Here is a 57,671-nt window from a genome sequence, read left to right on the forward strand (position 1 = left end):
TGGCGAGGTCGCCCTCGTGCAGCACCGGGGCCGCCGGCTCGGTCCCGCGCCCGCGGCGCCAGGTCGAGCGCGGCGTGCTCATGCCAGCGCCTGCACCAGGTCGGCGATGAGGTCCGCCTCGTCCTCGATGCCCACCGACAGCCGCACCAGGTCGTCCGGGACCTCGAGGTCCGTGCCGACGACCGAGCCGTGCGTCATCCGCGCCGGCAGCTCGATGAGCGACTCGACGCCACCCAGCGACTCGGCCAGCAGGAACACCCGGGTCCGGGCGCACACCTGCGCGGCGCGCTCGGCGCTGCCCGCCCGGAACGACACCATGCCGCCGAAGCCCGACATCTGCCGCGCGGCGACCTCGTGGTCGGGGTGCGACTCCAGCCCGGGGTAGATGACGGCGGGGACGTCGTCCCGCTCCTCGAGGAACCGCGCGACGGCGGCGGCGTTCGCGCTGTGCCGGTCCATCCGCACTGCGAGCGTCTTGAGGCCGCGCAGGGTCAGCCAGGAGTCGAACGGCCCGGCGACGGCACCGGAGGCGTTCTGGTGGAACTGCACGGCGTCCGCGAGCGACGTGCTGCCCGTCGGGCCCTCGAGCCCCACGGGGAGCTGCGCGCCGTCCGCGACCACCAGGGCCCCGCCGACCACGTCGGAGTGGCCGCCGATGTACTTGGTGGTCGAGTGCACGACCACGTCGGCGCCGAGCGCGATCGGCTGCTGCAGGTACGGCGTGGCGAACGTGTTGTCGACCACCAGCACCGCCCCGGCGGCGCGCGCGTGCGCGGACAGCGCCGGGATGTCGGAGATGCCGAGCAGCGGGTTGGTCGGCGTCTCGACCCAGATCAGCTTGGTCTGCCCGGGGCGGATGGCCGCGAGCACCGCGTCGGCGTCGGACAGGTCGACCGGCGTGTGCTCGATCCCCCACGGGCCGAACACGCGGGCGATCAGGCGGTACGTGCCCCCGTAGGCGTCGTTCGGCACGACCACGTGGTCGCCGGGCCGCAGCACCGCGCGCAGCACCGTGTCCTCCGCCGCGAGCCCGGACGCGAACGCGAACCCCGCCCCGCCGCCCTCCGCCGAGCGCAGCGCCTCCTCCAGCGCCGCGCGGGTCGGGTTGCCCGAGCGCGAGTACTCGTAGCCGCCCCGCAGGCCGCCGACGCCGTCCTGCTTGTAGGTGGACACCTGGTAGATCGGCGTCACCACGGCGCCGGTCGCGCCGTCCGGCTCCTGGCCGGCGTGGATGGCCCGGGTGGCGAAGCCCGCGCCGGACCAGTCGCCGTGGCTCTCCTGGTCGGTGTGCAGGGTGATGTCGCCCGAGGCGGCCAGGTCCGGGGTCTGCTGCTCGTCAGTCACGGACCCAGGCTAGGCGCTCCGGCCACCGGGAACACCCGGGGACGCGGCACGGTTGTGGACGTCGGACCCGAGGAAGGGAGTCACCATGAACTGGCTGTTCGGATCGGCCCTCAAGTCGACGATGGTCGAGCCGGAGCGCGCGCTGAAGGGCCGCGACGGCTACGCCTACCACGTGCCCGCGACCCACACCGTGCTCGGGACCCCGCTGCAGGGCCCCTGGCCCGAGGGCACCCGGACGATCGTGCTGGGCATGGGCTGCTTCTGGGGCGCCGAGCGCATCTTCTGGCAGCTGCCCGGCGTCGTCAGCACGTCGGTCGGCTACCAGGGCGGGTTCACGCCGTATCCCACCTACGAGGAGACGTGCACGGCGCTGACCGGGCACGCCGAGGTCGTCCAGGTCGCCTACGACCCCTCCGTCATCTCGGACGCGGACGTCCTCCGGACGTTCTGGGAGTCGCACGACCCGACCCAGGGCTTCCGCCAGGGCAACGACCGCGGCACCCAGTACCGGTCGACCGTCTACACGACGACGCCGGAGCAGGCGGCCGCCGCCGAGGAGACCCGCGCGGCGTACCAGGAGCGGCTGACCCGCGCCGGGTACGGCGAGATCACCACGGAGATCCGCACCGCGGCCGAGGCGGGCCCGTACTACTACGCCGAGGACTACCACCAGCAGTACCTCGACAAGAACCCGAACGGGTACTGCGGGATCGGCGGCACGGGCGTGTCCTGCCCGCGGCCCGTGGACGGCGTGAGCGCCTGACGCCCTGACGCACCGGCGGCCCGGTCCCCTCGCGGGGGCCGGGCCGTCGTCGTCCCCGGCCCCGGGCGCTGCCTGGGCCCGAGGTCGTCACGCGTCGCCGAGGTCGTCAGCCGTGGCCGAGGTCGTCATCTGTCGGCGAGGTCGTCAGTCCTGGGGGACGACCTCGCCGGTTCATGACCACCTCGCGGGCGGGCGATCGGTCCGCCGAGGTCCTGCATCCTCGCCGCCCGGCGCCGCTAGCGTGGCCGGGCATGAGCCGTCGCGACGAGCACCGTGCCGCCCTGCGTGCCCTCGACGCCGAGGGGGTCCGCGCGCACCTCACGGCCGGGTCGGGGCTGCCCGGGCCGCGCGCCGACCTGGAGCTGGTGGCCGCGTTCGCCGACGTGGCCCCGGCCGGCCTCGTGCTCGAGCTCGCCGACGACCCCGACGAGTACCTGCGGTGCTGCGGCACCGCGGCGGTCGGCCGGCTGCTGCTCGACGGCGACGCGGACCCCCGGCTGCTCGACCTGCTGCACGCGCGCGCCGCCGACCCGCTGTGGCGGGTGCGGGAGGCGGCCGCGATGGCGCTGCAGCGCGTCGGGGACGCCCACCCCGCCGCGCTGCGCCACCTGGTCGCGGCGTGGGTCACCGACCCGCACCCCCTGGTCCGCCGCGCGGCCGTCGCCGGGATCTGCGAGCCGCGGCTGCTGCACGACCCGGTGACGGCCGGGGCGGCCCTGCAGTCGTGCGCACGGGCCACGGCGAGCATCGAGGCGCTCCCGGCCGGCGCGCGCCGCGACCCGGACGTCCGCACGCTGCGCCAGGCGCTCGGCTACTGCTGGAGCGTCGCCGTCGCGGCCGACCCCGCCGCGGGCCTGCCCGCCTTCGCGGCCCTCGCCCGATCGACCGACCCGGACGTCGCGTGGGTCGACCGCGAGAACCGCAGGAAGACCCGCCTCCGCCGCCTCCTCGCGGACCCCGTCACCTGACCCGGCCCTCGCGGCCGGCCACATCCCCAGCGGATTCTCGCGCCGCCAGCCGAGGTAGGGGCCTGCGACGCGAAAATCAGCTGGCGACCCGGGGGCTGGTCAGGGCTACGGCGCGCCGTCGGCGAGCGCGGTGATCGCCGCCGCGACGGCGGCCTCGTACTGGCGGCGGTCGAAGGTGAACGGCCCGAAGCCGTCGTACGTCCGCTCGGGCCGGTGCGGCTGCCGGAACTCCGACCACGTGACGGCGTCGGCCGTCCTCGTCACCGACGCCTCGAGCGGCCAGCACCCGGCCTCGCCGCACTCGCACCCGAGCAGGACGACCCGTCCGGCGCCGCGCGGACGATGCCCCTGCTCGCCGCGCAGATACGCCCCGAGATCCCCGACGGCACGCCGCTCGGGCACCAGCGCGCCGTAGCCACCGGCGGGTTCGAGTCCGTGCTCCTGCTCGTACGCCGCCACCAGCTCGGACAGCGCAACGCCTGCGACGTACGGCTCGACGTCCTCCGGCGCTCCCCCGGCCGCTGGCACGCGGAAGGCGACATCCTCGACCGCTCGCCGCTGCACCGTCGCCCTCTCTGTCACGCTCGCCCGGTCCCGGTGGAACCGGCTCCGCCGTCCTGCCGCGGCGCTAGCCTGGCAGGGACGACCTGCCGCGTCGAGCACGTCGCCGTCACCGCCGGCGCGCGACCCGCGTGCGCACCATCGACGAGGAGACCCGATGACCCGCGGCGCGCTGCACCACGTCGAGCTGTGGATCGCCGACCTCGGTGCGGTGGCCCCGTCCTGGGGCTGGCTGCTCGGTGCCCTCGGGTACGCCCGCACGCGCAGCTGGGTGGGCGGCGAGGCGTGGACCCCGCCGGGCGGCGGCGCGGACCTGGTGCTGGAGGCCGGTCCGGACGTGCGCGGCGACGTCCACGACCGGCTGCGGCCAGGACTGAACCACCTCGCGTTCGACGCCGGGTCGCGCGCCGATGTCGACGCCCTGATCCTGGACGCCCCGCGGAACGGCTGGACGCTGCTGTTCGCGGACCGGCACCCCTGGGCGGGCGGCCCGGCGCACTACGCCGCCTACCTGGAGGACGCCGGCGGCTTCGAGGTGGAGCTGGTCGCCACGACCTGACCCCGCCGCCGGGGCCGGCCCCATCGCCAGCGGATTCTCGCGTCGCCAGCCGAGGTATCGGCCGGCGACGCGAGAATCGGCTGGCGATCCCGGAGCGGCGCCGCTCGTCAGGAGACGGTCGTGAAGGCGCGCAGCGCCAGCTGGACCGCGTGGTCGAAGAGCAGCTCACGCTCGTCGGAGGTGAGCTCGGCGGCCTGGAACGTGAAGTCCGAGATGGACAGCAGCGCGAGCGCCTGCTTCCGCTCGCGGTCGGCGACCGCGTAGAGGCCGGCGGCCTCCATCTCGACGGCGAGCGTGCCGTGGTCCACCAGCGCCTGCGTGACGTGCGGGCGATCGGCGTAGAACGCGTCCGAGGTGAACACCGGGCCGGCCTGCACCCGCGCCCCCGGCACCTCCGCGGCGGCGGCGACCGCGGCGGCGGCCAGCCCGAAGTGCGGGGCGTGCGAGTAGTGGATGCCCGGGATCCGGCGCTCGCTCACCCCGGAGTCGGTGTGCGCCGCGGTCGCGACGACGACGTCACCCAGCTCGAGGGTCCGCGACATCCCGCCGGCCGTGCCGATCCGGATGATCCGCTGCACGTCGTAGTGCCGGTACAGCTCCGTGGCGTAGATGGAGATCGACGGCACGCCCATGCCCGACGCCATCACCGAGACGGGGCGACCCTGCCAGGTGCCCGTGTAGCCGAGGATGCCGCGCACCTCGGTCACCAGGCGGGCGTCCTCCAGCACGGTCTCCGCGATGCGCGTCGCGCGGCGCGGGTCGCCCGGCATGAGGACGTCCGGGGCGAAGTCACCGGGCTGGGCGGCGATGTGCGGGGTGGGCATGGCGGGCTCCTGACGGGTACGGGCGGCGGCGCGGGGCGGGAGGGGGGTGACGCCGCGCCGCCGCCCGGCCCGGGTGGGCGCAGGCGGCGGCGGGACGTCGGTGGTGCGAGGGTCAGCGGGTGCCGACGATGTCGACCACGAACACGAGCGTGTCGCCGCCCTTGATGCCGGCCTGCGGGACGCCGCGGTCGCCGTAGCCCAGGTGCGACGGGATGGACAGCAGGACGCGGGAGCCGACCGGCTGGCCGACCAGGCCCTCGTCCCAGCCGCCGATGACCGCGCCGACGCCGATCGGGAAGTTGATCGACGAGCCGCGGTCGTACGAGTTGTCGAACACGGCGCCGTTCCAGGACTGACCCAGGTAGTGCACCTCGAGGTCGTCGCCGGCCTCGACGAGCGGGCCGTCGCCGGGCGACAGGACGAGCACCTCGAGCTCGGCCGGCGCCGGGCCCTCGGGGAACGTCAGGGTCGGCTTCTCACCGAACGAACCGGTGGCCTCGGGCAGGGTGGCGGGCATGACGTCTCCTCAGTCGTGAGCGGTACTCCCCCATCCTGCCCGGCGGACCGTCGAGCCCGCGAATGCGCGACGGGATACGGTCGCAGCCGGCGGACGACCGGCGTCCGCGGGACAGGAGCACCGATGTCGCTGACCACCTGGGCCGGGAACCTCACCTACGGCGCCGCGCGCGTGCACGAGCCGCGCACCGTCGAGGAGGTGCAGGAGGTCGTGGCGGCCGCGCGGCACGTGCGGGCGCTCGGCACCCGGCACTGCTTCAACGACCTCGCGGACACCCCGCACGAGCTGGTCCGCCTGGACGGCCTGGACCCCGACGTGCAGGTCGACGCGGAGGCCCGGACGGTCACGGTCGCCGCGGGCACCCGGTACGGCACGCTCGGCCAGGCGATCCACCCGCAGGGCTGGGCGCTGCACAACCTGGCGTCGCTGCCGCACATCTCGGTCGCGGGCGCCGTCGCGACGGCCACCCACGGGTCCGGCGACCGGTCGCGGAACCTCGCCACGGCGGTCGCCGGCCTGGACCTGGTGACCGCCGACGGCTCGCTGCGGCACCTGGCCCGCGGGGACGCGGACTTCCCCGGCGTGGTCGTCGCGCTCGGTGCGCTCGGCGTGGTGGTGCGCGTGACGCTCGACGTCGAGCCCACCTACGACGTGGCGCAGGAGGTGCACACCGACCTGCCGTGGGACGCCGTCCTGGAGCACCTGGACGACATCACGGGCTCCGCCGACTCGGTCAGCCTGTTCACCGACTGGGCGGGCCCGGCGGTGCGGCAGGTCTGGCGCAAGACCCGGGTGCCCGTCGGTGGCACGTACGAGCGGCGCGCGGATCTGTTCGGCGCGCGGCCCGCCCCCGGCCCGCTGCACCCGCTGCCCGCCATCGACCCCGTGAGCTGCACGCCGCAGCTGGGGGTGCCCGGGCCGTGGCACGAGCGGCTGCCGCACTTCCGGCTGGAGTTCACGCCGAGCAACGGCGACGAGCTGCAGACCGAGTACCTGGTGCCCCGCGAGCACGCCGTCGCCGCGATCGAGGCGATGCGCGCCCTGGCCCCGGTGGTCGCACCGCTGCTGCAGGTCGCCGAGATCCGCACGATGGCGGGCGACGACCTGTGGCTGAGCGGCGCGCAGGGCGGCGACCGGGTCGGCCTGCACTTCACCTGGCTGCCGCGCCAGCCGGAGGTCGAGGCCGTGCTGCCGCGGATCGAGGCGGCGCTCGCCCCGTTCGGCGCGCGGCCGCACTGGGGCAAGCTGTTCGCCTCCGTCGGCGCCCCGGGGTCGGACCCTCGCGACCTGTACCCGCACCTGGACGACTTCCGGGCGCTGGTCGGGCGCCTCGACCCGGACGGCACGTTCCGCAACGCCTTCGTCGACCGGCACGTGCTGGGCGCCCGCTAGCCGCGTCCGCGTCGCCCACGGATTCTCGCCCCGCACTCCGCGATACCGGTGGGCGGGGCGAGAATCCGCCGGCCGTGCAGCAGCCTGCCCTCGGGGCCCTCGGGGCGCTCGGCCGCTGGACCTCAGCAGCACCCCGGGCCGGTCGTCGCGCCCGCACCGCGCGCGCGCCAGAACTCCCGCTCGCCGAGCGGGGCGACGTCCGGGTGCTCCCGGGCGTGCCGGGCTCGGTACCGCTCGTACGCGGAGTCACCCATCAGCTCGCGCACGTACCAGCGCACGGCCCGCACGGCCCGGACGACGGCGGTCACCGCGGGCTCCCGTGCCCGCCGTGGCCCCCGCCCACCGGCTCGACGGCGCCCGCCTCGACCAGCCGGTCGTACTCCGCCTCGACCTTGCGCTCCAGCGGGGACGCGAACAGCTGCCCCGGCGCGTACAGCCGGGACGGCTCGGCCGGGTCCTCGGACGTGCCGATCCCGCCCGGCGTCCGCAGCGCGCGGACCACCGTGAGCAGGGCCGCGACGAACAGCGTCGCCACCAGCACGACGAACAGGATCGACAGCGACCCCTGGATCGCGGTGTTCCGCACGACCGCACGGGCGTCCGCGAGCGCCGCCGGGTCGTCGATGCCGTCGGCGATGAGCTGCTGGTACTGCCGGTGCTGCGCCCAGTACCCGATCGCGGGGACGCTCGAGAAGATCTTCTGGTACGACGCGGTGAACGTCACGACCGCGTCCCACGCCAGCGGGACGAGCGGGATCCACGCCCAGCGCACGTATCCCTTGCGCACCACCATCACCGTGACGACCAGCAGCGCGACGGCGGCGATCAGCTGGTTGGCGATGCCGAACAGCGGGTAGAGGGTCCGGATGCCGCCGAGGGGGTCCGTGACGCCCATGAGCAGCAGCGAGCCCCACGCCGCGACCACCACGCCGGTCGACAGCCAGCCGCCCACGCGCCACGACGGGTCCCGGAACCGCGGCACCCAGTTCCCGACCGCGTCGGACAGCTGGAACCGCGCGACCCGCGTCACCGCGTCGACCGCGGACAGGATGAACAGCGCCTCGAACATGATCGCGAAGTGGTACCAGAACGACATCATCCCGCTGCCCCCGACCACCTGGTGCAGGATGTTCGCCATCCCGACCGCCAGGGTGGGCGCACCGCCGGTGCGGGACACGACGGAGGGCTCGCCGACGTCCTCGGCGACCTGGTCGAGCGCCGCCGCGCCGGTGAGCGTGATCTCCTCGCCGTCCGGGCCGGTGGTGTCCCACCGGATCTCGACCGGGTCGCCCGCGGGGTCCGTGACCCCCAGGTCCGCGATGGCGGCCTCGGCCCCGATCGACGTGCCCTCGGTCAGCACGGCGGGCGCGTTCATGGAGAAGTACACGCCCTGGTTCAGCGACACCGCGGCGGCCAGCGCCATGATCGCGACGAACGACTCCATCAGCATGCCGCCGTAGCCGATCATCCGGACCTGCGACTCCTTCTGCACCATCTTGGGCGTGGTGCCGGAGGCGACCATGGCGTGCATGCCGGACAGCGCACCGCAGGCGATGGTGATGAACAGGAACGGGAACAGCGCGCCCGCGAACACCGGGCCCTCCCCGTTCGACGCGAACTCGGTCACCGCCGGCATCTGGGCGATCGGCCGGACCAGCACGATGCCGACCGCGAGGACGAGGATGGTGCCGACCTTCATGAACGTGGAGAGGTAGTCGCGCGGCGTGAGCAGCAGCCACACCGGGAGCACGGCGGCGAAGAACCCGTAGACCACCACGGCCCAGGTCAGCGTGACCGGCGACAGGTGCAGGTGCTCCCCGAACGGCGACTCGGCGACCCAGCGCCCGCCGACGATGGCGGCGATCAGCAGCACGAACCCGATGACCGAGACCTCGGTGACCCGGCCGGGCCGCACGAACCGCAGGTACAGGCCCATCAGCAGCGCGATCGGGATGGTGCAGCCGACGGAGAACACTCCCCAGGGGCTCTCGGCGAGGGCGTTCACGCAGACCATCGCGAGCACGGCCAGCACGATCATCAGCATCACGAACACCACGACCATCGCCACGGTGCCGCCGAACTTCCCGATCTCGTCCCGCGCCATCTGCCCGAGCGACCGGCCGCCGCGCCGGGTGGAGAAGAACAGCACGAGCATGTCCTGGACACCGCCCGCGACCACCACGCCCAGGATGATCCACAGCGTGCCGGGCAGGTAGCCCATCTGCGCCGCGAGCACCGGACCGACCAGCGGCCCCGCACCGGCGATGGCGGCGAAGTGGTGCCCGTAGAGCACCCGCCGGTCGGTGGGGTCGAAGTCGCGGCCGTCGTCGACCCGCTCGGCGGGGGTGGCCCGCCGGTCGTCGGGCCGCATGATCCGCCGCTGCACGTACAGGGCGTAGAACCGGTACGCGATCGCGTACGTCGCCACGGCCGTCACGATGAACCAGATCGTGTTCACCTGCTCGCCGCGCACGATCGCGAGCATCGTCCAGCCGACCGCGCCGAGCAGCGCGATCGCGACCCACACGACGACCCGCAGGGGTGTCCACCGTTGCCGCGGCACCACGCCGACCGGGGTCCCGTCCTGCGACCGGACGACCTGCGTCCGCTCCTCGTCGGTGTAGTCGTGCTCCTCGAGGGTGGTCTGCGCCATGCCCGAGCTCCTTCGCTCACGTGCCGTGCACGCGGGCGCGCTCGACCGCACGGGCACGCGCCGGCGCGTCCCTCGCGGCTGAGGTCGAGGCGCCCCCTGTGCCTCGCCGTCAACCTAACGGCGCCCGGCGAGCGCGTGCCACCCGAACCTGGAGCGGCCCCGCCGCATCACCACGAGCCCCACGTCGCCCACGGATTCTCGCCCCGCACACCGCGATGTCGGTGGGCGGGGCGAGAATCCGCTGGCGGTGCGATCCCGCCCGCGCGGTCAGTGCGTGAGGAACGCCAGCAGGTCGTGCCGGGTCAGGACGCCGACGGGCTGGCCGTCGTCGACCACCATGAGCGCGTCGTGCTTCTGCAGCGCCTCGCGCGCGGACTCGACGGACTCGCCGCTGCCGATCAGGGGCAGGGCCGCGGCCATGTGGCGGTCCACCCGGTCCGACAGCGTGGCCGTCCCGGAGAACACGGCGTCGAGCAGCTCGCGCTCGGACACCGAGCCGGCGACCTCGCCGATCTTGACCGGCGGCTCCGCACCGACCACGGGCATCTGCGAGACGCCGTACTCCTGCAGGATCTCGATCGCGTCGCGCACGGTCTCGTTCGGGTGCGTGTGCACCAGCGCGGGCACGCTGCCGTCCTTGGTGCGCAGCACGTCGCTGACGGTCGCGCCGGCCTCGGAGTCGAGGAACCCGTAGGACCGCATCCACCGGTCGTTGAAGATCTTCGACAGGTAGCCGCGGCCGCTGTCGGGCAGGAGCACGACGATCACGGCGCGGGCCGCGGCCTCCGGGTCCTCGTCCTGCAGCCGGCGGGCCAGGCGCAGCGCGCCCTCGACGGCCATGCCGCACGAGCCGCCCACCAGCAGCGCCTCCTCGCGGGCCAGGCGCCGGGTCATGGCGAACGAGTCCGCGTCCGAGACGGCGATGATCTCGTCGGGGACGCTGGGGTCGTAGGCGGCGGGCCAGAAGTCCTCGCCGACGCCCTCGACCAGGTACGGGCGCCCGTCGCCGCCGGAGTACACCGAGCCCAGCGGGTCGATGCCCACCACGCGCACGCGGCCGCCGTCGGCCTCGGCGCGGTCGGCGGAGACGTCGTGCAGGTACCGGCCCGTGCCGGTGATCGTGCCGCCCGTGCCGACGCCGGTGACGAAGTGCGTGACCCGGCCGTCGGTGTCGGACCAGATCTCGGGACCGGTCGACGCGTAGTGGCTGGCGGGGCCGTTCACGTTGGCGTACTGGTTCGGCTTCCAGGCGCCCTCGATCTCCGTGACCAGGCGGTCGGACACGGAGTAGTAGGAGTCCGGGTGGTCCGGCGGGACGGCGGTCGGGGTCACGACGACCTCGGCCCCGTACGCGCGCAGCACGTCGCGCTTGTCCTCGGAGACCTTGTCCGGGCAGACGAACACGCAGCGGTACCCCCGGCGCTGCGCGACCAGGGCCAGGCCGACGCCGGTGTTGCCGCTCGTCGGCTCGACGATGGTCCCGCCCGGCCGCAGCTCGCCGGAGGCCTCGGCCGCCTCGATCATCTTGAGCGCGATCCGGTCCTTGGCCGAGCCGCCGGGGTTGAGGTACTCGACCTTCGCGAGGATCGTCGCGTCGAGGCCCTCGGTCACGACGTTGAGCCGGACCAGCGGCGTGCCGCCGACCAGCTCGGAGATGTGCTGCGCGTACTTCACGGTGCTCCCAGGAGGCGAGGGGACGGGGACGCACGGCGACCCCGGCCCCCCAGCCTAGATGTCACGTGACGGTGCCGATGTGCCAGGGGATGAACTCCTCCGTGCCGATGTCCAGCTCCTCGCTGACCGTCGGCTCGCCGGACGCGACCGCGAGGATCCGGTCGAACAGCTCCTGCCCGACCTCGGCCACGGAGGCGGTCCCGTCGACGATCCGACCGGCGTCGAGGTCCATGTCCTCCGCCATGCGGGCGTACATCTCGCTGTTGGTCGCGACCTTGATCGAGGGGGTCGGCCGGCAGCCGAACACCGACCCGCGCCCCGTGGTGAACACGACGACGTTGGCGCCGCCCGCCACGAGCCCCGTCACGGACACGGGGTCGTACCCGGGCGTGTCCATGAACACGAGGCCCTGGTGCGGCGCCATCGGCTCGGCGTAGCCGTACACCGCGGCGAGGTCCGCCTGCCCGGCCTTGGCGATCGCGCCCAGCGACTTCTCCAGGATGGTGGTCAGGCCGCCGGCCTTGTTGCCCGGCGACGGGTTGTTGTCGAGCGACCCCTGCCCGGCCGCCGCGTACCGCTGCCACCACGCGATGCGGTCGAGCAGCCGGGTCGCCACCTGCTCGTCCACGGCCCGGCGGGTCAGCAGGTGCTCGGCGCCGTACACCTCCGGCGTCTCCGCGAGCGCCGACGTGCCGCCGTACGCGACGAGCCGGTCGCTGGCCCAGCCGAGCGCCGGGTTGGCGGTGATGCCGGAGTAGCCGTCCGAGCCGCCGCAGTTCAGGCCGAGCACCAGCTCCCGCACGTCGACGTCCTCGCGCCGGCACCGGTCCAGCTCCGGCAGCATCGCCCGGATCGCCTCGACGCCCGCGCGCACGGTGGTCCGGACGCCGCCGCTGTCCTGGATCGTCAGGCTGCGGACGACCGTCCCCGCGGGGATCGCCGCCAGCAGGTCCGCACCCGCGGGCTCGTGCTCGGGCTCCCCCACGGCCGGCATGCCGAGGAACGCCTCGGCCCCGGTCCGCGCCGAGAGCTGCTCCGGCAGCAGCATCTCGCAGCCGAGGCCGAGCACCAGCACCGCCCCGATGTTCGGGTGCGCGGCGTACCCGCGCAGGGTCCGCAGCAGCAGCTGCCCGCCCTCGCTGCCCGGCACCATCCCGCAGCCCGACTGGTGGGTCAGCGGCAGCACGCCGTCCACGTGCGGGAAGTCGGCCAGCGCGCCCGCCGGGAACTGCGCGGCGATCATCCGGGCGGTCGACGCGGAGCAGTTCACGCTCGTGAGGATGGCGAGGTAGTTCCGGGTGCCGACCCGGCCGTCCGAGCGCCGGTAGCCCCGGAACGTCGGCCGCGGCCCGTCCGGTACCGGGAGCACCGTGCGGGTGCCGCCGAGCTCGTGGGTGCGCTCGCCCTCCTCGAACCCGAGGTTGTGCCCGTGCACGTGCGACCCCGCGGCGATGCCGGTCGTGGCGACCCCGATGACCTGGCCGTACTTGTGCACCGGAGCGCCGGCCGGGACCGGGCGCAGCGCGAGCTTGTGCCCGCGCGGGACGTGGTCGCGCACCCGGAGGGTCGGCCCGGCGGCGGCGACGTCCTCCCCCGGGGCGAGGTCGCGGCAGGCGACGGCGACGTCGTCGCCCTCGCGGAGGAGCAGCAGGTCGGGTCGTGCGGGGGACGTCATCGGGCAGGCCTCTCCGTCGGGGGTGCTGGGGCGGTGCGGCGGGTCACCACGCGATCGCCGGCGGGCGGCCGGCGGCGGTGGCGCGGACGTCGGCGGACCGGCCGCGCGACGCGTCGCCGGGCGTGGTCATGGCGAGCGCGCCCGAGGCGACGGCGAGCCCGAGCGCCTCCGGCAGCGCCGCGCCGCGCAGCAGCCCGGCGACCAGGCCCGCCGCGAACCCGTCGCCGCCGCCGACCCGGTCGAGGATCTGGAGGTCGCCGTACCCGGGCGCCTCGTGCACCCCCTCGGTGCGGGACCACGCGAGCGCGCCCCAGGAGTTCCGGGACGCGGAGTGCACGGCGCGGCACGTGCTCGCGACCACCCGCACGCCGGGCGCGACGTCGAGGATCCGGGCGACACCGCGCTCGAACGCCTCCCGTGCCGCGCGCGGGTCGGCCGCGGGCGGGTCGTCGACGTCCGGGAACAGGTCCCACGCCGAGCCGATCAGCACGTCGCACCCGGCGGCGAGCGCGCGGGCGGCGGCGCACGCCTGCTCGCGCCCGCCACGTGCCCGCCAGAGCGAGGGCCGGAAGTTGGTGTCGAAGGACACGGGCACGCCGAGCGCCCGCGCCTCCCGCACGGCGCGCAGCGCGGTCGCGGTCGTGGAGGGCGACAGCCCCGCGAACACGCCACCGGTGTGGAACCACCGCGCGCCCGCCAGGACGTCGCCCCACGGGACGTCGTCCGGCGCGAGCCGCGAGGCCGCCGTGCCCGCGCGGTCGGACACCCCGACCGCGCCGCGGACGCCGTGCCCGCGCTCGGTGAAGTTGATCCCGTTGCGGGCGGGAACCGGTCCCCCGGCCGGGACCCAGCGGATCCAGCGGGGGTCCACCCCGGAGGCGAGCACCAGGTCCTCCACCAACCGGCCGACCTCGTCGTCCACGAGCGCGGTGACGACGGCGGACCGCAGCCCGAACGCGGTGCGCAGCGCCCGGGCGACGTTGTACTCGCCACCGCCCTCGTGCACGCAGAACGCCCTCGCCGTGCGGATCCGGTCCGCCCCGGGGTCGAGCCGCAGCATCACCTCGCCCAGCGCGACCACCTCGGGTGCGCCGACCTCGGTCGCACCGTCCGCGGGCGCGATGGGTGCGCCGACCTCGGTCGCACCGTCCGCGGGCGCGATGACGGCGGGGGCGGACGGGGACGGCATCGACCTCACCTCACTGCCGGGGACGGGTCCACCGTACGCGAGAAACCGGTCTCTCGCGAGCCCGCGGCGAGACGCCTGGTCCGGCGGACGGGGTCAGCCGGCGGCGGGCACCCGGGCCGGCGCCGACGACGCGCGGACCAGCAGCCCGGCGGGCAGGATCTCGGCCGCGCCCTGCACGACCACGTCCGCGGCGGGCGCGGGCTCCGGCTCGCCGGTGATCCGCGCGTGCAGGCGCTCCCAGGCACGGGCGCCGATCTGCTCGTAGGGCACGTGCACGGTGGTCAGCGACGGGGTCGCGTACCGCGCGAGCTCGATGTCGTCGAACCCCACCACCGACAGCGTGCCGGGCACATCGACCCCGAGCTCGTGCAGGTGCCCGAGCAGTCCGAACGCCACCTGGTCGTTGTACGCGACCACCGCCGTCGCCTGGGTGGCGAGGGCCGCGTGCGCGATCGCGTACCCCTCGGCCACCGTCGCGCCGCACGCCAGCGTGAAGAACCCGACGTCGCGGAACGCGACCTGCGCCCGCCCGATCCCGTCCAGCCGCGCGACGTTGGACGGGCTGGTCCCCGGGCCGGACAGGTAGGCGATCGACCGGTGGCCGAGGCCCACCAGGTGCTCGACGACCCCGTGCATCGCCTGCGAGTAGTCGACGTTCACGCTCGCCGTGGCCGAACCCGGCACGGTCCGGTTGACCAGCACCACCGGGTCGACCTCGTCGAGCACCTCGGCCAGGACCTCGGCGGGCATCCGCGGCGCGACCACGACCACCGCGTCGCAGCGCGCGCGGGTGCTGCGCACGATGTCGACCTCGTCCCGGCCGGGACCGGCGGTCTCCGCGACGACGACGCTGTACCCGTGCCGGTGCGCCCCGTCGGCGACCGCCCGCAGCACCGCCTGGAACATCGGGTTGGCCAGGTCCGGCACCACGATGCCGACGGCGAGGGTCCGCCCCAGCGACAGCGACCGCGCGGTGACCGACGGCCGGTAGTGCAGCTCGGCGGCCGCCGCCCGCACCCGGCGGGTCAGCTCGGCGTCGACCGTGCTGCCGTTCATCACGCGCGAGACGGTCGCGCGGGAGACCCCGGCGGCCGTCGCGACGTCGCTGATCGTCGCGCCCGTGCGCATCGCCCCGCTCCCTTCCGCCCCGTCCGGGGCGGCGGGCCGCGCCGGGAGGTCCTGGGCGTCGCGCCGGGACGCGCTGCGGCTCAGCGCGTGATCCCCAGGTCGAGTGCGCCGATGCTAACAGCGCGCCCCGTCCGCACGGACTCGTTGGCGGCGATGCCGACCGCCACCGCCCGGAGCCCGTCCTGGTAGCCGGCGGCCCGGCCCAGCGGGTCCTCCTCGAGGCGCAGGTCCCGGCGGAACACGTCCATCAGCAGCAGCGCGTCGCCGCCGCCGTGCCCGCCCTCGCCGTGCGGGATCGGCACCTCGCGGGCGCCCTCCCAGTGCCGCTGCACCACCAGGTGCTCCCCGGCGGGCCTGGACTCCGCGACCGGCACGGCGTCCGGGTTCGCGGACGGGTCGAGCACCACACGGCCCTGGGCGTCCACCGACACCGCGCCCCGCTCGACGACGGTCAGCTCCGCGCGGCCCTCGGTGCCGTTCACGGCGACCGAGTACCCCTCCCACGGGCCGTGCGCGTTCAGCGCGTACGTCATCGTGACGCCGGACCGGTAGTCGACCAGCAGGGAGACGTTGTCCTCGATGGTGATGCCCTCGCCGAAGACGTCGCGGTCCCGCAGGTAGCCGTCGTGCTGCTCCGCGTCCAGGTAGAGGCCGCGCAGCCGCCGGTCCGCGCGCAGGTCCAGCGCCCACGGGTCGCCGTCGGCACCGGTCCCCCGCTCCGGACGCGGGCCCAGACCCCGGGCGTCGGCGTTCTCCCGCCCGTAGAACCGCAGGCCGCCGGACGCGAACACCCGCTCCGGGACGTCGTCCAGCCACCAGCCGACCAGGTCGAAGTGGTGCGAGGACTTGTGCACCACCAGGCTCCCCGAGCGCTCGCGGTCCCGGTGCCAGCGGCGGAAGTAGTCCGCGCCGTGCACGGTGTCGAGCAGCCACTCGAAGTGCACGCTCGTCGGCCGGCCGATGGCGCCGGACGCGATCACCTCGCGCAGCGCGGAGTTCCGCGGCGCGTACCGGTAGTTGAACGTCATCACGAGGTCCCGGCCCGTCGCGGCGACGGACCCGGCGATCGTGCGGCAGCCGTCCGCGGTGGTCGCCATCGGCTTCTCCAGCACGACGTCCGCCCCGGCGGCCTGCACCCGGGACACGTGCTCGGCGTGCCGGTCGTCCGGGGTGGTGACGACCACGACATCGACGGCCTGCTCCACGATCATCCGCTCGAGGTCCTCGGGCGCGTACCGCGGCAGCCCGGCGGGACGGCCGAGCCCGAGCGCGGCACCCACCTCCGCGTCGTAGAACCCGATGCGGCCCGGGTTGAGGTCGCACCACGCGACCAGCTCGGCGACGTCGCGGTGCGCACCGGTGATCGCCCCGACGTACATGCCCGCGCGGTGCCCGGTCCCGAGCACCGCGTACCGCCGGCGCGGGCGGCCGGGCGGGACCGGGGCGAACCGCGGCGTCACCACGGCGTCGGCGCGGGAGGAGGCGGAGGAGGCCGGCCGGGGCGCGGTCGGGTTCTGGTCGAGCGGGGCGGGGCCAGAGTGGGTCATCGCGGGCCTTCCGGGTCGGAAACGGGTTTCTCGATCCCAGCCTAGACACCCGCTCCACCGCGACGCACCCCTGGCTGCGACCAGGACCTAGGACCCGGATCGAGGCCCGTTCTGGCGCGGCGGACGACATCCGGAGGCCGATCCGGCGACCCGGGCTGGACAGGGGCGTCACCCGTTCGGGTAGCGTCCGGAACCGGTTCCTCAGAACCTCTGCAGCCTGACCACGAGGAAGTGTGCCATGACAGCTCTCAACGAGCTCCGCACGATGCGCAGCAAGCGCGGCGGCGAGAAGATCCCCGCCGTCTCGGACCTGCGCAAGTCCGACCAGCGGGCGGCGCTGGCGTTCCTGGCCCCCTGGTTCCTGGGCCTGTTCGGGATCACCCTGATCCCCCTGGTCGCGTCGCTCGTGCTCGCGACCACCGACTACGACCTGCTGACGGCTCCGACGTTCATCGGGCTCGACAACTTCACGGCGATGCTGACCGACACCCGGCTGCACGAGTCGCTCCGGGTGACGTTCCTGTACGTCGTCACCGGCGTGCCGCTCCAGCTGGTCGTCGCGCTGGGCCTGGCCGTGCTGCTCAACCGCGGTCTGCGCGGGATGACGTTCTACCGCTCGGTCTTCTACCTGCCGTCCCTGCTCGGCAGCTCGGTGGCCATCGCCATCCTGTGGCGGCAGGTGTTCGGCGAGGACGGCCTGTTCAACGCGTTCCTCGGCCTGTTCGGCATCCAGGGGATGGGCTGGGTGTCCAACCCCGACACCGCGCTGTGGACCCTGGTCCTGCTGCACGTGTGGACGTTCGGGTCGCCGATGATCATCTTCCTCGCCGGCCTGCGGCAGATCCCGGAGATGTACTACGAGGCGGCCGGCCTGGACGGCGCGTCCCCCTGGCGGCAGTTCCGCTCGGTGACGCTGCCGCTGCTCAGCCCGATCATCTTCTTCAACCTGGTGATGCAGGTGATCATCGCGTTCCAGTCGTTCACGCAGGCCTTCGTCGTCTCGAACGGCACCGGCGGCCCCTCCGACTCGACGCTCTTCTACACCCTCTACCTGTACCAGGAGGGGTTCACCAACCTGCGGATGGGCTACGCGGCCGCGATGGCCTGGGTCCTCGTCGTCATCGTGCTCGTGCTGACCGCCATCAACTTCTGGGCCTCGAAGTTCTGGGTCTTCTACGAGGACTGAAAAGGAGTCCAGGACCATGACGACCACCACCTCCCCCGACCTGAACCGGCGGATCCGGCGCCTCGCCGACGACAGCCCGGTGCGCCCGGGACGCGAGCGCTGGCGCTCCGTCCTGCGCACGAGCGGGCGGCACACCGCGATGATCATCGCGGCGCTCGTGATGATCTACCCGCTGATCTGGCTGCTGGGCAGCTCGTTCAAGCCGACCGAGCTGATCTTCCGCGACCTGTCCGTGCTGCCCACCGAGTGGGACTTCTCCAACTACCCGAGCGGCTGGGAGGCCCTGTCCCAGCCCTTTGGCCGGTACATGCTCAACTCCGCGGTCATCGTCGCCGGGTGCCTGCTCGGCAACCTGGTCACGTGCTCGATGGCGGGCTACGCGTTCGCCCGGCTGCGGTTCCGCGGCCGCAACATGTGGTTCGCGATGATGCTCGTCAGCATCATGCTGCCGATCCACGTGATCATCGTGCCGCGCTACATCATGTTCCAGCAGATGGACTGGATCAACACGTTCTGGCCGTTGATCGTCCCCAAGCTGCTGGCCACCGACGCATTCTTCATCTTCCTGATGGTGCAGTTCTTCCGCGGCATCCCGAACGAGCTCGAGGAGGCCGCGCGGATCGACGGCTGCGGCCACCCGCGCATCTTCTTCTCGGTGATGCTGCCGAATGCCGTCCCCGCGCTCGCGACCACGGCGATCTTCACGTTCATCTGGACGTGGAACGACTTCTTCAGCCAATTGATCTTCCTGACGCGGGACGAGGTCCGGACGGCGCCGCTGGCGCTGCGGCTGTTCCTCGACCCCGCGACGGGCAGCAACTGGGGCCCGATGTTCGCGATGTCCATCGTGACGCTGATCCCCATCTTCCTGGTCTTCCTCTTCGGCCAGCGGTACCTGGTGCAGGGCATCGCGACCACGGGGATGAAGTGACCGGCCGCACCGGGGAGCACGACCCGACGACGAGAGGAACGCAGATGCAGGGACGACGAGGGACGCTCGCACGCCGGCTGTGCGCGGTGACCGCCGCGAGCGCCATGGCGGTCACGCTGGCCGCGTGCGGCGGATCGGACGACGCGGGCTCCGGGAGCACGAGCGGGGCCGGCGACCCCGACCAGGTCTCGATCACGTTCGCGTGGTGGGGCTCGGACACGCGCCAGCAGATCACCGAGGAGGTCATCGCCGCGTTCGAGGCCGAGTACCCGCACATCACGGTGGAGCCCGACTTCACCAGCTGGGACAGCTACTTCGAGCGGCTGAACGTGTCCGCCGCGGGCGGCGGGCTGCCGGACGTCATCACGCAGCAGGAGCGGTTCCTCGCCGAGTACGCCAGCCGCGGGCTGCTGGCGGACCTGCGCGAGCTCGACGTCGATACGAGCAGCATCGACCCGTCGGTCGTCGAGTCGGGCGAGGTCGACGGCACGTTCGTGGGCATCGCGACCGGGGTGAGCAGCCACGCGCTGGTCGCCGACCCGGCGATCTTCGCGGAGGCGGGCGTCGAGCTGCCCGACGACACGACCTGGACCTGGGACGACTACTCGGAGATCGCGACGGCGATCGCCGAGGGCTCCGGCGGTGCCTACGCCGGCGTGCAGAACTACAGCTTCCTCGAGGTCGTGCTCAAGATCATGGCGCGGCAGAACGGCGAGGAGGTCTTCACCGAGGACGGCGAGATCGGCGTGTCCGCCGAGACGGTCGAGGCGTGGTTCCAGCGCTCGGTCGACCTGATCGAGTCGGGCGGCGAGCCGTCCGCGTCGGTCTCCACGGAGATCAACGCCGCCGGCGTCGAGGGGTCGCTCCCGGCCACCGGGCAGGGCGCCATGGCCTGGTTCTGGTCCAACCAGCTCGACGCGATCCAGAGCGCGGCCGGCCGCGACCTGCAGCTGCTGCGCCCGCCGGGCGAGGCGGACGGCGAGCGGACCGGGGCCTACCTCTACCCGACGATGTACTACTCCGTCGCGGAGGCGTCCCCGCACCCCGAGGAGGCCGCGCTGTTCGTGGACTTCCTCATCAACTCCACGACCGCGGGCGAGCTGATCCTGGTGGACCGCGGCCTGCCGTCCAACACCGAGGTCCGGGAGGCGATCCTGCCGCTGCTCTCGGACGCCGACCGGGTCGGCGCGGACTTCGTCGCGGAGATCGAGGAGACCGTCGTGGACGGCACCCCGGTGCCGCCGGTCGGCGCCGGCGAGACCACGCAGATCACCCAGCGCGTGAACTCCGACGTGCTGTTCGGCCGGATCACCCCGCGCGAGGCGGCCGAGCGCTGGCTGGACGAGGTCGGCGCCGCGATCTCGTGACGCACGGCCGGGGGCCCGTCACCGCGGGCCCCCGGCACCCGCCCCGCACGCCCGCCCGACCCCCTGGGAGACCCTGTGCGCCTCGTGAGCCACGTCGTCGGCGACGCCGTCCACCCGGGCGCGCTGGTCGCCGGTCCCGACGGCGACCGCCTGCTCGACCTCGCCCCCGTCCTGCCCGGCCGCTCGGTGGTCGACGTCCTGCGCGACCCCGCCACCCGCGCGGCGGCACGCGCGGCCGTCGAGGCGGCGGACGCGGCCGACCTGGTCGGGATCGCCGCGGTGCGGCTCGCGCCGCCGGTCCGGCCCGGGAAGGTGCTGTGCCTGGGCCACAACTACGCCGGGCACCTCGGACGCGACCGCGCCGCGCACGACGTGCCGGAGTTCCCGAACGTGTTCGTCATGACCCCCAACACCCTGTCCGGCCCGCACGACGCCGTGGTGCTGCCGCCCGCGGCGGCGCACGTCGACTACGAGGGCGAGATCGCCGTCGTCGTCGGGCGCCGGGCCCGTCGGGTCCCGCTCGCGGCGGCGGAGTCGCACGTCGGCGGGCTCACGCTCTTCGACGACGTGTCCGCGCGGGACTGGCAGCAGCGCACCTCGCAGTGGACGCTCGGCAAGTGCGCCGACGGCTTCGGCCAGCTCGGGCCGGCCGTCGTCACGGCGGACGAGGCCCTGCCGGTCACGGGCCGCGAGCTCACGGTCGAGCGGGACGGCGTCGTCACCGTGCGGGCGAGCACCGACGCGATGGTCTTCTCGCCCGCCTTCCTGATCCACCACCTCAGCCAGGTGCTGACGCTCGAGCCCGGCGACGTGATCGCCACGGGCACCCCGGCCAAGCTCCCCGAGGCCGCCGCCGCGCACCGGCCGCTGCGGCACGGCGACGCCGTGACCATCGCCGTCACCGGGCTCGGCTCCCTCACCACCACGTTCGTCGACGGTCCCCCGCCGTCGCCCCGCACCGAGACCCCTGGAGGTCCGCAGTGATCCTCGACTCCTTCCGCCTGGACGGGAAGGTCGCCCTCGTCACCGGCGCCGCACGCGGGCTCGGCCGCGGCGCCGCGCTCGCGCTGGCCGAGGCCGGCGCCGACGTCGCCCTGCTGGACCACGTCGCCGGCACCGAGACCGCCGACGCCGTGCGCGCGGCCGGCCGGCGCTGCCTCGTGCTCGAGCGCGACCTGGTGCACGCCACCCCGGAGCAGCTGGACGCCGACGTGCAGGCGGTGGTCGACGGGCTGGGCCGGGTCGACGTCCTGGTCAACAACGCCGGCATCATCCGCCGCGCACCGCTGCTGGAGCACGCCGCGGCCGACTGGGACGACGTGCTGGCCATCAACCTCGACGCGGTGTTCCACCTGTCGCGGTCCGCCGCCCGCCGGTTCGTGGCGCAGGGCAGCGGCAAGGTCATCAACATCGCGTCGATGCTCGCGTTCCAGGGCGGCGTCCTCGTCCCCGGGTACACCGCGTCCAAGCACGCGGTCGCCGGCGTCACCAAGGCGCTCGCCAACGAGCTCGCCCGGCACGGCGTCAACGCCAACGCGATCGCGCCCGGGTACATGGCCACCGACAACACCGCGGCCCTGCGCGCCGACGAGGTCCGCGAGCGCTCGATCCTCGAGCGGATCCCGGCCGCGCGCTGGGGCACCCCCGCCGACCTGCAGGGCGCGTTCGTGTTCCTGGCGTCCCCGGCGTCGGACTACGTCAACGGCGTGGTCCTGCCCGTGGACGGCGGCTGGCTCGTGCGCTGAGCCCGCCCCTCCCCCCACCCCTCGTCCCCAGGAAGGTCCCTCTCGTGGAGAACCGCTACGCCACCGGCCCCGACCAGGTCGCCGGCCTCGACACCGCCGGCCTGCGCGCCCGCTACCTCGTGCCCGACCTGTTCGCCCCCGGCGAGGTCCGCCTCGTCCACACCCACCACGACCGCGTCGTCCTCGGCGGCGTCGTGCCCGCCGGACGCCGGCTCGCGCTGCCGGCGCCCGACGGCCTGCGCTGCGGGTCCTTCCTGGAGCGCCGGGAGGTCGGCATCGTCAACGTCGGCGGCCCGGCCGTCGTCGAGGCGGACGGCACGACGTACGAGCTCCCGCCCCGCGCGTGCCTGTACCTGGGACGGGGCGTGCGGCACGTCACCTTCGCGGACGCCGCCGCGGGCTCGGGCGCGCAGCTCTACCTGGTGTCGGCACCGGCGCACACGACCTACCCGACGGTCCGCGTGCTCCCCGAGGAGGGCACGGTCCGGGAGCTCGGCGACCAGGCGACGTCCAACCGCCGCACGCTGCGCCAGTACCTGCACCCGGACGGCGTGCGGACCTGCCAGATCGTGATGGGCGTCACCACGCTGCACCCCGGGTCGATGTGGAACACCATGCCGGCGCACACCCACGACCGGCGCACCGAGTGCTACCTCTACGTGGACGTCCCCGAGGAGGCACGGGTGCTGCACCTGCTCGGGCGCCCCGAGGAGACCCGGCACCTGGTCGTCGCCGACCGGCAGGCGGTCGTCTCGCCGTCCTGGTCGATCCACTCCGGCGTCGGCACCGCGGCGTACTCGTTCGTGTGGGCCATGGCCGGCGAGAACCAGGCGTTCGACGACATGGACCCCGTCCCGCCGACCGCGCTGGCCTGAGCGGGGGGACGACGATGACGACGACGACCACCCCCGCGGCCCCCACCGGGCGCGGCTTCGGCGACGCGGGCACCCGCTGGGCGGTCCGCGGCGCCGACACGGTGCTCGCCCGCGAGCCGCTGATGAACCCCCGCGACCGCTGGGAGTACGAGGACGGCCTCATGCTCAACGGCGTCTGGGCGGTGCACGGGCTGACCGGCGACCCGCGGTACCGGGACTACGTCCGGCGCAACATCGACCACTTCGTGCGCGAGGACGGCTCGATCCTGGGCTACGCCCGCGACGAGTACAACCTCGACCACGTCAACAACGGCAAGGCCGTCCTCGACCTGCTGGAGGCGACCGGCGACCACCGGTACCGGCTGGCGGCGGACCGGCTGTTCGACCAGCTGCAGCGCCAGCCGCGCCTGCGCGCGGGGACGTTCTGGCACAAGCTGGTCTACCCGGACCAGGTGTGGCTCGACGGGCTCTACATGGGCTCCGTGTTCTACGCCCGGTACTGCGTGCTCGCCGGGCGGGACGACCTGCTCGACGACGTGGTGCAGCAGTTCACCACGGCCTACGAGCTCACGCTGGAGGGACCGTCCGGCCTCTGCCGGCACGCCTACGACGAGTCGCGGCGGATGGCGTGGGCCGACCCCGGCACCGGCCGCTCGCCGCACGTCTGGCTGCGGGCGCTCGGCTGGTTCGTGATGGCGATGACCGACGTCCTCGAGCACCTGCCGGCCGGCCACGCCGGCGCGGCGCGCATCCGGCAGCAGCTGCGGGACGTCCTCGCGGCGCTGCTGCGGGTCCGCGACCCGCGGACCGGCCTCTGGTACCAGATCCCCGACCAGGGCGAGCGGCCGCTGAACTACCTGGAGTCCTCCGGCTCGTTCATGGTGCTGGCCGCGATCGCGAAGGCGCTGCGGCTCGGGTACCTCGCCGGCGACGCCTGGGAGCAGGCGCTCGAGTCCGGCTGGTCGCACGCGACCGAGCAGTTCCTGTCGATCGACGCCCGCGGCTGGGTCAACGTGCACCGGATGTGCCACGTCGCCGGCCTCGGCGGCGAGCCGTTCCGGGACGGCACCTACGCGTACTACATGAGCGAGCCCGTCGTGACGAACGACCACAAGGGCGTCGGGCCGTTCCTGCTGCTGGCGGCGGAGATGGAGACCCGGCACGGGCTGGGGGCGGCCCGGTGACGGCCGCGACCCGCCCCGCCGGCGCCTGGACGCTGCACCCGGACCGCGCCCTGCCCGCCGACCCGGTGACCCGGCCGGTCGCCCGGGAGATCTACCGCACCACCCGGGACCTGCCGCTGGTCGCGATGCACGGGCACGTGCCCGTCGAGTGGTTCGCGGACGACGCCTCGTTCGCCGACCCGGCACAGCTGCTCGTGGTGCCCGACCACTACCTGGTGCGGATGCTCGCGTCGCAGGGCGCCGGCATCGAGCAGCTCGGGGTCACCCCGGTCGGCGGCGCGGCGGACGTCGCCGTCGAGACCGACCCCCGGGCCGTCTGGCGCCGCTTCTGCGCGGGGTGGCCGCTGTTCCGCGGCACGCCGACCCGGTTCTGGCTCGAGACGGAGCTGGTGGAGGTGTTCGGCGTCACCGAGCGCCCGAGCGCCGCCACCGCGGACGCGATCTACGACCAGGTGCAGGCCGCGATCGACGACCCGGCCTTCCGCCCGCGGGCCCTGCTGGACCGGTTCGGCATCGAGGTGATCAGCACGACCGACCCCGCCTGGTCGCCGCTCGACGCGCACGCGCGGCTGGCGCGCGACGGCCTCGGCCACCGGGTGCTCCCGACGTTCCGGCCCGACGCGCTGCTCGCGGTCGACCGGCCGGGCTGGCGGGCCGAGCTCGGCCGGCTCGGCACCGCCGCCGCCGGCACCGACGTCGAGACCTACGCCGGCTACCTGGAGGCGCTGCGGGTGCAGCGCGCGCGGTTCAAGGCGGCCGGCGCCCGCGCGTCGGACCACGGGCTGGTCGGCGCGGGCACCACCCCGCTGCCGGAGGCGGAGGCGGAGCGCCTGTTCGCGGCCGCGCTGCGCGGCGAGGTCACGGCCGCCCAGGCCACGGCTTTCGCCGGGCACATGCTGTTCCAGATGGCCGCGATGGCCGCCGACGACGGCCTGGTGCTGCAGCTGCACCCCGGCGTCCTGCGCGACCACGACCCGGCGGTCGCCGCCGCGTTCGGCCCGGACCGGGGCTACGACATCCCGGTGGCGACCGAGTTCACGCGGGCGCTGCGCCCCCTGCTGGAGGCGTTCGGCCGGCACCCCGGGTTCCGGACGATCCTGTTCACGGTCGACGAGTCCACCTTCTCCCGCGAGCTCGCGCCGCTGGCCGGGGTGTACCCGTCGGTGCGGCTCGGTGCGCCGTGGTGGTTCCTCGACGCCCCGGACGCGATGCGCCGGTTCCGCGAGGCCGTCACGGAGACGGCCGGGTTCGCCAACACGTCCGGCTTCGTCGACGACACCCGGGCGTTCGTGTCGATCCCCGCGCGGCACGACCTGGCGCGCCGGGTCGACGCCGGGTACCTGGCCCGGCTCGTCGTGGAGCACCGGCTCGACCTCGACGAGGCCGTCGACACCGCGGCCGACCTCGCCTACCACCTGCCCCTGCGCGCCTACGAGGCCTCATGACCCGCACCGACCGCCCCACCGGACCCACGACCCTGCCCGTCCCCGACGCGACGACCGTGCCCCGGGCGGAGCTGCCGCTCACCGTGCTGCAGTTCGGCGCGGGCAACTTCCTGCGCGCGTTCGTCGACCAGATGATCCAGCACGCCAACGACGCCGGGGTGACGCGGGACGGGATCGCGGTCGTGCACGCCACCCCGGGCCCGGACCGCGCGCTCGACCTGCTCCGCGAGCAGGACGGGATCTACCACGTGCTGCTCGAGGGGGTGCGCGACGGCGAGCCGGTGCGCGAGGTCACCCGGGTCACCGCGATCCAGCGGGTGGTGCGGGCGCACGAGGAGTTCGCCGCCTACCGGCAGACCTACCTCGAGCCGACGCTGCGCGTGCTGGTGTCGAACACCACCGAGGCCGGCATCGCCTGGGTGGAGGGCGACGACCTGACCGCCACGCCCCCGGCGTCGTTCCCCGCCAAGGTGACCGCCCTGCTGCTGGACCGGTTCCGGCACTTCCACGGCGACCCGGCGGCGGGCCTGCACGTGGTGTGCTGCGAGCTGATCGAGGACAACGCCAGCACGCTGCGCCGGTACGTGCTGGCGCACGCCGCGGCCCACGACCTGCCGGCGGAGTTCGTCGCGTGGGTGCAGCAGGCCTGCACGTTCCACGACACCCTGGTCGACCGGATCGTCCCCGGGTACCCGCACGACGAGATCGACGCCGTCCAGCAGCAGCTCGGCTACGCGGACCGGCTCGTCGTCAAGGGCGAGCTGTTCGGGGTGTGGGCGATCGGCGGCGACCCCCGGCTGCGGGACGCGTTCCCGCTGGACCGGGCCGGGCAGCCGGTCGAGTTCCCGCCCGACGTCCGGCCGTTCCGCGACCGCAAGGTCCGGGTGCTCAACGGGATGCACACCGCCCTGACCCCGGTCGGGCTGCTGCTCGGCGAGGAGGAGGTCCGGCCCGCCGCGGCCCGGGCGGACGTGTCCCGCTACCTCGGCCTGCTGCTGGACCGGGAGATCCTGCCGTCGCTCGACGGGGACCCGGCCGCGGCGCGCCGGTTCGCCGCGACCATCCGGGAGCGGTTCACCAACCCGTTCCTGCAGCACCGGCTGGCCGACATCGCGCTCAACGCGCTGGCCAAGTACCGGGCCCGCAACCTGCCGGTGCTGCTCGAGGCGTGGGACGCCGGGCGCCCGGCACCGGCCACGGCTTTCGCGCTGGCGGCGCTGCTGGTGCTCGACTCGGGGCGGTGCGGGCCGGAGGGCTTCCGGCCCGCGGACGACCCGGAGCTGCTCGCGCTGGTCCGGGGAACCTTCGACGAGGCCGACCTGCCCGGCTGGGTGCGGCGCGTCGTGGTCGGCACCGGGATGCTGGCCGGCGACGACCCCCGGGTGGACCGGCTGGCCGCGGAGGTCGGCGCGCACGCCGGCGCCATCCTGCGGGACGGGCCCTCGGCGGCGCTCGCCGCGCTGCTCGCGGCCACGACGGAGGCGTGATCGCGCCGACGCGACCACGCAGGCGCCGCTCCGCAGCCGCGACGACGACGGCCCGCGTCCCCCGAGGGGGCGCGGGCCGTCGTGGTGTGGCAGTGCGGTCAGTCGCTGCCACGCAGGATCGCGAGGATCCGCAGGATCTCGAGGTACAGCCAGACCAGCGTGACGATCAGGCCGAAGGCCGCCGACCAGGCGAACTTGGCCGGGACGCCCTGCTCGACGCCGCGCTTGATGGAGTCGAAGTCCATGATCAGGCTGGCGGCGGCCAGGCCGACCGCGAACAGGCCGACCAGCACGCCGATCCAGCCGTTGCGCAGCGGGCCGAAGCCCTCGCTGGCGACGAAGAACGACATCACCAGGTTGACCACCGAGAAGGCCAGGTAGCCGACCATCGCGATGATGAGCCAGCGCGTGAACTTCGGGGTGACGCGGACCTTGCCGGACTTGAACAGGAACAGCGCGGCACCGAACGTCGCGAACGTCGCGACGACGGCCTGCAGCACGATCGGCTGGGCGGTGCCGGTGGAGGTGCCGGAGACGGTCATGTTCTGGAACGCCAGGCTGATGCCACCGAGGAACACGCCCTGCGCGGCCGTGTAGGCGATGATCAGCGCCGGGCTCGGGTTCCGCTTGAACGCGTTGACCAGGCCGAGGACCAGGCCGACCAGCGCGCCGATCGGCCACAGGCCCGGCGCGAGGTTCCAGGTCGCGGCGGCGACCACGACGAGCAGCGCGAGCAGCCCGCCGGTCTTGACGATGACGTCGTCGTAGGTGAGGCGGCCCGTGTCACGGGTGGTCGCGGTCGGGGCGCCGTACATCTGCTCCAGCGACGGCGCGTCCACGACGGCGCCGCCGGTGGTGGCGGTGCCGTACGGGCTGACGGGCGGCTGCTGCTGCGACGGACGCGCGCCGGCCCGGTTGCCGCGGGCGCGCGGGTCGCCGAAGACGGCGCTGTTGTTGAAGACCGGGTTGGCCATCGTGTCCTCCGAGGTCGGTTCGAGATCGAGCCGGCAGTGTCTGCAGCCTAGAACGCCGCGGGCGTCCCAGGAGTTCCCGCAGGCCCGGATCGGTTCCGAACCGTCCGCGCGGCGGAGGTGCGGGGGGACCCGGGTCATCCTCAGGGACGAGGCCGTCGTCCGCGATGGCGAGGGCGGCACCCGCGAAGTTCGGCCCCACGGCCGTTCCGCGCCACGACGGCGGTCCGTAGGTTCGTCTTCGTCAGCAGGGACCAACGTGTGAGGACACCATGATCGAGGCAGTGGGACTGACCAAGAGATACGGGAAGAAGACGGCCGTCGCCGGCATCGACTTCACCGTCCAGCCGGGTAAGGTCACCGGCTTCCTCGGCCCGAACGGTGCCGGGAAGTCCACCACGATGCGGATGATCATGGGCCTGGACCGGCCCACGTCCGGCACCGTCACGGTCAACGGCAAGCCGTACTCCCAGCACCGCTCCCCGCTGACCGAGGTCGGCGCGCTGCTCGACGCGAAGGCGGTGCACTCCGGCCGGTCGGCCACGAACCACCTGCGTGCCGTCGCCGCGACGCACGGCATCAGCCGCCGGCGCGTGGACGAGGTCATCGAGATGACCGGGCTGCAGGGCGTGGCCGGCAAGCGCGTCGGCGGGTTCTCGCTCGGCATGGGCCAGCGCCTCGGGATCGCCGCCGCGCTGCTGGGCGACCCGCGCACGCTGATCCTGGACGAGCCGGTCAACGGCCTCGATCCCGAGGGCGTGCTGTGGGTGCGCAACCTGGTCAAGCACCAGGCGTCCGAGGGCCGCACGGTCTTCCTGTCCTCGCACCTGATGAGCGAGATGGCGCTGACCGCCGACCACATCCTGGTGATCGGGCGCGGGCGGATCATCGCCGACGCCCCCGTGGACGCGATCATCTCCGGCGCCACCGGTGGCACGGTGCGGGTGCGCAGCCCGCACGCCGCCCAGCTCGCCGAGCTGGTCCGCGGGCCCGAGGTCACGGTCACCTCCGTGGAGGCCGGGCTGCTGGAGGTCGCCGGCACCACCGCCGAGAACATCGGCGAGATCGCCGCGCGCAGCGCCCTGGTGCTGCACGAGCTGACCCCGGTGCACCAGTCGCTGGAGGCGGCGTACATGTCGCTGACCGCCGACGACGTCGAGTACCACTCCGCCACCCCCGGCGCGGCGTCGTCCGCGGCCGCGCAGACCCCTGAGGAGGCCCGGCGATGAGCGCCACCGCCACCGTCCCCGCCACGCGTGCGGCCGCCCGCCCGGCCGGCGACGTCCGCGTCACCTTCCCCCGTCTCGTGCGGTCCGAGTGGATCAAGCTCTGGACCGTCCGCTCGACGTGGTGGGTCGTCCCGATCACGGTGATCGCGCTGGCAGGCATCGCCTGGATGATCGCCTACTTCGGCACCCAGGAGATGGAGCAGAACGGCGGTGACGTCGGCCCGTTCACGGCAGGCGCCCTGGTGGGCGGCATCCAGCTCGCCCAGCTGGCGATCTGCGTGCTGGCGGTGCTCACGATCACCGGCGAGTACTCGACCGGCATGATCCGCAGCACCCTGACCGCCGCGCCCACCCGGACGCCGGCGCTGCTGGCCAAGGGCCTCGTCGTGGTCGCCGTCGCGTTCGTCACCGGCATCGTCGGCACGATCGTCTCGTGGGCGATCACCTACCCGGTGCTGGGCGAGGCGTACCGCCTCGACCTCGCGGACGGCGTGAACCAGCGCATCCTGGTCGGCGCACCGCTGTACCTCGCGGCGATCGCGCTGCTCGCCTTCGCGATCGGGGCGATGCTGCGGCACTCGGCCGGCGCGCTGGCCACCGTGCTCGGCCTGCTGCTGGTGGTCGAGAGCGTGTTCGCGATGGTCCCCTGGGCGTTCTTCGAGAAGGTCAGCCCGTACCTGCCGATGTCCGCCGGCACGCAGCTGGTGCAGAACGGCGGCCCCGACGCGGTGCTGTCGCCCTGGGAGGGCTACGGCGTGCTCGTCGCCTGGGGCGTCGCCGCGCTGGTGGCGGCGCTGGTGCTGGTCCGCCGCCGCGACGCCTGACCGGTTCCGCACCCCGCCCCCGGCCCCGGCCCCACCCCCACGGGTGCGCCGAGGCCGGGGGCGCGGCGCGTGGCGCACCTACGATGCGACGACGCCGCACGCACCAGCAGCAGGACCAGCAGCGCCATCACCACCGCGACCGGACCCGGAGGGACCGTTGAGCCAGGACCCCGGCCTCGCACCGGTCACCTTCACCGAGCTGGACGCCCGCCGCCTCGGCCGCGTCCGCCGGTACTTCGCGCAGCACCCGCGCGCGTCCGACGTGCTGGTCTGCCTGTTCTTCGCGATCGGCGCGGTGTCGGACGTCGGCCCGGTCGTCGACACGGCAGGGCCCAACGTCGCGGTCGACCAGGGCGGCGACGTCCGCATCTCCGCGACGGTGGCGGCGCTGTCCGCGGTGCTGGTCGTGATCGCCCTGGTGGCCCTGTGGTTCCGCCGCCGGTGGCCGGTCCGGGTCGCCGTGCTGCTCGGCGCGCTCGCCGCCCTGCAGGTCGTCCTCACCGGTTCGATCGGCTCGCTCGACGTCGGCTTCGCGCTGGCGCTCTACGTCGTCGCGGCGACCCGGCCGCAGCGCCAGGGCTGGTTGCTCCTGGGCAGCGCGAGCGTGGCCGTGCTCGCGGCGTTCCTGCTGTGGGGCGCCGTGCTGCGCCCCGCCGCGGCGCAGATGAACGCCGACATCGGGTCGATCCTGGTCGCCGGGCTGATCGCCCTGGCCATCGGGTCCAACGTGCGCAGCCGCCGCCTGCACACCCGGGCGCTCGTCGACCGGCACCAGCAGCTGGTCGACGCCGGCGAGCAGCACGCCAAGCTCGCCGCGGCCGCCGAGCAGGCCCGGATCGCCCGCGAGATGCACGACGTGGTCGCGCACGGGCTGACGGTGATGATCGCGCTGTCCGACGGCGCCCGCGTGGCCGTGCGGCGCTCCCCCGACGACGCCGAGCGCGCGCTGGACCTGGTGGGCGACACCGGGCGGGCGGCGCTGGCCGACATGCGCCGGATGCTCGGGGTGCTGCGCGGCGCGGACGTCCCGCTGGAGCCGCAGCCCGGCTCGCAGGACCTCGAGGCGCTGGTGCAGCAGTTCCGGGCCGCGGGCCTGACCGTGCACCTGACCACCGCCGGCCCGGCGCTGCTCGACGACGCCGCGCTCGCGCTGACCGTCTACCGGGTGGTGCAGGAGTCGCTGACCAACGCGCTCCGGCACGCCGGGGCGGGTGCGCGCGTCGACGTCCTGGTGCGGCACGGCGCGGGCCGGGTCGGCATCGAGGTGGTGGACGACGGCGGCGCGGCGGACCCCGTGGCCGGTGCCGACGACGACGGACCCGGCCGGCTGAGCCGGATCGGCGGGCGCCTGGCCGAGCGGCGGGACGACCCCCTGGACGCCCGGACCGACGCGGAGCCCGACGTCGCGACCGCCCCGGCGGGCCTGCCCGCGCGCACCGGGCGCGGGCTGGTCGGCATGCGCGAGCGCGCCGCGGTCTACCGTGGCACCGTCGCCGCCGGGCCGTACCGGGCCGGCTGGCGGGTGCACGTGGAGCTGCGCACCGACGACCGCACGACCGAGACCCACCCCGAGGAGCCCGCGTGACCGCCAGCCCGGACGGATCCGCCCCGGAGCGCACCGGCCCCGTCCGCGTGCTGCTGGTCGACGACCAGCCGCTGCTGCGGATGGGCTTCCGGATGGTGCTGGACGTCGAGGACGACCTGACGGTGGTCGGCGAGGCGGGCGACGGAGCCGAGGCGCTGCGCCAGGTCGCCGCCCTGGACCCGGACGTGGTGCTGATGGACGTCCGGATGCCCGGCACCAACGGCATCGAGGCCACCGAGCGGATCGTTGCCTCGGGCGCGCGGTCCCGGGTGCTGATCCTCACGACCTTCGACCTGGACGAGTACGCGTTCGCCGCGCTGCGGGCGGGCGCCAGCGGGTTCCTGCTGAAGGACGCCCGCCCGGCCGAGCTGACCGGCGCGATCCGGGCGGTGGCCACCGGCGACGCCGTGGTGTCGCCGCGGGTGACCCGCCGGATGCTCGAGCTGTTCTCCGAGGAGCTGCCGACCGCCGACGCCCGGCCCGCGCCGCGCACGGACGCCCGGATCGACGACCTCACCCACCGCGAGCGCGAGGTGCTGCTCGCGGTGGCCGAGGGGCTGTCGAACGCGGAGGTCGCCGAGCGGCTGTTCCTGTCGGAGGCCACCGTGAAGACCCACGTGGGGCGGATCCTGGCGAAGCTCGGCGTGCGCGACCGCGTGCAGGCGGTCGTGCTCGCCTACGAGTCAGGCCTGGTCGGGCGCTGACGCCCCGGCCGCCGCGACGCGCTTCCGCTCGCCGCGGCGCTCGGTCAGCGTGTAGAGCACCGGCACGAGCACCAGGGTCAGCAGCGTCGAGCTGAGCAGCCCGCCGATGACGACGATCGCCAGCGGCTTGGAGATGAACACCCCGCCGCCGGTGAGCCCGAACGCCATCGGCAGCAGCGCGCAGATGGTCGCGGCCGCCGTCATGACAATCGGCCGCAGCCGGTGCCGCGCCCCCTCGACGACCGCCTCGGCCAGCGGGACGCCGTCGCGGCGGTACTGGTTGACCAGGTCGATCAGCACGATCGCGTTGGTGACCACGATGCCGATCAGCATCAGCACGCCGATCAGCGCGGGCACCCCGAGGGCGGTCGACGTGACCAGCAGGCCGATCAGCGCACCGGTCGCGGCGAACGGCACCGACACCAGCAGCACCAGCGGCTGCCGCAGGGACCGGAACGTCGCGACCATCACCACGTAGACGATGGCGATCGCGATCAGCAGCGCGAGGCCGAGGTCGGCGAACGCGTCCTGCTGGTCGGCGGACACGCCGCCGATGGTCACCGAGGCACCGTCCGGCACCTCGATGCCGTTCACCGCGGCCTGCAGGTCGGCGGTCAGCGTGCCGAGGTCCTGGCCCGCCGGCGTGGCCGACACCGTCGCGGCGCGCTGCCCGTCGATCCGGGTGACCGAGGTCGGGACGTCGACCACCTCGACCGAGGCGACGCTGGTGAGCGGGACGACGCCGGCCGCGGTCGGCAGGAGCACCGCGCGCAGCTCGTCGACCGTGGCCGGGACCTGCCCGGTGCGCAGCACGACGTCCACCGGGCCGGTGCCGAGGTCGACCTGGCCCACGGGCTGCGGGCTGAGCATCCCCGCCAGCGTGCCGGCGACCTGCGTCTCGGTCAGGCCGGCCGCCGTCACCGCCGCGCGGTCGACCTGGACGCGGACGGTCGGCTGCTCGGCCGCGAGGTCGTTGGTCACGTCGGTGGTGCCGTCGACGCCGCGGACCGTCTCCTCGACCTGGGCCGCGAGGTCCGCGAGGGTGCCGGCGTCGGCGGCCTGGACCACCACGTCGACCGTCGAGCTGCCGTACGCGGCGTCGCCGCCGGACACGCCGATCGTGCTGTCGCCGGCCGGCTCGACCTCGTCGCGGATCGTGTCCTGCACCGCCGTCGCGTCGGCGTCGGCGCCGAGGGTGAGCGCGTAGGTCGCCGTCGGGGCGCCGCCGCCGCCGAAGAACGCCGCCGCGCCGCCGGCGGACCCGACGGTGGTCTGCACGGTCTGCACGCCGGCCAGGTCGGCCAGCTGCTGCTCCACGTCCCGCGCGGCGTCGTCCTGCGTGGCCAGCGAGGTCCCGGCGGGGAAGGTCTGCGTGACCGTGACGGTGTCCTGCCCCGTCGAGTCGAGGAAGTTGGTCTCCAGGCGCGGGGCCAGAGCCAGCGTGCCGCCGAGCACCGCGACCGCGATGCCGAGCGTCCACACCGGGTGCGCGAGCGCGGCCCGCAGCGCGCCGAGGTAGCCGCGCTGCATCCGGCCGCGGCGCTCGCGCGCCTCGGCCGCCTCGCGGTCGGCCCCCGCGTGCTCGCCCTTCGGCGCACGGAGGAACCAGTAGGCGAGCACCGGGACGATGGTCAGCGCCACCAGCAGCGAGGCGGTCATCGCGATTGCCACGGTCAGCGCGAACGGCCGGAACAGCTCGCCGACCATGCCGCCGACCAGGCCGATCGGCAGGAACACCGCGACGGTCGTGATGGTGGACGCGGTGATCGCGCCGGCGACCTCGCGGACGGCGGTGAGGATCGCCGCCTGCTTGCCCTCGCCGTAGGACAGGTGCCGCTTGATGTTCTCGATGACGACGATCGAGTCGTCGACCACCCGCCCGATCGCGACGGTCATCGCGCCGAGCGTGAGGATGTTGAGCGAGTAGCCCGTGACCTGCAGGCCGATGAACGTCACCAGCAGCGACAGCGGGATGGAGATCGCGGCCACCAGCGTCGAGGCGACGGACGCCAGGAAGGCCAGGATCACGACCACCGCGAACACCAGGCCGAGCCCGCCCTCGGTCGCCAGCCCGTGGATCGACTCCTCGATGAACGGCGCCTGGTCGAACACCACGGCGACCTGGTCGTCGCCGACCACGGCGGACAGCTCGTCCAGGGCCTCGGTCACGCCGTGCGACACCTCGACGGTGTTGCCCTCGGGCGTCTTGGTGATCGCGATGCCCAGCGCCGGGCTGCCGTCCAGGCGGGAGTACGAGGTCGGCTCGGCCGTGCCCTCGGACACCGTGGCGACGTCGCCGAGCACGACCGGCGCGCCCGTCGCGGCGGCCAGCGGCAGCGCGCGGAGCTCGTCCACCGAGGTCAGCACCGCGCCGACCTGCACCGACAGGGTGCGGTCGCCGTCGTCGACGGACCCGGCGGGCAGCGCCACGCCGTAGTCCTGCAGCAGCGTGGTCACGGCCGCCGGGGAGACGCCCGCGGCGGTCGCCGCCGCGAGGTCCAGGTCGACCGTGACCAGGTCCTCGGCCGTGCCGGTCAGGCTGACGTCCCGGACGCCCTCGATCTCCTGCAGCCGCGGCAGCACCTGGTCGTTCAGGGTCGCGACGAACGCGGGATCGACCTCGGCGGCGTCGTCGCCGGCGCTCACCGCGAGCTGCACCACGGGCAGGTCGTCGATCGAGCCGGTGATCACCTGCGGCTCGACGTCGTCGGGCAGGGTCGTCGCCGCGCGCTCCAGGGCCCGCTGCACGTCCTGCGCCGCGTCCCCGGTGTCCGTGCCGTAGGTCAGCATCACCGTCGTCGACGACAGGCCGGTCGACGCAGTGGACTCGACGTCCTCGACCCCGGCGATGCCCGCGAGCGCCGCCTCGACGGGCTCGGTGACCTGCTGCTCGACCAGGTCCGGCGCGGAGCCGGGCGAGGCCGCGACCACGGCGACCGTGGGGATCTGCAGCGACGGGATGAGCTCCTGCTTCAGCGAGCCGAGGCTCACCACGCCGAACACGGCGATCGCCGCGGTGACGAGCGCGATGACCGCGCGGTTGGCCAGCGAGAGCCGGGTCAGACGGGACATGCGCGCTCCACGGTCGTGGCCCGGTGCGGGCCGGAGTCGGTGCGCCGTGCGGTCCGGTGAGGCCTCCGGGCACGGCACGACCGCGCCACCCGGCCGTCGTGGCCGTGGAGCGCGGTCGTGGGGGTCAACGGCCGGTGCGCCGCTGCGGTTCCCAGCGGGTTCACACCTCGCCCAGGGCCTCCTCGGGGGTGCCCTCGACGGCGCGCGCCGCGCGGTCCCACCGCCGCCACGTCAGCCGCTCGCCGACGGCGTGCGCCATGCCCTGGCCCTTCCAGGCGAACGCGACGACGCCGATCACCAGCACGCCCGCGCCGACCCAGTAGGGCGCGGTCGCGCTGACCGGGTGCAGCAGGCCGGCGATCACCGGGGCCGGGGCCGCGAAGCCCCAGCGGACCAGGTTGAAGGCCGCCGTGGTGGTGCGGCGCTCGGCGCCGCCGATGCCGAGCGCGAGGTCGGTGAGGTTCGCGTTGGCGATGCCCATGCAGACCCCCGCCAGCACCAGGACGACGACCGCCTCGGCGGTGCCCACGCTCGTGGCCAGGAGCACGAGCGCGACCACCAGCCCGCCGATCGCGATGCCGACCGTCGCCACGGCGCCGACGCGGTGCGCCAGCCGGTGCCCGACGACCAGGATGCCGACGGCCAGGCCGATCCCCCACGCGGTGAACACCAGGCCGAGCGGGACCACGTCCAGGCCGAGGAACACCGGGGTGTAGCCGAGGATCACGAAGAACACGAAGTTGTACGCCGCGGTGACCACGCACAGCGTGCGGAACGCGGGGCGGCGGAACGGCTGCCACACGTCGCGCAGCGTGAGCGCCGTGGGCGGGTCCTGCGGGTCGCGCAGCCGGGTGACCGACATCGCCAGCGCCACCAGCATGAACACGCCGCACGCGGCGAACGGCACGCGCCAGGAGATCTGGCCGAGCAGGCCGCCGATCAGCGGGCCGACGGCGAACCCGAGCCCCACGCAGGTCTCGAACAGCTCGACCACCCACTCGCGGTCGGTGGCGAGCGCCACCAGCAGCACCATCGCGGTGGCGAAGAACATCGCGTTGCCCAGGCCCCACAGCCCGCGGAGCACGGCGAGCTCGAGGATGTTGCCGGAGAGCGCCGCCAGCAGCGCGGCGGCCGCGACGACGGTGACGCCGGTGGCGAGGACCTTGCGGTAGCCGTACCGGCCGGTCGCGATGACCGCGGGGATCATGCCCACCGCCATCACGATCAGGTAGGCGGTGAACAGCAGCTCGATCTGCCAGGTGGATGCCCCGATCTCCTCGCCGATGACCGGCAGGATCGGGTCGACGACGGCGATGCCGGCGATCGCGAAGAAGGCGGTCAGCGCCGTGGCGTAGATGGCGGTGCGGTGCGGTTCGGGGTGCCGGCTGGCCATGCGGGTCCTTCGCGTCGGTGGCGGAACGTAGATACCTGTATCGTACACGCTTCTCTCCAGCGGGCCGTGGCAGACTGCGCAGCCGGGACGAGGAGGACGGTGGACCCATGCAGCAGCCGGACGACGCGGTGCGCACGATCGAGGCCCAGGTGGCGATGCTCCTGCGGCTCTCCGACCGGACGCGGCGCTCCGCCAGCCGCGCGCGCGGCGAGCTCGAGCGGTCCGCCTACCTCGTGCTCGGCGTGCTCGCCGAGGAGGGCGCCACCAGCGTCAACGCCATCGCGGACGCGCTCCGGCTGGACCCGTCCACGGTGACCCGCCAGGTGCTCGCGATGGAGCAGGCCGGGCACGTCGTGCGCAGCGCCCACCCCGCCGACGGCCGGGTCACCCTGGTCGAGCCGACCGAGGCCGGCCTCGACGCGCTCGCGGCGACCCGCGACGTCCGCGCCCGGCTCTACGGCGAGATCCTCGACGCCTGGCCCGCCGCGGACCGGGCGGACCTGGCCCGGCTGCTGACCCGGCTGAACGCCGACGTCGACACCTGGGGCCGGTCGCACTCCGCGTGACGCGTCCCGCCCGCACCACCTACGCTCGACCCGGCGCCACCGGCCACGCCCCCGGGCCCCGGCGCCGTCCCACGCCGCTCCGCCCGGCACCCCGTCTGCGACCGGAAGGTGCTACCCGCGTGACCTCGACCGAGCCCACCGCTCCCGCTCCGCGCCGCCCGCGCGCGCCCGCCCTGCGGGCCACCGTGCTGCGCTCCGAGCACCTGACGCCGGCCATGGTCCGGCTCACGCTGGCCGTGCCCGGCTACGTCCCGTCGCCGCACGCCGACTCCTACGTCAAGCTCGTGTTCCTGCCCGGTGCGGGCGCCACTGCGTCCGGCGCCGACGTGCTCGCCGCGTGGTCGACGCCCGACGGCCGGGTGGACCTGGAGGCCGCGCGGGCGGCGCTGCCCGCCGACGCCCAGCCGCGGATGCGCACCTACACGGTGCGCGCGTACGACGACCTGGAGCTGACGCTGACGGTCGACCTGGTCGTGCACGGCACCGCCGGCATCGCCGGCCCGTGGGCGGCGACCGCGCAGCCCGGCGACGAGGTCGTCGTCATCGGCCCCGGCGGCGGGTACTCCCCCGACCTCACCGCGGACCACCACCTGCTGGCGGGCGACGCCTCCGCGCTGCCGGCCGTGGCCGTGTCGCTGGAGCGGCTCGGGGCCGCGGCGACGGGCGTCGCGTTCCTGGAGGTCGCGGACCGCGCCGAGGAGGTGCCGCTGCACGTGCCCGACGGCATGGCCCTGCACTGGGTGCACGCCGGCGACGCCGCGCCCGGCGCCCGCCTGGTCGAGGCCGTCCGCGCCTGGGCCTGGCCCGACGGCCGGGTGCACGCGTTCGTGCACGGCGAGGCCGGGTCCGTCCGGGAGCTGCGCCGGTACCTGCGGGTCGACCGCGGCATGCCCACGACCGACCTGTCGATCTCCGGCTACTGGCGGCTGGGCACCGACGACGAGGGCTGGCGCGCCGGCAAGCGCGACTGGCTCCGCGGCATCGAGGCCGCCGAGGCGGCCGCGGGCCTGGACTGACACCGCGCGCGACCTGCGCCCGAGCCCGCGCGCCCGTCGAATGTCCACAAACCAGCGGACATATCGCCCGTACCGACCACGTTTGTGGACACTCGACGACTGTCCAGCGCGGGGCCGGGACCGGTCAGGGCTGCGGGTGCCAGGGGCGGTCCGGGTCCGTGGGGCGGGGGGCGGCGGCGACCTCGATCGCGTAGGTCGCCGGCGGCGGGCCGCCCGGCACCGGGCCGAGGTAGCGGTGGCCCGTCATGCGGCACCACGCGGGCAGGTCGATCGGGGCCACCGGGTCCGAGGTGGTCAGGTGCACCACCGTGCCGGCCGGCAGCTCGAGCGCCCGGGCGCGCAGCAGCACCAGCAGCCGCGCGCAGCCGAGGTCGCCGCCGTCCACGTGCACCACGGACTGCTCGGGCGGGTTCGGCACGAGCCGACTGTACTCAGGCCTGGTGCTCCTGCCGCTCGGCGTCGGCCTCCTCGCGGTACTCGAACTCCGCGGGGTCGATGCCGCGCTCGGTCAGCAGCCGGTCCACCTTGGCCTCGAGCCGCTCGTCGCCCTCCTTGGACTGCGACGAGCCCCAGAAGTAGAACAGCGCGAGCCCGGCCGCCTGCCACACCAGCTGCAGGAACTCGGACTGCCAGTTCTCGAACGTGGACGACAGGAACGCCGGCGCGAACTCCGACCACGAGAACGTCTGCCCGTGCTGGGCCGCCTCGTTGCGCTGCTCGATCATCTGGAACACGAACTGCCCGGCCCACGAGAACAGGAACAGCGCACCGGTCACGATGCCGAACGAGTACGCCGTGAAGAACCGCGGCCGCGGGGACCTCTGGCTGGCCACACGTCACCTCCGCCGAGAGCGAGGGCGCGGGCCCACCTCAGGACCCGCGGACAGGGCGAGTCTCACCCCGCCGCCGCCCGCGCGCGACCGGGTCCGCACGGCTCGCGTCGCGCGACCGCCGAGATGACACCGGTCGCCTGTGCACGGGGCACCGTGGTCAGGCCGGACCTGCCACCTCGGCGCCCGCGCGACCCTGCGCGGCGGGGCGGGGCGCGGCGGGGCGCGGCGGGGCGCGGCGCGGCGCGGCGCGGCGTGGCGCGGCGTGGCGCGAGGTCAGGCGACGCCGGTGAGCCCCGCGCGGGTCGAGGGCACGCCCGGCAGCGGCCCGGCCGGCCGGTCGGCCATCGCGCCGGCGATCAGCCCGGCGGCGACCTCGCGCGCGTCGCCGTCCAGCGACGCGTGCTTGAGGTAGGCGATCGCCTCCGACGGGTCGCACCCGCGCTGCGCCATGACCACGCCGATCGCGCGGTCGATCAGCGGCTGGGTGCGGCTGCAGGCCAGCAGGTCGTCCATCGTCTGCGCCAGCGCGATCACCTCGTCCCGCGCCGCGACCACGGACGCCAGGCCCTCCGCGAGCCCGGTCGCGCGGGCGACGATCTCGTCCCACGGGCACGATCCCGGACCGTAGAGCGCGAGGTAGACGGTGACGTCCCGGTGGGTGCCGGCCACGACGCCCGCGGACCGGAAGCCCTGCACCGCGCAGGCGTGCGTCCAGACCGGCCAGCGGCGCTCCGCCGCGACGTCGGGGACCACCACCGCACGACCGGTGGCCCGGAGCTCGTACCGCGGTCCCTGGCGGTGCCGGTCCTGCGCGCCGTCGCAGCGGGCGACCTGCACGGAGCCGGCCGAGAGCCAGCGGTCGACGCCGCGCACGGTGGCGGTGGCGCAGGCCTGCGCGTCGACGCCGAGCGTGCGGCCCGCGTGCGTGGTGAGGGTGTGGATGAGGGCGTCGAGCGACGCGTCGGCGTCGATGCGGACCGACTCGTCGCCAGCGGGGGTGTTCATGGTTCGACCTCGCCTGGTGCGGCACGCTGCGCAGCGCTGCACAGGCACACAGTTTCACCCCCGCGGGCCGTTGACACCAGGGGGACGGGCCCGGCGGTCGTGCCGCCGGACCCGTCCCGTGACGGGGGTGCTGGTCAGGGCACCGCCCGCCGGCAGAGTCGAGTCGATCAGGCGGTGGTGCCCGTGGCGCCGGGGTGCAGCAGCACCTTGGTCCAGCCGTCCTCGCGGTTGTCGAACCGCTCGTAGCCCTCGGCCGCCTGCTCCAGCGGCAGCTCGTGCGACACGATGAACGAGGGCGTCGCGCGCCCCGCCACGATCAGGTCGCGCAGCTGGCGGTTGTACCGCATCACCGGGGCCTGGCCGGTGCCCATGTGCTGGCCCTTGGTGAAGAACGTGCCGTAGTCGAAGCCGATCCGGCCCTCCTGCGCACCCGGGTCGGCCGCACCCGGGTCCTCGGGCATGTAGACCCCGACGACGCCGATGCCGCCGGTCGCGCGGACGACCGCGACCAGGTTGTCGAGCACCAGCTCCGGGTGCTCCTGCCCCGACGGGTCGTGCGCCTGGTAGCCGACCGCTTCGACGCCGCAGTCGGTGCCGCGGCCGTCCGTGGCGTCCAGGATCTGCTCGACCGGGTCGCCGGCGGAGAAGTCGACGCCGACGGCGCCGATGCTCGCGGCGAGCCGCAGGCGGTCGGGCTCCTTGTCGACGACGAACACCCGGGACGCGCCCCGGATGAGCGCGCTGTGCGCGGCCATGAGGCCGACCGGGCCCGCGCCGAACACGGCGACGTCGTCCCCGGGCTGCATCCGCGCCAGCTCGGTGCCGTGCCAGCCGGTCGGGAAGATGTCGCTGAGCATCGTGAAGTCGTTCTCGTGCTCGGTGCCCCCGGGGAGCTTCAGCAGGTTCACGTCGCCGTACGGCACCCGCAGGTGCTCGGCCTGGCCGCCGTCGTACGGGCCCATGTTCGCGTAGCCGTACGCCGCGCCGGCCATGCCCTCGATCGGGTTGGTCCGCAGGCAGAACGACGTCCACCCCTGCAGGCAGTTCCGGCAGGTGCCGCAGGCGATGTTGAACGGCACGCTGACCCGGTCGCCGACCTTGATCCGGGAGACGGCCGGGCCGACCTCCTCGACGACGCCCATGTTCTCGTGGCCGAGGACCTTGCCCTCCTCCACGCTGGTGCGGCCCTCGTACATGTGCAGGTCCGAGCCGCAGATGTTGGTCGTCGTGATGCGGACGAGGACGTCGGTCGGCTCCTCGATCCGCGCGTCCGGGACCTCGGTGACCTCGACCTGGTGCGGTCCGCGGTAGACGACAGCACGCATGGTGACCCTCCTCCGGCGGCGCGGGTGGCCGCCCTCGACGCCGCGGGCTGGTTGCACGGCGGGTGCGGCGATCCTCCGCCCGGACCAGCCGCGGGGCATCTCGGGGAGGCTGCGGGTGCCGTCCGGCCGGGCCCGTCCTAACGTGGAGGTCCGGCGTGGGGACCCGGCGCCGGGACGCGATCCTCGAGGGAGGCACCGTGGCGCACGCCGAGATCGACGACGAGCTGTGGCAGGAGTTCCACGACGTCGTGAACATGACGTCCCGCGAGCTGCAGGACTGGCTCATGACCCGCGACGCGGGCACCGACACCGAGCCGCTGCCCGACGAGGCCGGTCCCGACCGGTCGCAGGGCGTGCTGGCGGTCCTGGGCAAGCGGCGCACGGACCTGACGCCCGACGACGCGCAGGTGATGCGGTCCGTCGTCGACACCGTGCGGTCGCTGCGCGGCGAGGAGCCCGAGCCGACCGCCGGGGACGCGGCCTGGCGCCACCGGCTGATGTCCGTCGGGCACGACCCGCTCAAGCCCTGACCCGGTTCACCCGGTTCCACTACCTACTGATCAGTAGGTAGAGTGGCGGCCGGTCCGACGACGGACCGGCCGGACCCGCGTCGACGCGTGCCCGGATCTCGCGCGACGAAGGGTGGAGTGCGTGGACGAGCTGCTGTTCGGCGCGGCGTACTACGACGAGTACATGCCGACCGACCGCATCGAGACCGACGTCGAGATGATGAAGGCGGCGCACATCACCGTCGTCCGCATCGCGGAGTCGACGTGGAGCACGCTGGAGCCGCAGCCGGGCGTCTTCGACTTCACGCACGTGGACCGGGCGCTGGACGCGTTCGAGCGGGCCGGCATCCACGTCATCGTCGGCACGCCGACCTACGCGGTGCCGGCCTGGCTCGTGGCGTCGTACCCCGACGTGCTGGCGACGACGGACGCCGGCGAGGGCCGGTACGGCGCGCGGCAGATCATGGACATCACGAACCCGGCCTACCTGTTCCACGCGGAGCGGGTCATCCGGGAGCTGATGCGGCGCACGGCGCACCGTCGCGGCGTGATCGGGTTCCAGATCGACAACGAGACGAAGCACTACGGGACGGCCGGCCCCGCCGTGCAGCGCGCCTTCGTCAAGCACCTGCGCGCCGAGTTCGACGGCGACCTGGACGCGGTGAACCGCGCGTTCGGCCTGGACTACTGGTCCAACCGCGTCGACGCGTGGGAGGACTTCCCGGACGTCCGCGGGACGATCAACGGCTCGCTGGGAGCGGCGTTCGAGGCGTTCCGGCGCCGTCTGGTGGAGGAGTTCCTCGGCTGGCAGGCCGGGATCGTGCGCGAGTACGCCCGCGCCGACCAGTTCGTCACCCAGAACTTCGACTTCGACTGGAGCCCCGGCTGGTCCTACGGCCTGCAGCCGTCGGTCGACCACTTCCGGGCCGCCGCGGCGGTCGACGTCGCGGGCGTGGACATCTACCACCCGACCCAGGACCGGCTCACGGGCAAGGAGATCGCGTTCGGCGGCGACATGACCCGGTCCATCAAGGGCGGCCAGAACTACCTGGTGCTCGAGACGCAGGCCCAGGGCCAGCTCGCGTGGCTGCCGTACCCGGGCCAGCTGCGCCTGCAGGCGTACAGCCACCTCGCCAGCGGCGCCGACGGCGTCATGTACTGGCACTGGCACTCCATCCACCACTCCTTCGAGACGTACTGGAAGGGCCTGCTCAGCCACGACCTGGCGAGCAACCCGACGTACGAGGAGGCCGGCGTGTTCGGCGCCGAGGCGGCACGCGTCGGGTCGTCGCTGATCCACCTGCGCAAGCAGAACCGGGTCGCGGTCATGGTGAGCAACGAGGCGCTGACGGCGCTGCGGTGGTTCACCCTGGAGACCGGGTTCGTCGACGGCGTGTTCGGCAGCTCGCTGGGCTACAACGACGTGCTGCGCTGGGTCTACGACGCGCTGTTCGAGCTGAACGTCGAGGTCGACTTCGTCTCCACCGAGGACGCCGACCTGGGCCGGTACGACCTGCTGGTGGTGCCCGCGCTGTACGCCGCCGGGCAGGCGACCGTCGACCGGCTGGACGCGTACGTCCGCGGCGGCGGGCACCTGGTCACCACGTTCCGCACGGCGGTCGCCGACGAGCACGTCCAGGTCTGGCACGACACCGCGCCGCACGGCCTCACCGAGGTCACCGGCGTCACGTACAACCAGTTCACGGTCCCGGACGGCGTGGGGCTGGCGCTGCACGGCGACCTCGCCGGGGCGCCGGGCGCCGAGGCCGGCGCGCGCACGTTCATGGAGCTGCTGCGCCCGGACGGCGCCGAGGTGCTGGCGTCCTACGACCATCCCGCCTGGGGCGGCTACGCGGCGGTGACCCGGCACCGGGTCGGCACCGGGTCGGCGCTGCACCTCGGCACCATGACGTCCCCGGAGCTGCTCCGGGCCGTGCTCGCGCTCGCGATCCGCGACGCCGGCGTGGCCGACTGGACGCAGGACCTGGCCGGCACGGTGTCCGTGCGCCGCGGCACCAACGCGGCCGGGCGCGCCGTGACGTATCTGCTGAACTACTCCGGCGCACCGGTGACGCTGGCGGCCCCCGTGGCCGGGCGCGACCTGCTGGGCGACCGCGACGTCGCCGCCGGCGACGAGCTGACGGTCGGCGGCTGGGACCTGGTGGTCCTCGAGTCCTGAGCGGCGGCCCCTCCCGGCGCGTCCCGCACGGGCGCGCCGGGAGGTTAGGGTCGCGGGCAGCCGACCGACGACCAGGAGACCCGCGCACGTGAGCCCGACCCAGGACGACCGCCCCGCCGCCCGCCACCGGGTGCGGCTGACGCCGGAGCAGCGGCGCGCCCAGATCGTCGAGGCCGCCACGGTGCTGGTCGCCCGGCACGGGTTCTACGGCGTCTCGCTGCAGGACGTCGCGCGCGAGGTCGGCATCACGCAGGCCGGCCTGCTGCACCACGTCGGCAGCAAGGAGGGCCTGCTCGAGCTGCTGGTCAAGCAGCGGTACGACCTGCGCGGCCAGCCGGACGACTACGTCGCGACCGGCGACCCCGCGGCGACGCACCCCGACGGCCCGTCGCTGCCCGGCTACTTCCGGTACCTCGTCGACCTCAACGCGACCCGGCCCGAGCTGATGAAGCTCTCCATGGTGCTCGGTGCCGAGGCCGCCTCGCCCGGGCACCCCGCGCACGACTACTTCGCCGCCCGGCCCGATCTCACCTGGGACCTGTACCGGCAGACGGCGTGGCGGCTGCCGCCCGAGGTCGGCCCGTTCGACGGGCTGCGCGACCTGGTGGAGATGGTCATCGAGGCGATGGACGGCGCGCAGGTGCGGCTGTTCCGGCTGCCGCCGGTGGACCTGCGCGACGAGTGGGCCCGGTTCGAGGCCGTGCTGTTCCCGTCGCCGCTGTGGGACGGCTACCGCTGAGGACGACGACGGGCCGGTGACCACCGCGTGGTGGTCACCGGCCCGTGCGGGGCGCTCCGGCGTCAGTGCATCGCGACCGGGGCGTCGGCGGTGACCGGCGGCCGCCGGACCAGCAGCGACACGGCGACCGCGACCAGGGCGACGATGCCGCCCCACATGAACGCGGCCTGCACGCCGTCCGCGGTGGCGGACAGGGTGTCCGCGCCGTCGGCCACCCGCGACGCGGTGGTCGTCGACAGCACCGTGATGAACAGCGCGGTGCCGGCGGCGCCCGCCAGCTGCTGCAGCGTGTTGACGATGGCGCTGCCGTGGCCGTACAGCTCCCGCGGCAGCGAGCCGAGCGCCGAGGTGAACAGCGGCGTGATCATGAACGCCAGGCCGACGCTCAGCAGCACGTGCACGCCCACCACGGCGACGGTCGTGGTGCCCGGGTGCAGGGTGCTGAGCAGCCAGAGCGCCGCGCTCAGCGCGACGACGCCCGGGGTGACCAGCGGCCGCGGGCCGACCCGGTCGAACAGCCGGCCCACCACCGGGGACAGCGCCCCCATCACCAGGCCGCCGGGCAGCAGCAGCAGGCCGGTCTCCAGCGTGCCGAGCTCGAGCACCTGCTGCAGGAAGATCGGCAGCACGATCAGGGCGCCGAACATGGCCATGAAGCCGATGATCAGCACCAGCGCGGACACCGTGTACGAGCGGTGCGTGAACACCCGCAGGTCCATCAGCGGGCCGTCGGCCGAACCCTGCAGGCCGATCTGGCGCCGCGCGAACACACCGAGGGCGAGCACGCCGACCACGATGGGGATCCACGGGGCGACCAGCACGTGGCCGCCGGCGGACTCGCCGATGCTGGACAGGCCGAAGATCAACGCACCGAACCCGACGGCGGACAGCAGCAGCGACACCACGTCCAGGCGGGTCGGCCGCGGCTCCGTGACGTCGCGGACCTTCCACGCGCCGAGGCTCAGCGCGATCAGCGCGACCGGCAGCATGACGATGAAGATCCAGCGCCAGGACAGCTGTGACAGCACCAGGCCGGAGATGGTCGGGCCGATGGCCGGCGCCACCGAGATGACGATCGAGATCGTGCCCATGGTGCGGCCGCGGATGCTCGGCGGCACCAGGGTCAGCGCGGTCGTCATCAGCAGCGGCAGCATGATCGCGGTCCCGCTGGCCTGCACCACGCGCCCCGCCAGCAGCACCCCGAACCCGGGGGCCATCGCGGCGATCGCGGTGCCGGCGGTGAACAGGCTCATCGCGGTGAGGAAGATCGGGCGCAGCCGGAACCGGCCCATGATGAACCCGGTGGCCGGGATGACCACGGCCATCGTCAGCATGAACCCCGTGGTCAGCCACTGGCCCGTGGCCGCGGAGACCCCGAGGTCGCGCATCAGCACCGGCAGGGCGACGCCCATGACGGTCTCGTTGAGGATCACGGTGAAGCCGGCCACCAGGAGCAGGCCGATCAGGGTCTTGTCGCCGGCGGACAGCCGGTCGGGCGCCGGCGTCTCGCGCGGCGCGGGGCGCTCGCGCAGGGCGGTGTCGTCGTGCGTGGTCATGGGTCTCCCTCGCGGGTGGGTGCTCGTGGTCGGTGCGCGCGGGCGCCTGGGCGCCCGGAAGGGAGGCGCGCACTGGTTCCGAACCCGCGGACCCCGCGGTTGATTCCCGCGGCGTCGCGGCCCCTCAGCGAGCGGGCCGGTCCACCAGGTCCTGCAGCACCGTCCGGGCGATGTCGGGCAGGTCCGCGCCGCCGTCCCGCGAGGCGGTCGTGAGGATGTGCAGCGCCTCGGCGGCATCGCAGCCGGCGGTGGCCATCACCGCGCCGACGGCACGGTCGATCGCCGCCTGCGCGGCCAGCGCCTCCTGCAACGCGGCGCGGCGCCGGTCGAGCTCCTCGGTCCGCAGGCACAGGTCCACCACGGTGCCGATCATCTGCGCGTACACGTCGCACCGCACCAGCGTCGCCCGGTCCCACTCCTGCAGCCGGTCGCCGTAGACGTTCAGCGCGGCGCCGGCGTGGCCGTCCAGGTGGGAGGGGAAGGCGGCCGCCGTGCGGAAGCCGAGCGCGCGCGCCGTCGCCGCCCACGCCGGCCAGCGGGTCTCCTGCGCGACGTCCGGCACGAGCACCGCCTGCAGCGTCCCCATCGCGTCGACGCACGGGCCCACGCGCTCGGCGGCCTCGACCTCGTCGCAGTGCGCCGCACGCGGGTCGCTGCTCGCCGCTCGCCGCACGTCCGCGCCGTCCAGCACCGTGATGCTGCAGCTGAGGTCGGCGCCCAGGTGGTACGCCGCGCGCGTCACGAACAGGTCGAGGTGCTCGTCGAGCAGGGTGTCCTGCTGCAGGTGACCCGCCTCCGTCATGGTGCCCCCTCCCGCCCGCCGACCGGGTCAGGTTCACACCGCACCGACCGGCGTGCAACCGGTGCGAGGACGCCCGCGCCGGTTCCCGGCGCGGGCGCGACCGGGGGTCGGTAGGCTGGCACGAGCCGGGCTGACCATGCCAGGGGCAGCGGAGGGTGGCGACGATGGTGGACCGGTCGACGCTGCTCGCGACGCTGACGTCGGCCGCCGTGGACCAGTCCGACGGCGCCCCGCTGGTCGGCCGGCTCTGCGAGGCGGCACGCACCGTCTCCGACGCGGACGGCGCCTCGCTGGCGCTCGCCCCGGACCACCGCACGTTCGTGGGCCGGTCGGTGCTGTGGGCGACCGACGACACGGCCGCCCGCATCGAGCAGATCCAGGACGTGGTCGGGCACGGCCCGTCCTCCGACGTGCTGCGGGACGACGTCGCGCTCAGCGCCACGCTGGCCGACCCCGCCACCCGCTGGCCGACGTTCGCCGAGATGGCGGCCCGGCAGACCGCCGCGCTCAGCCTCACCGCCGTGCCGCTGCACGCGGGTGCGGGCGTGCTCGGCGTGCTCACCCTCTACCGCTCCCGGCCCGGGGCGCTCACCGGGACGCTCGAGGACCTCGGGTTCGTCGCGGACGTGATCGCCGTGGCGGTGCTCGACGGCATCGTCCCCGGCGCGCCGCCGCCCGCCGCCTCCTGGGACGAGCGGTCGTTGATCCACCAGGCGGTCGGGATGGTGATGGCCCAGCTCGCGGTGACGGCCGACGACGCGCTCGCGCTGCTGCGCGCCCACGCCTTCGCCCTGGACCTGACCCTGCCCGTGGTCGCGCACCAGGTGCTCGACCGCGACCTGCGGTTCCGACCCGAGGAGCTGCCGTGAACCGCCGCCCGTCCGCCGGCACCCGAACACCCGCCAGCACCACCCCGCGCACCCCCCGGAGGTCCCCGTGAGCCGATCGTCGCCCCTGTCGGCGCTCACCAGGACGCTGTCCGCCCTGGCCGCCGAGCAGGACGCCGTGAGCGTCCTGTCCGCCCTCGTCGAGTCCTGCGCAGACGTCCTCGGAGGGGACGTCGGGATCGTCGTGTCCGAGGACCTGCACGCCACCGCCCCCGAGCGGTTCGACCTGCTCGCCGCGTCGTCGCACACCGCGGCCACCCTCGAGCTCTTCCAGCTCCAGGTCGGCCACGGGCCCTGCCTGGACGCGGTCACCGCGGACGAGGACGTGTCGGTCGCCGGCGACCGCGCCATGGGTGCCCGCTGGCCGCGGCTCGAGCCCGCGCTGCTGCGCTCCGGCTACCACGCCGCGCACGCGCTGCCGATGCGCTGGCGCGGGCACCCGTTCGGTGCGCTGAACCTGTTCCTCGGCACACCGCACCCGCTGACCGCGGACGAGCGCACCACCGCCCGCGCGTTCGCGGACGTCGCCGCGATCACGATCGTGCACGCGGGCGCGAGCCCGGACCTGGACGCCGTCGCCCGCGCGGTCGCCGCCACCGGCGCGCACCGGGCGCTGGTGTCGCAGGCCACGGGGGCCGCGCGCTTCCTGCTCGACGCCGAGGAGGACGAGGCGTACGCCGCGCTGCAGCGGCACGCGCGCCGCACCGGTGCGCCGCTCACCGACGTCGCCCGGGAGCTGCTGGACCACGTCGCCGCGGGTGACCGGCCGGCCTGGCTCTGAGCCCCGCCGGCCCGGCGTGATCAGGACCAGCGGCTGCTGCCGCCGGGTCCGGGGAGCACGACCGCGGCGACCAGCCAGTCGCCGATCTGGGCCACGCTGACGCCGGTGCGCGCGGCGAGGTGGCGCAGCAGCGACTCCGCCGCCAGGCTCTCGAGGCCGCGGGCCTCCATGAGCACGCCCACCGCGTGCGCCCGGCGGACGACGTCGCTGTCCTCGGGCTCACCGCTGCGCGACTCCCGGTCCGCCAGGCCGAGCCGGCCGCGCACGTCCTCCGCCACCCCCTCGGCGAGCACCGCGGCGGTCGTGAGGTCGTCGGCGTCCCACTGGCGCGGCAGCACCGCGTACACGTTGACCGCGATCTCGCTGCGCTCCCCCACCACGGCCGGGACCGCGACGAACGACGCGAACCGCTCCGCGGTGGCCCGGTCCCGCCAGGAGGGCCAGCGGGCCGCCTCCCGGAGCAGGTCCGGCAGCACGACCGGGTGCATCGCCCGCATCGCCGCGACGCAGGGACCGTCCTGCGTCTCCTGCTCGTCGTCGTCGCACCGGGCGGCGCGCGCGCTGCTGCTCGCGGCGCGCACGGTCGCGCCGAAGTGCCGGAAGGTGATGCTGGCGTGGGCACCGGTGCCCATGCCCAGCGCCGCGGAGTCCGCATGACGCTGCAGGTAGGTGGTCATGCGCAAGCCCCCAAGGGCTCAGAGGACGGCGCGGGGCCGTATCCCCCTACCGTCGCACACCCGGTCGCATCCCGGGGTGTGCCGGTGGTGCCGGATCCGGAGCGGACGACGGGATTCGAACCCGCGACCCTCACCTTGGCAAGGTGATGCTCTACCACTGAGCCACGTCCGCACTGCCTCGGGCCGGTCCTGCGACCGTCCGGAGCGAGGCACGACTCTACCCTCCGTGCGCGCAGGGGCGGAAACCACGGGCCGCCCGGGGGCTGTGGTGCCGCTCACGTCGGGGTGGTGGCGTGGGCGTCGCGCGGCCCGGGACCCGGACCTCGGTGCCCCCGGCGGGACTCGAACCCGCACTGCGCCGGGTTTAAGCCGGCTGCCTCTGCCGGTTGGGCTACGGGGGCCGGCGCCCACATCCTGCCACCGTGCACGCCGGTGGTGGTGCGGGGTGGCTCAGGCCTTGGCCTTCGCCGACGCGCTGTCGGCCGCCGACGTGTCGTCGGCCTTGCCGCCGCCGGCGGGCTTGGCCTCGGAGCTCGGCACCGGGGAGTGGTCCTCGGTCGCGGCCGGGGCGGCGGGAGCTGCCTCGGGCTTCGGCTTCGGCGGCACGGAGGCGGCGCGGAACTCCGCGCGCGGGTCGTGGATCGAGCCGAGCGCCACGGTCTCCCGTCGCCACAGCAGGTTCGCGGTCCAGCCGGACATGATCGCGAGCTTGCGGTTCAGCGTCGGCATCGCCATGACGTGGTACGACCGGTGCAGGACCCAGGCCAGGAAGCCGCGGACCTTGATCTTGCCCAGGAACTGCGCGACGCCCTTGTACATGCCGAGCGACGCCACGGCGCCGATGTTCTTGTGCTTGTACTCGGTCGGCTCGGCGCTGCGCAGCACCCGCGCGAGGTTGTCGGCGAGGTGCGTGGCCTCGCGGATCGCGTGCTGGGCGTTCGGCGGGCAGAAGCTGCCCGGGTTGTACAGGTCCGGCACGGCGGCGCAGTCACCGGCGGCGTAGGCGTCCGGGACGACGTTGCCCTCGGCGTCGGCGATCTGCAGGGTCGCGAGCGTGATGACGCGGCCCATCTTGTCCAGCGGCAGGTCGGAGTTCTGCAGCACCGGGTTCGCCTTGACGCCCGCGGTCCAGACGATGGTCTCGGAGTCGAACTCGGTCTTGTCCGACAGCACGACGTGGCCGTCGACGCAGGAGTTGAGGAACGTGGACAGGTACACCTCGATGCCGCGCTTGCGCAGCTGCTCCAGGGTGTAGCCGCCGAGCTCCTCGGAGACCTCGGGCAGGATCCGGCGCGAGCCCTCGACCAGGACGAACCGCAGGTCGGACGCGTCGAGCGACGGGTAGTGCTTGACCGCGTCGCGGGCCATGTCCTCGACCTCGGCGATCGCCTCGACGCCGGCGAACCCGCCACCGACGAAGGTGAAGGTCAGCATCCGGCGGCGCAGCTCCGGGTCCCAGGTGGACGACGCGCGGTCGATCCGGCCCAGGACGTGGTTGCGGACGGCGATGGCCTCCTCGACGTTCTTGAAGCCGATCGCCTGCTCCGCCAGGCCCGGGATGGGCAGCGTGCGGGCGACGGAGCCGAGGCCCACGATCAGGTGGTCGTAGGTGATCCAGTACGGGTCGCCCTCCTCGGGCGTGATCTGGACCTTGCGCTCGGCGTGCTGGATCTCGGAGACCTTGCCCTGCAGCGAGTCGATGCCCTTGAGCGCGCGGCGGTGCGGCGCGACGACGTAGCGCGCGTCGATCGAGCCGGCGGCGGCCTCGGGCAGGAACGGGGCGTAGGTCATGTACGGGCGCGGGTCGACGACGACGATCGCCGCCTCGCGGTTGCCCAGGCGACGGCGGAGCCGGCGGGCCGAGTACAGCCCCACGGACCCGCCGCCGAGGATGACGATGCGCGGGACCTTGCGGGCCTTGACCTCGGGGTGCTGCGCGTGGGTCGTGACGGTGGACTCAGACATGCTGCCAATTTTACGTCCCACGAATTAGTGGTGGCGACCCGGCGCCACGTGATTCTGGGCACAAAGTCCTGGAAGACGGCTCAAGGAGCGGCGGTCGGTTCGGGCGAGGGCACCGGCGATCCCGCCGGAGCAGGGCTTTCGTCCTGACCCGGGCCGCTGCCCTCGGGCGCCGCCTGCTCCGCGTCCCGCTGCACGACGGCCGGCGCCTTGGCGAACGGCGGCGGCGGCACCCGCGGGTCGGACGTCAGCAGCTGCTCGGGCCGCTGCAGCCCCTCCGGGTTGTCCCAGTCGAACTCCTCGTACGGGGCGCCGAGCAGGGGGTACACGTTCCAGCGCCGGCGGTCGTCCTCGTCCGTCGCCGGCACGAAGCCCCACGGGCCGCTCACGCCGGGCAGCTCGTACGCGCCCCAGCCGTCGTCGACGACCGTCTGCACCGCGCGGCCGCGGTCGTCGTAGACCTGGACGTCGGACAGCGGGTTGCCCGCGCGGTCGTAGACGAACAGGTTGCTCACCTGCATGCCGTCCACCCACACGCCGTCCTGCTGCGGGACGTCCGGGTAGACGTAGGCCTCCGCGTAGCCGCTGCCGCCGGCGCCTCCGTTCCCGCCGTACCGCGCCTCCGCGACCGCGGCGGGCAGCAGCACGACGGCGACCACACCCACGGCCGCCGGCAGCCAGGTCAGGCGACGCGGCAGCCAGGAGCCCCGTCCCCACTGGACGCTGACGACGGCGAGCGCCGCGAAGACCAGCACCGTCTGCAGGTCGTACGGGACCCAGCCGGAGCGGGTCCCGGACACGGTCATGAGCACCTGGTAGAGCGACCACGCGCGCAGCAGCCACCACGCGGGGCGCAGCGCGACCAGGAAGTCGCGGACGGCGGGCCACCACGGCTGCCGGTCCAGGGCCGCGCCGACGGCCCGCGCACCGCGGCGGACCGCGTCGACCAGGCGGCGCGCACCGGTCGGGCCCAGGGGCGGGGACGCCGGGCCCGGCTCCGGCAGCCCGGCGGCCGAGCGCAGCTCGAGCGCGTACTCGGCCGGCGGCCCGAACCGCCGCACGAGGTCCGGCGCGGCGCCGTCGGGGTCGGCCGTCGTGTCCGCGAGCGCGTCGGCGAGGTCCGCCTCCAGGCCGTCGGTCAGGTCGTCCACCTGCTCGGCCGGCAGGTCCGCCAGGTGCCCGCGCACGGACGCGGCGTACTCGCCGACCGTGGCCGGCAGCGTGCCGTCCTGCGCTGCGGTGCCGCTCATGCCGCCCCCTCCGCGCCCAGCAGGCGGGTCATCGTGCCCGCGAACTCGCGCCAGTCCGTGCGCTGGGCGGCGAGCATGGCCCGCCCCTGCGCGTTGATCCCGTAGTACTTGCGGTGCGGGCCCTCGTCGCTGGGCACCACGTAGGACGTCAGGGCGCCCTGGGAGTACAGCCGGCGCAGCGTGCCGTACACGGACGCGTCACCGACTTCCGTCAGGCCCGCGGCGCGCAGCCGCCGGACGACGTCGTAGCCGTACCCGTCCTCGTCCGCGACGACCGCGAGCACCGCGACGTCGAGGACTCCCTTGAGCAGCTGGGTCGTGTCCACCCGGGGCTCTCCTGCCTGTGGCCGCTGTGCGCGGGCGTCGTGCGGTGCGGTGCGGTGTCGAGCGGGGTCCGCGGCCGGCCCCCTGTCGGCCGCGGCCCCGCTGCTGGCGCGGGAGCCGACCCTCCTCGGCTCCCGCAGAGCACACGGTAGTACAGATTGCGTAGTACCGGGCGGAACTCGCTACCGGCCGCGTGTCGGCCGACGCCGGGGCCGTCCGCGCCGGGGTGATCACCCCGGCGAGATAGGGCCTCCGCGTCGAGGTAGGACGCGCAAGGGCCCTATCTCGACGCGGACGCCCTATCTCGACGCCTGGGCCCCGTCTCCGTGAGCGGGCGGCGCAGGGGTGGGTCAGGCCGTGGCGGCGGTGCGCTCGGCGACGCTCCAGGCTATGCCGTCGAGGATGTCGTGCTCGGAGGTGACGACCTGGTCCAGGGTGCCGCCGGCGGCCTCGACCTCGGCACGGACCCGGCGGACGACCGCCCGCCACACCAGCGCGCCGGCGCCGATGACGTCGACGCGGCCGGGGTGCATGAAGCCGAGCGCGCTGCGCGCGTCGTGGTCGCGGGCCAGCAGGTCGTCGCACGCGGCGAGGACCGTGTCCGCGTCCAGCACGGCGCCGTCGATGGCGTCCCGGTCGTACGCCGGGAGCTGCAGGGCGTGCGCGGTGATCGTGGTGACCGAGCCGGCCAGCCCGACCAGCGTGGCGGTGCGGCCGAGCGGGACGTGGGTCGCGGCGACGTCGAGCGCGGCGGTGACGTCGGCCTCGGCGGCCGCGACCTGGTCGGCGGTCGGCGGGTCGGCCAGCAGGTGCCGCTCGGTGATCCGGACGCAGCCGACGTCCATCGAGTACGCGGCCTCGGGCGCCTGCTCGCCGAGCACGACCTCGGTGGAGCCGCCGCCCAGGTCGACGACCAGGAACGGACCGGGGTGCGTCGCGCCGAGCACGCCGGTGGCGCCGCGGAACGACAGCGCGGCCTCCTCGACGCCGCCGATGACCTCGGGCTCGACGCCCAGGGCCTCACGGACGCCGGCCACGAACTCGTCGCGGTTCTCGGCGTCCCGGGACGCGCTGGTCGCGACGAACCGGACGGCCTCGACGCCGAGGTCGCGGCAGACCTGCGCGTACCGGCGGGTGGCGTCCAGGGTGCGGGCCATCGCCTCGGGGGCGATCCGGCCGGTGCGGTCGACGCCCTGGCCGAGCCGGACGACCTCCATGCGCCGGTCGAGGTCGGTCAGGGTCCCTGCGGCCGGGTCGACGTCGGCCACCAGGAGCCGGATCGAGTTGGTCCCGCAGTCGATGGCAGCCACACGCGTCACGCGGACCATCTTCCCATCCCCCGGCGGCACCGCGCGCCGGGCCGCGGGGCTCAGCAGGTGCAGCGGTCGGGGCGCCAGGCGTCGCGCAGCCGCAGCAGGACGTCGTCGCCCACCGGGTTCACGCCGGGGCCGGCGGCGAGCGCGTGCCCGACGACGACGTGCAGGCACTTGACGCGGGTGGGCATCCCGCCGGCGGAGATGCCGGCGATCTCCGGCACCTCGCCCAGCTCGGCCCGGTCGGCCAGGTACGCCTCGTGCGCCCGCTGGTAGGCGGCGGCGAGGTCGGGCTCGGCCTGCACGCGGGCGGTGAGCTCCTTCATCAGCCCGGTGGCCTCGAGCGTGCTGACCGCGCTGACGGCCGGCGGGCAGGTCAGGTAGTACGTGGTCGGGAACGGCGTGCCGTCGTCGAGCCGCGGCGCCGTGCGCACGACCAGCGGGCGGCCGCAGACGCACCGGGCCGCCACGCCGACGACGCCCCGCGCGGGCCGGCCGAGCTGCTCGCGCAGCACGGCGCGGTCGGCCTCGGTGACCTCGGGGGCGTCGTGCCGGGCGCGCGGGACGTCGGCGGGGTCGGGCAGCGCGGGGGTCGGCGTCGCCGGGCTGGTGGGCAGGTCGGTCACGGTGGTCCCTCGCAGGATCGGCTCGCGTGCGGGCTCGGCGCGCTCAGGGCGCCGTCGTCGGCTCCGTCGGGGGCTGCTCGCCTGCGGGGCCGGACCCGTCGGTGCCGTCGTCCGGCACGGTGCCATTCTCCCCCGTCGAGCCGGTGCCCGTGGACGGGTCGGTCGACCCGGTACCCGCGACGCCCGCGACCTGCACGGAGTCCCAGATCTGGGCGTACCAGGGCCGGGTGGGGTCGTCGGGCTCGACGGGCGTGGGGGTGGTCGCGGCGTCGTCGGCGGGGGCCGCCGGCGGGACGACCTCGGGGTCCGCGACGCGCAGCGCCCGCTCCCCCGGCATGACGAACGCCAGCCGCTCGCGGGCCTGGGCCTCGACGTACGCGGGGTCGGACCACCGGTCGAGCTCGGCCTGCAGGTCCTCGTTCTCCTGCTCCGCCTGGGCGACCTCGGCGCGCAGCTGCTCGAGCGCCACCTGCTGGTCGAGGTACTGCCGCAGCGTGGGGAACACCAGGACGAACGCGATCGACAGCACGACGAACATCACCAGGGCCCGCACGGTGAACAGCCGCGGCAGCCGCTGCTGCACCGTCTCGGCGCGGCCGTGCCGGCGGTCGCCGCCCGACCGGCTCTCGCCGGGCCGCGAGCTGCTGGGCCGCGTGCCGGAGGCACGCGGGGCACCCGACGGGCCCGACCGGGCGCGGGACGCCGCGGGTCGCGGCGACGCCGGGCGCGGGACGGCCGCGGGCGGTGCGCCGGTGCGCGGGGTCGCCGGGCCGCCGGGCGTGGCGGGGGTGCCGACGCCGGTGCCCGCCGGGCGGGCCGCGCCGGGCGCGGGCGACCTGGGGACGGCGGCGGTGCGCGGCGCACCCGTGCGGCGCGGCGCCGGGGTGCGCTGGGCCGCGTCGCGCCGGGCAGGGCTGCGCTGCGCGGGCCGAGCGCGTGCCGCCTGCTCCCGTGCCTCCCGGGCCGCGTCGTCGTCGGGCGCGGCACCGGACCGGGGCGCGGCGGGACGACGAGGGGCGGGCATGGCACCGATTGTGCCCCGCCGCGGCCGCCGGGCTCGGCAGGCCCGTCGGCGCGTGTCAGCGCCCACACACGATCCGCACACCGACGCGCCGGGTGCACCAGGCCGCACCAGGTGCCGGCCCCGGGCGCGCCGGAGGCCGGCGACCCGTGGGGTCACCGGCCTCCGGTGGAGCGGTCCGGCTGCTGCCGGGGCTGCTCAGGCCTTCCAGCGCGGGAACGCCGAGGCGCCGGCGTAGCGACCGGCGTCGTCCAGCTCCTCCTCGATGCGCAGCAGCTGGTTGTACTTGTTGATGCGCTCGCCACGGGCCGGCGCACCGGTCTTGATCTGGCCGGCGTTGGTCGCGACGGACAGGTCGGCGATGGTGACGTCCTCGGTCTCGCCGGAGCGGTGCGAGGTCATCGTGGTGAAGCCGTTGCGCTGGGCCAGCGTGACGGCGTCCAGCGTCTCGGTCAGGGTGCCGATCTGGTTCAGCTTGACCAGCAGGGAGTTGGCGGCCTTGAGCTCGATGCCCTTGGCCAGGCGCTCCGGGTTGGTGACGAACAGGTCGTCGCCGACGATCTGCACCTTGTCGCCGACCTTGGTGACGAGCTCGGACCAGGTGCCCCACTCGTCCTCGGACAGCGGGTCCTCGATGGACACCAGCGGGTAGTCCGTGACGAGCTGCTCGTAGAACGCGACCATCTCGGCCGGCGCGAGGGACTTGCCCTCCCACTGGTAGGCGCCGTCCTTGAAGAACTCGGTGGCGGCGACGTCGAGCGCGAGCGCGACGTCCTTGCCGGGCACGAAGCCGGCCTGCTCGATCGCGACGAGGATCAGGTCCAGCGCGGCGCGGTTCGACTCGAGGTTCGGCGCGAAGCCGCCCTCGTCGCCGAGACCGGTCGACAGGCCGCGGCTCTTCAGCACGGACTTGAGGGAGTGGTAGACCTCGGCACCGGTGCGCAGCGCCTCGCGGAAGGTCGTGGCGCCGATGGGGGCGACCATGAACTCCTGGATGTCGACGTTGGAGTCCGCGTGCGAGCCGCCGTTGAGGATGTTCATCATCGGGACCGGCAGGACGTGCGCGTTCGGGCCGCCGATGTAGCGGAACAGCGGCAGGTCGGCCGAGTCGGCCGCGGCCTTCGCGACGGCCAGCGAGACGCCGAGGATCGCGTTGGCGCCGAGCTTGCCCTTGTTCGGGGTGCCGTCCAGCTCGATGAGGGCCTGGTCGACCAGGCGCTGCTCGGAGGCCTCGAAGCCGATGAGCTCCGGGGCGATCTCGTCGATGACGGCGTTGACCGCGTCCTCGACGCCCTTGCCCAGGTAGCGGGACTTGTCGCCGTCCCGGCGCTCGACGGCCTCGAACGCGCCGGTGGAGGCACCCGAGGGCACACCCGCGCGGGCGATCGTGCCGTCGTCGAGGGCGACCTCGACCTCGACAGTGGGGTTGCCGCGCGAGTCAAGGATCTCGCGGGCGCCGACGGCCTCGATGCTGGCCATGCGTGCTCCTTCGACGGTTCGGGTGGGTA

General features: G+C 74.6%; 53 protein-coding genes and 2 tRNA genes (1 of these 55 cut by a window edge). 24 read left to right on the plus strand and 31 right to left on the minus strand.

Annotated elements, in window-relative coordinates; genetic code table 11:
* Positions 1–82, minus strand: partial view of an AI-2E family transporter gene (locus tag AC1050_RS07105; protein ID WP_482386651.1) — the 5' portion only. It extends 1,259 nt beyond the left edge of the window; 82 of the gene's 1,341 nt are visible here — the first part of the coding sequence; its start codon is at positions 80–82; its stop codon lies beyond the left edge, outside the window.
* Entirely contained in the window at positions 79–1,293 is a 1,215-nt protein-coding gene (locus AC1050_RS07110) for a cystathionine gamma-synthase (RefSeq protein ID WP_482387256.1), read from the minus strand. The genes AC1050_RS07105 and AC1050_RS07110 overlap by 4 nt, the downstream gene beginning before the upstream one ends.
* A 136-nt stretch (positions 1,294–1,429) precedes the next feature.
* On the opposite strand from AC1050_RS07110, the gene msrA reads away from it, so the two are divergent.
* Positions 1,430–2,107, plus strand: a complete 678-nt coding sequence (gene msrA, locus AC1050_RS07115) for a peptide-methionine (S)-S-oxide reductase MsrA (protein ID WP_482386652.1) — start codon at positions 1,430–1,432, stop codon at positions 2,105–2,107.
* A 251-nt stretch (positions 2,108–2,358) separates the two neighbouring features.
* Entirely contained in the window at positions 2,359–3,075 is a 717-nt protein-coding gene (locus tag AC1050_RS07120) for a HEAT repeat domain-containing protein (protein ID WP_482386653.1), read from the plus strand.
* 105 nt (positions 3,076–3,180) lie between these two features.
* On the opposite strand, the gene AC1050_RS07125 is transcribed toward AC1050_RS07120, so the two are convergent.
* The gene (locus AC1050_RS07125) at positions 3,181–3,603 is read right to left on the minus strand and encodes a hypothetical protein (RefSeq protein ID WP_482386654.1); all 423 of its coding nucleotides are present in this window, start codon (positions 3,601–3,603) and stop codon (positions 3,181–3,183) included.
* Positions 3,604–3,793: 190 nt separating this feature from the next.
* Between AC1050_RS07125 and AC1050_RS07130 the strand changes: the two genes are divergently transcribed.
* On the plus strand, positions 3,794–4,195 hold the full coding sequence (locus AC1050_RS07130) for a VOC family protein (protein WP_482386655.1): 402 nt from the start codon (positions 3,794–3,796) through the stop codon (positions 4,193–4,195).
* Positions 4,196–4,302: 107 nt separating this feature from the next.
* On the opposite strand, the gene deoD is transcribed toward AC1050_RS07130, so the two are convergent.
* Together deoD and AC1050_RS07140 are read right to left on the minus strand one after the other, a co-directional pair.
* On the minus strand, positions 4,303–5,019 hold the full coding sequence (gene deoD, locus AC1050_RS07135; RefSeq protein WP_482386656.1) for a purine-nucleoside phosphorylase: 717 nt from the start codon (positions 5,017–5,019) through the stop codon (positions 4,303–4,305).
* 112 nt (positions 5,020–5,131) lie between these two features.
* Entirely contained in the window at positions 5,132–5,536 is a 405-nt protein-coding gene (locus tag AC1050_RS07140; RefSeq protein ID WP_482386657.1) for an FKBP-type peptidyl-prolyl cis-trans isomerase, read from the minus strand.
* 123 nt (positions 5,537–5,659) lie between these two features.
* On the opposite strand from AC1050_RS07140, the gene AC1050_RS07145 reads away from it, so the two are divergent.
* Positions 5,660–6,928 carry an FAD-binding protein gene (locus AC1050_RS07145; RefSeq protein WP_482386658.1) on the plus strand — a complete coding sequence of 423 codons (1,269 nt, stop codon included), beginning with the start codon at positions 5,660–5,662 and terminating at the stop codon, positions 6,926–6,928.
* A gap of 122 nt (positions 6,929–7,050) precedes the next feature.
* Here AC1050_RS07145 and AC1050_RS07150 read toward each other — a convergent pair whose 3' ends face one another.
* The 7 genes from AC1050_RS07150 to AC1050_RS07180 form a co-directional block, all read right to left on the minus strand.
* Entirely contained in the window at positions 7,051–7,236 is a 186-nt protein-coding gene (locus AC1050_RS07150) for a CstA-like transporter-associated (seleno)protein (protein ID WP_482386659.1), read from the minus strand.
* Positions 7,233–9,581, minus strand: coding sequence for a carbon starvation CstA family protein (locus AC1050_RS07155; protein WP_482386660.1), 2,349 nt, complete (start codon positions 9,579–9,581; stop codon positions 7,233–7,235). Before AC1050_RS07155 ends, AC1050_RS07150 begins: the two co-directional genes overlap by 4 nt.
* Positions 9,582–9,848: 267 nt before the next feature.
* The gene (locus tag AC1050_RS07160; protein WP_482386661.1) at positions 9,849–11,255 is read right to left on the minus strand and encodes a cystathionine beta-synthase; all 1,407 of its coding nucleotides are present in this window, start codon (positions 11,253–11,255) and stop codon (positions 9,849–9,851) included.
* Positions 11,256–11,316: 61 nt separating this feature from the next.
* Positions 11,317–12,930 (minus strand): UxaA family hydrolase, encoded by a 1,614-nt coding sequence (locus AC1050_RS07165; RefSeq protein WP_482386662.1) that lies wholly within the window; start codon positions 12,928–12,930, stop codon positions 11,317–11,319.
* Between the two features lie 43 nt (positions 12,931–12,973).
* The gene (locus AC1050_RS07170; RefSeq protein ID WP_482386663.1) at positions 12,974–14,119 is read right to left on the minus strand and encodes a sugar kinase; all 1,146 of its coding nucleotides are present in this window, start codon (positions 14,117–14,119) and stop codon (positions 12,974–12,976) included.
* Between the two features lie 93 nt (positions 14,120–14,212).
* On the minus strand, positions 14,213–15,247 hold the full coding sequence (locus tag AC1050_RS07175; protein ID WP_482386664.1) for a LacI family DNA-binding transcriptional regulator: 1,035 nt from the start codon (positions 15,245–15,247) through the stop codon (positions 14,213–14,215).
* An 80-nt stretch (positions 15,248–15,327) separates the two neighbouring features.
* Entirely contained in the window at positions 15,328–16,794 is a 1,467-nt protein-coding gene (locus AC1050_RS07180; protein WP_482386665.1) for a Gfo/Idh/MocA family protein, read from the minus strand.
* Between the two features lie 238 nt (positions 16,795–17,032).
* On the opposite strand from AC1050_RS07180, the gene AC1050_RS07185 reads away from it, so the two are divergent.
* The 9 genes from AC1050_RS07185 (at position 17,033) to AC1050_RS07225 (ending at position 27,014) form a co-directional block, all read left to right on the plus strand.
* Positions 17,033–17,980, plus strand: coding sequence for a carbohydrate ABC transporter permease (locus AC1050_RS07185; protein WP_482386666.1), 948 nt, complete (start codon positions 17,033–17,035; stop codon positions 17,978–17,980).
* A 16-nt stretch (positions 17,981–17,996) separates the two neighbouring features.
* A complete protein-coding gene (locus tag AC1050_RS07190; protein WP_482386667.1) occupies positions 17,997–18,911 on the plus strand; it encodes an ABC transporter permease subunit in 915 nt (304 codons plus the stop codon).
* A gap of 44 nt (positions 18,912–18,955) precedes the next feature.
* Positions 18,956–20,278: an ABC transporter substrate-binding protein gene (locus AC1050_RS07195; protein WP_482386668.1), complete on the plus strand. Its 1,323-nt coding sequence runs from the start codon at positions 18,956–18,958 to the stop codon at positions 20,276–20,278.
* A gap of 84 nt (positions 20,279–20,362) precedes the next feature.
* Positions 20,363–21,262 (plus strand): fumarylacetoacetate hydrolase family protein, encoded by a 900-nt coding sequence (locus AC1050_RS07200; RefSeq protein WP_482386669.1) that lies wholly within the window; start codon positions 20,363–20,365, stop codon positions 21,260–21,262.
* Entirely contained in the window at positions 21,259–22,023 is a 765-nt protein-coding gene (kduD, locus tag AC1050_RS07205) for a 2-dehydro-3-deoxy-D-gluconate 5-dehydrogenase KduD (RefSeq protein WP_482386670.1), read from the plus strand. Before AC1050_RS07200 ends, kduD begins: the two co-directional genes overlap by 4 nt.
* Before the next feature lie 44 nt (positions 22,024–22,067).
* Complete coding sequence (gene kduI, locus AC1050_RS07210) at positions 22,068–22,898, plus strand: 5-dehydro-4-deoxy-D-glucuronate isomerase (protein WP_482386671.1); 831 nt, start codon at positions 22,068–22,070, stop codon at positions 22,896–22,898.
* 14 nt (positions 22,899–22,912) lie between these two features.
* Complete coding sequence (locus AC1050_RS07215) at positions 22,913–24,082, plus strand: glycoside hydrolase family 88/105 protein (RefSeq protein WP_482386672.1); 1,170 nt, start codon at positions 22,913–22,915, stop codon at positions 24,080–24,082.
* Complete coding sequence (uxaC, locus tag AC1050_RS07220) at positions 24,079–25,527, plus strand: glucuronate isomerase (protein WP_482386673.1); 1,449 nt, start codon at positions 24,079–24,081, stop codon at positions 25,525–25,527. Before AC1050_RS07215 ends, uxaC begins: the two co-directional genes overlap by 4 nt.
* Complete coding sequence (locus AC1050_RS07225) at positions 25,524–27,014, plus strand: tagaturonate reductase (protein ID WP_482386674.1); 1,491 nt, start codon at positions 25,524–25,526, stop codon at positions 27,012–27,014. The genes uxaC and AC1050_RS07225 overlap by 4 nt, the downstream gene beginning before the upstream one ends.
* A 98-nt stretch (positions 27,015–27,112) precedes the next feature.
* On the opposite strand, the gene AC1050_RS07230 is transcribed toward AC1050_RS07225, so the two are convergent.
* Positions 27,113–27,988 (minus strand): Bax inhibitor-1/YccA family protein, encoded by an 876-nt coding sequence (locus AC1050_RS07230; protein ID WP_482386675.1) that lies wholly within the window; start codon positions 27,986–27,988, stop codon positions 27,113–27,115.
* Positions 27,989–28,257: 269 nt separating this feature from the next.
* Between AC1050_RS07230 and AC1050_RS07235 the strand changes: the two genes are divergently transcribed.
* From AC1050_RS07235 to AC1050_RS07250, 4 genes are all read left to right on the plus strand, one after another.
* Positions 28,258–29,214: an ABC transporter ATP-binding protein gene (locus tag AC1050_RS07235; protein WP_482386676.1), complete on the plus strand. Its 957-nt coding sequence runs from the start codon at positions 28,258–28,260 to the stop codon at positions 29,212–29,214.
* Positions 29,211–30,038 (plus strand): ABC transporter permease subunit, encoded by an 828-nt coding sequence (locus AC1050_RS07240; RefSeq protein WP_482386677.1) that lies wholly within the window; start codon positions 29,211–29,213, stop codon positions 30,036–30,038. Before AC1050_RS07235 ends, AC1050_RS07240 begins: the two co-directional genes overlap by 4 nt.
* 157 nt (positions 30,039–30,195) lie before the next feature.
* Complete coding sequence (locus tag AC1050_RS07245; RefSeq protein WP_482386678.1) at positions 30,196–31,623, plus strand: ATP-binding protein; 1,428 nt, start codon at positions 30,196–30,198, stop codon at positions 31,621–31,623.
* Positions 31,624–31,703: 80 nt separating this feature from the next.
* Entirely contained in the window at positions 31,704–32,327 is a 624-nt protein-coding gene (locus tag AC1050_RS07250; RefSeq protein WP_482387257.1) for a response regulator, read from the plus strand.
* On the opposite strand, the gene AC1050_RS07255 is transcribed toward AC1050_RS07250, so the two are convergent.
* Entirely contained in the window at positions 32,307–35,399 is a 3,093-nt protein-coding gene (locus AC1050_RS07255) for an efflux RND transporter permease subunit (RefSeq protein WP_482386679.1), read from the minus strand. The genes AC1050_RS07250 and AC1050_RS07255 overlap by 21 nt on opposite strands.
* A gap of 160 nt (positions 35,400–35,559) precedes the next feature.
* Positions 35,560–36,792 (minus strand): MFS transporter, encoded by a 1,233-nt coding sequence (locus AC1050_RS07260; protein ID WP_482386680.1) that lies wholly within the window; start codon positions 36,790–36,792, stop codon positions 35,560–35,562.
* 107 nt (positions 36,793–36,899) lie between these two features.
* Here AC1050_RS07260 and AC1050_RS07265 point away from each other — a divergent pair, with 107 nt between their 5' ends.
* Both AC1050_RS07265 and AC1050_RS07270 read left to right on the plus strand, forming a co-directional pair.
* Positions 36,900–37,358 (plus strand): MarR family winged helix-turn-helix transcriptional regulator, encoded by a 459-nt coding sequence (locus tag AC1050_RS07265; RefSeq protein WP_482386681.1) that lies wholly within the window; start codon positions 36,900–36,902, stop codon positions 37,356–37,358.
* A gap of 119 nt (positions 37,359–37,477) precedes the next feature.
* Positions 37,478–38,374, plus strand: coding sequence for a siderophore-interacting protein (locus AC1050_RS07270; protein ID WP_482386682.1), 897 nt, complete (start codon positions 37,478–37,480; stop codon positions 38,372–38,374).
* 124 nt (positions 38,375–38,498) lie between these two features.
* On the opposite strand, the gene AC1050_RS07275 is transcribed toward AC1050_RS07270, so the two are convergent.
* From AC1050_RS07275 to AC1050_RS07290, 4 genes are all read right to left on the minus strand, one after another.
* A complete protein-coding gene (locus AC1050_RS07275) occupies positions 38,499–38,792 on the minus strand; it encodes a sulfurtransferase TusA family protein (protein ID WP_482386683.1) in 294 nt (97 codons plus the stop codon).
* Between the two features lie 13 nt (positions 38,793–38,805).
* Entirely contained in the window at positions 38,806–39,207 is a 402-nt protein-coding gene (locus AC1050_RS07280) for a DUF6766 family protein (RefSeq protein ID WP_482386684.1), read from the minus strand.
* 273 nt (positions 39,208–39,480) lie between these two features.
* Complete coding sequence (locus AC1050_RS07285; RefSeq protein WP_482386685.1) at positions 39,481–40,212, minus strand: ANTAR domain-containing protein; 732 nt, start codon at positions 40,210–40,212, stop codon at positions 39,481–39,483.
* Between the two features lie 167 nt (positions 40,213–40,379).
* A complete protein-coding gene (locus AC1050_RS07290) occupies positions 40,380–41,537 on the minus strand; it encodes a glutathione-independent formaldehyde dehydrogenase (RefSeq protein WP_482386686.1) in 1,158 nt (385 codons plus the stop codon).
* 155 nt (positions 41,538–41,692) lie between these two features.
* Between AC1050_RS07290 and AC1050_RS07295 the strand changes: the two genes are divergently transcribed.
* The 3 genes from AC1050_RS07295 (at position 41,693) to AC1050_RS07305 (ending at position 44,964) form a co-directional block, all read left to right on the plus strand.
* On the plus strand, positions 41,693–42,067 hold the full coding sequence (locus AC1050_RS07295; RefSeq protein WP_482386687.1) for a DUF3140 domain-containing protein: 375 nt from the start codon (positions 41,693–41,695) through the stop codon (positions 42,065–42,067).
* Positions 42,068–42,188: 121 nt separating this feature from the next.
* Entirely contained in the window at positions 42,189–44,225 is a 2,037-nt protein-coding gene (locus AC1050_RS07300) for a beta-galactosidase (protein WP_482386688.1), read from the plus strand.
* A gap of 88 nt (positions 44,226–44,313) precedes the next feature.
* Positions 44,314–44,964, plus strand: a complete 651-nt coding sequence (locus tag AC1050_RS07305) for a TetR/AcrR family transcriptional regulator (RefSeq protein WP_482386689.1) — start codon at positions 44,314–44,316, stop codon at positions 44,962–44,964.
* Between the two features lie 62 nt (positions 44,965–45,026).
* Here AC1050_RS07305 and AC1050_RS07310 read toward each other — a convergent pair whose 3' ends face one another.
* On the minus strand, positions 45,027–46,520 hold the full coding sequence (locus AC1050_RS07310; RefSeq protein ID WP_482386690.1) for an MDR family MFS transporter: 1,494 nt from the start codon (positions 46,518–46,520) through the stop codon (positions 45,027–45,029).
* Positions 46,521–46,644: 124 nt separating this feature from the next.
* On the minus strand, positions 46,645–47,322 hold the full coding sequence (locus tag AC1050_RS07315) for a GAF and ANTAR domain-containing protein (RefSeq protein WP_482386691.1): 678 nt from the start codon (positions 47,320–47,322) through the stop codon (positions 46,645–46,647).
* Positions 47,323–47,486: 164 nt separating this feature from the next.
* On the opposite strand from AC1050_RS07315, the gene AC1050_RS07320 reads away from it, so the two are divergent.
* Together AC1050_RS07320 and AC1050_RS07325 are read left to right on the plus strand one after the other, a co-directional pair.
* Complete coding sequence (locus AC1050_RS07320) at positions 47,487–48,191, plus strand: ANTAR domain-containing protein (protein WP_482386692.1); 705 nt, start codon at positions 47,487–47,489, stop codon at positions 48,189–48,191.
* A 67-nt stretch (positions 48,192–48,258) separates the two neighbouring features.
* Positions 48,259–48,990, plus strand: a complete 732-nt coding sequence (locus tag AC1050_RS07325) for an ANTAR domain-containing protein (RefSeq protein WP_482386693.1) — start codon at positions 48,259–48,261, stop codon at positions 48,988–48,990.
* Positions 48,991–49,010: 20 nt separating this feature from the next.
* Here AC1050_RS07325 and AC1050_RS07330 read toward each other — a convergent pair whose 3' ends face one another.
* The 10 genes from AC1050_RS07330 to eno all read right to left on the minus strand — a co-directional run bounded on the left by AC1050_RS07330 (position 49,011) and on the right by eno (position 57,642).
* Complete coding sequence (locus tag AC1050_RS07330; protein ID WP_482386694.1) at positions 49,011–49,667, minus strand: GAF domain-containing protein; 657 nt, start codon at positions 49,665–49,667, stop codon at positions 49,011–49,013.
* A 100-nt stretch (positions 49,668–49,767) separates the two neighbouring features.
* Positions 49,768–49,839 (minus strand) — tRNA-Gly (locus AC1050_RS07335).
* 155 nt (positions 49,840–49,994) lie between these two features.
* A tRNA-Leu gene (locus AC1050_RS07340) sits at positions 49,995–50,068 on the minus strand.
* Positions 50,069–50,117: 49 nt separating this feature from the next.
* Positions 50,118–51,632: an NAD(P)/FAD-dependent oxidoreductase gene (locus AC1050_RS07345; RefSeq protein WP_482386695.1), complete on the minus strand. Its 1,515-nt coding sequence runs from the start codon at positions 51,630–51,632 to the stop codon at positions 50,118–50,120.
* Between the two features lie 80 nt (positions 51,633–51,712).
* The gene (locus tag AC1050_RS07350) at positions 51,713–52,879 is read right to left on the minus strand and encodes an HAAS signaling domain-containing protein (protein ID WP_482386696.1); all 1,167 of its coding nucleotides are present in this window, start codon (positions 52,877–52,879) and stop codon (positions 51,713–51,715) included.
* Positions 52,876–53,205, minus strand: coding sequence for a PadR family transcriptional regulator (locus AC1050_RS07355; protein WP_482386697.1), 330 nt, complete (start codon positions 53,203–53,205; stop codon positions 52,876–52,878). Before AC1050_RS07355 ends, AC1050_RS07350 begins: the two co-directional genes overlap by 4 nt.
* A 348-nt stretch (positions 53,206–53,553) precedes the next feature.
* Entirely contained in the window at positions 53,554–54,522 is a 969-nt protein-coding gene (locus AC1050_RS07360; protein ID WP_482386698.1) for a Ppx/GppA phosphatase family protein, read from the minus strand.
* A gap of 50 nt (positions 54,523–54,572) precedes the next feature.
* Entirely contained in the window at positions 54,573–55,100 is a 528-nt protein-coding gene (locus AC1050_RS07365) for a DUF501 domain-containing protein (protein ID WP_482387258.1), read from the minus strand.
* 85 nt (positions 55,101–55,185) lie between these two features.
* Positions 55,186–56,166 carry an FtsB family cell division protein gene (locus tag AC1050_RS07370; protein WP_482386699.1) on the minus strand — a complete coding sequence of 327 codons (981 nt, stop codon included), beginning with the start codon at positions 56,164–56,166 and terminating at the stop codon, positions 55,186–55,188.
* A 195-nt stretch (positions 56,167–56,361) separates the two neighbouring features.
* Entirely contained in the window at positions 56,362–57,642 is a 1,281-nt protein-coding gene (gene eno, locus AC1050_RS07375; protein ID WP_482386700.1) for a phosphopyruvate hydratase, read from the minus strand.
* Positions 57,643–57,671 lie beyond the last annotated feature (29 nt).

This window comes from Cellulomonas sp. NEAU-ZC6 (assembly GCF_056844425.1).

Coding starts and splice junctions, on each gene's coding strand:
- msrA (WP_482386652.1), top strand. CDS start 1,430: ATGAACTGGCTGTTCGGATCGGCCCTCAAGTCGACGATGGTCGAGCCG.
- AC1050_RS07120 (WP_482386653.1), top strand. CDS start 2,359: ATGAGCCGTCGCGACGAGCACCGTGCCGCCCTGCGTGCCCTCGACGCC.
- AC1050_RS07130 (WP_482386655.1), top strand. CDS start 3,794: ATGACCCGCGGCGCGCTGCACCACGTCGAGCTGTGGATCGCCGACCTC.
- deoD (WP_482386656.1), bottom strand. CDS start 5,019: ATGCCCACCCCGCACATCGCCGCCCAGCCCGGTGACTTCGCCCCGGAC.
- AC1050_RS07140 (WP_482386657.1), bottom strand. CDS start 5,536: ATGCCCGCCACCCTGCCCGAGGCCACCGGTTCGTTCGGTGAGAAGCCG.
- AC1050_RS07145 (WP_482386658.1), top strand. CDS start 5,660: ATGTCGCTGACCACCTGGGCCGGGAACCTCACCTACGGCGCCGCGCGC.
- AC1050_RS07155 (WP_482386660.1), bottom strand. CDS start 9,581: ATGGCGCAGACCACCCTCGAGGAGCACGACTACACCGACGAGGAGCGG.
- AC1050_RS07165 (WP_482386662.1), bottom strand. CDS start 12,930: ATGACGTCCCCCGCACGACCCGACCTGCTGCTCCTCCGCGAGGGCGAC.
- AC1050_RS07170 (WP_482386663.1), bottom strand. CDS start 14,119: ATGCCGTCCCCGTCCGCCCCCGCCGTCATCGCGCCCGCGGACGGTGCG.
- AC1050_RS07175 (WP_482386664.1), bottom strand. CDS start 15,247: ATGCGCACGGGCGCGACGATCAGCGACGTCGCGACGGCCGCCGGGGTC.
- AC1050_RS07180 (WP_482386665.1), bottom strand. CDS start 16,794: ATGACCCACTCTGGCCCCGCCCCGCTCGACCAGAACCCGACCGCGCCC.
- AC1050_RS07185 (WP_482386666.1), top strand. CDS start 17,033: ATGACAGCTCTCAACGAGCTCCGCACGATGCGCAGCAAGCGCGGCGGC.
- AC1050_RS07190 (WP_482386667.1), top strand. CDS start 17,997: ATGACGACCACCACCTCCCCCGACCTGAACCGGCGGATCCGGCGCCTC.
- AC1050_RS07195 (WP_482386668.1), top strand. CDS start 18,956: ATGCAGGGACGACGAGGGACGCTCGCACGCCGGCTGTGCGCGGTGACC.
- AC1050_RS07215 (WP_482386672.1), top strand. CDS start 22,913: ATGACGACGACGACCACCCCCGCGGCCCCCACCGGGCGCGGCTTCGGC.
- AC1050_RS07225 (WP_482386674.1), top strand. CDS start 25,524: ATGACCCGCACCGACCGCCCCACCGGACCCACGACCCTGCCCGTCCCC.
- AC1050_RS07230 (WP_482386675.1), bottom strand. CDS start 27,988: ATGGCCAACCCGGTCTTCAACAACAGCGCCGTCTTCGGCGACCCGCGC.
- AC1050_RS07235 (WP_482386676.1), top strand. CDS start 28,258: ATGATCGAGGCAGTGGGACTGACCAAGAGATACGGGAAGAAGACGGCC.
- AC1050_RS07240 (WP_482386677.1), top strand. CDS start 29,211: ATGAGCGCCACCGCCACCGTCCCCGCCACGCGTGCGGCCGCCCGCCCG.
- AC1050_RS07250 (WP_482387257.1), top strand. CDS start 31,704: ATGGGCTTCCGGATGGTGCTGGACGTCGAGGACGACCTGACGGTGGTC.
- AC1050_RS07255 (WP_482386679.1), bottom strand. CDS start 35,399: ATGTCCCGTCTGACCCGGCTCTCGCTGGCCAACCGCGCGGTCATCGCG.
- AC1050_RS07260 (WP_482386680.1), bottom strand. CDS start 36,792: ATGGCCAGCCGGCACCCCGAACCGCACCGCACCGCCATCTACGCCACG.
- AC1050_RS07265 (WP_482386681.1), top strand. CDS start 36,900: ATGCAGCAGCCGGACGACGCGGTGCGCACGATCGAGGCCCAGGTGGCG.
- AC1050_RS07285 (WP_482386685.1), bottom strand. CDS start 40,212: ATGAACACCCCCGCTGGCGACGAGTCGGTCCGCATCGACGCCGACGCG.
- AC1050_RS07290 (WP_482386686.1), bottom strand. CDS start 41,537: ATGCGTGCTGTCGTCTACCGCGGACCGCACCAGGTCGAGGTCACCGAG.
- AC1050_RS07310 (WP_482386690.1), bottom strand. CDS start 46,520: ATGACCACGCACGACGACACCGCCCTGCGCGAGCGCCCCGCGCCGCGC.
- AC1050_RS07315 (WP_482386691.1), bottom strand. CDS start 47,322: ATGACGGAGGCGGGTCACCTGCAGCAGGACACCCTGCTCGACGAGCAC.
- AC1050_RS07320 (WP_482386692.1), top strand. CDS start 47,487: ATGGTGGACCGGTCGACGCTGCTCGCGACGCTGACGTCGGCCGCCGTG.
- AC1050_RS07330 (WP_482386694.1), bottom strand. CDS start 49,667: ATGACCACCTACCTGCAGCGTCATGCGGACTCCGCGGCGCTGGGCATG.
- AC1050_RS07345 (WP_482386695.1), bottom strand. CDS start 51,632: ATGTCTGAGTCCACCGTCACGACCCACGCGCAGCACCCCGAGGTCAAG.
- AC1050_RS07350 (WP_482386696.1), bottom strand. CDS start 52,879: ATGAGCGGCACCGCAGCGCAGGACGGCACGCTGCCGGCCACGGTCGGC.
- AC1050_RS07370 (WP_482386699.1), bottom strand. CDS start 56,166: ATGCCCGCCCCTCGTCGTCCCGCCGCGCCCCGGTCCGGTGCCGCGCCC.
- eno (WP_482386700.1), bottom strand. CDS start 57,642: ATGGCCAGCATCGAGGCCGTCGGCGCCCGCGAGATCCTTGACTCGCGC.